Raw genomic sequence first — 53,774 nt, 5'->3', positions numbered from 1 at the left:
AGAAACAACGCCATCAGCAAACTCAACAGCCTTGGCTTCACCGTCACCCTCACTCCGTCCCCGGCGGCCTAACCGACTTCTACTTTCGTGTTAGTTGGGAAATGGCGGTCAGCGGATGACCGGCGTGCCCGTGCCGAGCTCTTCGATCCGCGCGAAGACCTCCGGTGCCGTCAGGTATTCGCCCAGCCGGTTCGGTTTGCCCGTGCCGTGGTAGTCGGACGATCCCGTCATGAGGAGGCCGTGCTTCGCTGCGAGGCGCCGCAGGAACTCCCGGCCCTCTTCGGGGTTGTCACGATGATCGACCTCCAGGCCGGCAAGGCCGGCCTCGATCATTTCCCGGTAGGTGCGCTCCCCCACGACGCGCCCACGCGCGGACGCCACCGGATGCGCGAAGACCGGGACGCCCCCTGCCGCGCGGACCAGCTCGACGGCGAGGGCCGGCTCCGGCGCATAGTGCTGCACGAAGTACCGCGAGTGGGAGGTGAGGATCGAGGTGAAGGCCTCGGACCTGTCCGCGACCACACCTGCGGCCACGAGCGCATCGGCGATGTGCGGCCGTCCCAGGGTAGCCCCGGGCGTCACGTGGTGGATCACGTCGTCCCAGCTCAGGGGGTAGTCCTCGGCCAACAGCGTGACCATGCGTTCGGCCCGGGTGAGGCGTGCGTCCTTGGCCTTGGTGATCTCTTCGAGGAGCCCCTCGTGGGTGGGGTCGTGCAGGTAGCTCAGCAGATGGACGCTGATCCCCTGGTCTGTCCGGCAGGAAATCTCCATGCCGGGCACCAGCGCCACCCCGTTTTCGACTGCACCGCGGGCTGCCTCGGCCCACCCGTCGGTGGAGTCATGGTCCGTCAGGGCAATGACGTCCAGCCCCGCCGCAGCCGCGGCCGCCATCACCGCGGCCGGCGCTTCCGTGCCGTCCGAGATGTTCGAGTGGGCGTGCAAATCTATCCTCACCTGCCCAGCCTAGTAGATGCGTGGCCGATGCGGCCGGACAGGCCGTTTTCCCTATGCGGGGCGGTGTTGGCCTAAGCTGCGTGGCTGGTGAGACTATGGGACGGTGAACGACGCAGAAAACACCCAAGACTCCGCTTCCCAGCCTCTAGAAGAGCGGGTCAATAACCGCTCGCAGCGGCCCAGTTCCGAGGCCTTCAAGGCCTTCATGGCCAGTAACTGGGCGCCGTCCCCGCAGGTGACCCCTGCGCGCGACGCCGTTGCCGACCACGCCGCCCGAAGGCGCCGCGCCATCTCCCAACAGTTCAAAGGTGAACGCCTGGTGCTGCCGGCCGGCCCGCTGAAAGTCCGCTCCAACGACTGCGACTACCGCTTCCGGCCGCACTCCGGTTTCGCGCACCTCACCGGCCTCGGCCTCGACCATGAGCCCGATGCCGTGCTCATTTTCGAACCGGTCGAGGAAGGCACCGGCGACGACGGCGCGAACCACCGAGCCACCCTTTACTTCCGCCCGCTGGCCGGCCGGGACACCGAGCAGTTCTACGCCGACTCGCGGTCCGGCGAATTCTGGATCGGCGCACGCCCCACTCTGGCCGAGTTTGAGGCGCGCCTTGGCCTCCCGACAGCGCACATCGACGAACTTGAGATGGCCATCACCAAGAATGTGGGCGCCCCGGAAATCGGCGGCGTTTCGATCCGGCTGGTGCGCAAGGTGGACGAGAACATCGACGCCCTCGTGGACACGGCCCGCTACAACACGGCCAAGGACCCGGACAACCTGGACCTCGGCGTGCTGGACGCCCTGGACGAGAAGCTCTCCGAGGCCCTCTCCGAACTCCGCCTGATCAAGGATGAGTGGGAAGTCGAGCAGATGCGGATCGCAGTGGCCGCCACGGCTGAGGGCTTCACCGAAGTGGTCAAGGCGCTGCCCCGCGCGCTGACCCACTTCCGCGGCGAGCGCGTGGTGGAGGGCGCCTTCTTCGCCCGTGCCCGCGAGGAAGGCAACGAACTCGGCTACGACACCATCGCCGCCGCCGGCAACAACGCCACCGTGCTCCACTGGACCAGGAACACCGGCAAAATCAACGCCGGCGAGCTGCTCCTGCTGGACGCCGGCGTCGAAGCCGACTCCCTCTACACCGCGGACATCACCCGCACGCTCCCGGCCAACGGCACTTTCTCCGAGGTCCAGCGCAGGGTCTACGAAGCAGTTCTTGACGCGGCCGACGCCGGATTCGCCGCAGCGCAGATCGGCACCAAGTTCCGTGACATCCACACAGCCGCCACCACGGTCCTCGCGGAACGCCTCGCCGAGTGGGGCCTGCTTCCGGTGCCGGTCGAGGAAGCCGTCAGCGAGCAGGGGCAGCAGCACCGCCGCTGGATGCCGCACGGCACCAGCCACCACCTCGGCCTCGACGTCCACGACTGCGCGCAGGCCAAGCGGGAACTCTACCTCGACGGTGTGCTGGCCGAGGGAATGGTCTTCACGATCGAACCCGGCCTGTACTTCAAGAACGAGGACCTGGCCATCCCTGAGGAGTACCGCGGAATTGGCGTGCGCATCGAGGACGACATCCTGATGACGGCCGACGGCCCCGTCAACCTCAGCGCCGCACTGCCCCGCACGGCCGACGACGTCGAGGCATGGATGGCGGGAATCTACCAGGAGCTCGACGCCCGGAGTTAGCCCCTGGCCGGCGATTTGCACGGCCCGGCACTAGCAAGAGCGCAAGGGCACGAATAAGGCAGGGCCACCGTCCGGTGACCCTGCCTTATTCGTGCCGTCGGGCTGCTAGCGCTGCTCGTCGTCCTTGCGCTGCGGCGCCTGGCTGGGATCGCTCACGCGCACGCCATACTGCGGGCGTCCGTCCGGCAGGTCCGGATAGCGGACCGCCGCAGGCCGCTGGCCCGCGCGCTGCCCGGCGTCCGGGGTCTGGGTGCCTTCCGGGGTCTGGCCCGGCTGACCCTCGACGGCCCCGTACTGGGGTGCACCCGCAACCGGTGCGCCCGGAACCTGGGGGCCTTGGACCGGGGTTCCCTCAGACGGTGCACCCTGCGGCTGGGAATCCTGCCGCTGGCCATAGGGGTCGTTCCACCCGGCGGGCCGCTGCGGTGCCGGACCCTGCGGCGCCGGACCCTGCTGACCGGGCTGCTGCTGGCCGGACTGCTGCTGGTAGGGCTGGCCGTGGTAGTCGCGCTGTGTGTAGGTCGCGGGCCGGGCACCGCCCGAGGCGTCCGACGGCGACATGGGCAGCTGCTGCAGCAGCCGGCGGGCCTCATGTGCGGCCTCGAAGGACACCACGACGTCATAGTTGGTCGCCACCACCTGGCTGGTGGACGTGAAGTCACGCTTGCCGCGCTGCGCGGCGTAGGTGACAATCCCGAACAGCATGAAGAACGCCGCGCCCATCAGGACGGAGCTGATGATCGAGAACGTCCCGCCGGCAGGCGTGAAGAAGGAAAGCATGACTCCGACGAAGAGGCCGAACCACATGCCGCTCAGCGCACCCGAAAGTGCCACGCGGGGGTAGCTGAGCCGCCCGGTCACCCGTTCCACCATCTTCAGGTCATTGCCCACGATGGACACCATCTGCACCGGAAACTGCTGGTCGGCGAGGTAGTCGACAGCCTTCTGGGCATCCAGGTAGGAGGTATACCTGCCGACGGTATCCCCGGTGGGGACTGTCCGGGATTCATCGGAGCCGTTCGGGACACCAGCCTTGGGACCACCAAAAATGTTTGACATACACCCATTCTTGCCCATAAGGATGTGTGCGAGCTGAAAATTCAGCTAAAAGAGAGCAGACTCGGTAGCCTGTAGTGGTGAGCACAAATCCTACCCGCGTCTTCGTTGCACGCCTTCTGGGACTGGACGTCTTCGACCCCCTGGGCGACCGTCTGGGCCGGCTGCGCGACGTCGTGGTGCTCTCGCGCGGAACCCGCGGCGCCCCCCATGTGGTGGGCATCGTCGTCGAGGTGCCCGGCAAGAAGCGCGTCTTCGTTCCCATGACGCGGATTACCTCCATCGACCAGACCCAGGTCATCTGCACCGGCCTGGTCAACCTCCGCCGCTTCGAACAGCGCGGCGCCGAGACCCTGGTGGTGGCAGAGATGTTCGACCGCCGCGTCACGCTACGGGACGGCAGCGGTGACGCCACCATCGAAGACATCGCGATGGACCAGCACCGCTCCGGCGACTGGTTCGTCAGCAAGCTGTTCGTCCGGCGCGGCCATTCGCTGGCCCCGTTGAGCAGGCTCCGGCGCAACGAAACCATGATCATCGACTGGGCGGACGCGCACCAGGGCGCCAAGACCGAGCCCCAGGCCGCCACGCAGTTCGTCGCCAACCACGAGGACCTCAAGCCGGCCGACTTCGCCGAGGCGCTGCAGGAGATGAGCGACAAGCGGCGGTTCGAAGTCGCGAGCGAACTCCAGGACGAACGCCTCGCCGACGTCCTGCAGGAGCTGCCGGAAGACGACCAGGTGGAGATCCTCTCCGCCCTGGACGTCCAGCGCGCGGCCGATGTCCTGGAGGAGATGGACCCCGACGACGCCGCCGACCTCCTCGGTGAACTCCCCTCCGCGCAGGCCGAGGAACTGCTGCAGCTGATGGAGCCGGAAGGTGCGGAAGACGTCCGCCGCCTGCTCGAATACGACGAAGACACGGCCGGCGGCCTGATGACCCCCGTTCCGGTCATCCTGCCGCCCGAGGCCACGGTGGCCGAGGCACTCGCCCACGTCCGGCGCGAAGAGCTGTCCCCTGCCCTGGCTTCGTCCATCTTCATCGCCCGGCCGCCGCTGGAAACTCCCACCGGCCGCTTCCTCGGCGTGGTGCACATCCAGCAACTGCTGCGCTATCCGCCGTTCGAGCCGCTCGGCAACCTCGTGGACAAGAACCTGGAGCCGCTTTCGGACCAGGCGCACATCAGCGAAGTGGCCCGCACCCTGGCCACCTACAACCTGAACTCGCTACCCGTGGTCAACCAGGCCGGCCGGCTGGTGGGGGCCGTGACCGTTGATGACGTCCTGGATCATCTGCTGCCGGATGACTGGCGGGCCAATGACGGCGAAGCTCCCATCAGAAGGCTTGGAGGCCGCATTGGCTGAACACACTGCAAAGGGCGCCGGTCCGCGGACGCCAGGAAAGGCCGCGGGCAAGGGGAGCCTGGACACACCGCTGAGCGGCCGGCAGCGCATCCTGCCCAAGTTCAAACCGGATCCCGATGCCTTCGGCCATGCCACCGAGGGGTTTGCCCGCTTCATGGGCACGCCGCAGTTCCTGCTGTACATGACCGTGTTCTGTTTGTTCTGGCTGGTCTGGAACACGTTCGCCCCCACCGCCTGGCAGTTCGACAAGGTTGAGCTCGGCTTCACGCTCCTGACCCTGATGCTCTCCCTGCAGGCCTCCTACGCGGCGCCGCTGCTGCTGCTGGCGCAGAACCGCCAGGACGACCGCGACCGCGTCTCCCTCCAGCAGGACCGCCAGCGTGCGGAGCGCAACCTGTCCGACACCGAATACCTGACCCGGGAGCTGGCGTCGCTGCGCATCGCGCTGCGTGAAGTGGCCACCCGCGACTACGTCAGGGCTGAACTCCGCAGCATGCTCGAAGACCTCCTGGAGGCGCAGGAGGAGTTGCGCACCCACGAGGCCTCCGGGCCCGGCAGCCACGAGTCCCCCCGTGAACTGGTCAGGGAAAAGCTGAAGGAAAAGCGGGAGCGGCAACGCAATCCGCGCACGCAGCAGATACCCAAGGTCAAGCCGGACAAGACGCGCCAGAGCCGATCGGCCCAGCCGCGTCCCACCTCTCCCGAAAGCTGAGTACCCACAGCATGAGCACCGCCCTCGTTGAGGCAGTCAACGCTGCCCTGGCAACCGTCATCGATCCGGAACTCCGCCGCCCCATCACGGAACTGGGCATGGTCGATTCCGTGGAGATTTCCGACGACGGCACGGTGCGTCTCGCGGTGCTGCTCACCATTGCGGGCTGCCCCCTCAGGGACACCATCACGAGGGATTCCGAGGCCGCATTGCTGGCGGTTCCCGGCGTCACCGCCGTCGACGTCGACCTGAAGGTCATGACCCAGGCCCAGCGCGACGCGCTGAAGGAGCAGCTCCGCGGTCCCGGCGGCCAGCGGGGCATCCCGTTCAACCAGCCGGGATCGCTGACGAAGGTGTTTGCCGTGGCCAGCGGCAAGGGCGGGGTGGGAAAGTCCTCCGTGACCGTCAACCTGGCCTGCTCCCTGGCTGCCCAGGGCCTGCGCGTGGGCATCGTGGATGCCGATGTCTACGGCTTCTCGGTTCCGGCCCTGATGGGCATCACGCAGCCGCCCACCCGGGTGGACGACATGATCCTTCCCCCGGTGGCCTACGGCGTGAAGGTCATCTCCATCGGCATGTTCGTCACGGGCAACCAGCCGGTCGCCTGGCGGGGACCGATGCTGCACCGGGCACTCGAGCAGTTCCTCACCGACGTCTATTTCGGCGACCTGGACGTCCTGTTCCTGGACCTGCCTCCCGGCACCGGCGACATCGCCATTTCGGTGGCGCAGCTGCTTCCCAAAGCCGAGATCCTGGTGGTCACCACCCCCCAGGCCGCCGCGGCCGATGTGGCCGAGCGGGCAGGTGCCATCGCCACCCAGACGGGGCAGACAGTGGCGGGGGTCATCGAGAACATGTCGTATCTGGAAATGCCCGACGGCGGCCGGATGGAACTGTTCGGCAGCGGCGGCGGGCAGTCGCTCACCGAACGGCTGAGCGCCGCGACTGGCAAGGACGTGCCGTTGCTGGGCCAGATCCCGCTGGACATCCTCCTGAGGGAAGGCGGGGACTCGGGCCAGCCCATCGTGCTCGGCCGGCCCGAAACGCCCGCAGCGGCGGCGCTGTCCGGGATCGCCGGAATACTTGCGGCCAAACCGCGCGGCCTCACCGGAATGTCCCTGGGGCTGCAGCCCCGCTGAGCTGAGTGCCTAAGTGACCGCGGTGCCTAATTGACCGCCTAGGTGGCTTCCGTGTCGAAAGGTGCGGGCACGCCGTCGGGCAGGCGTTCAAGCAACGGCCTGATGCGGGATTCCGGCGACGATTCTCCCGCAGCCACCGCACCGGAAACGGCGGCCGCGGTGGAAGCGGTTCCGCTGGAAGGCGCTCCAGGGCTGACCGGCTTCGTGTCGTCGTCGAGGAGCGCTTCCTTGATGATGCGGCGCGGATCGTACTGGCGGGGATCGTACTTCTTCCAGTCGACTTCATCGATGTCGATGCCGACTTCTTCCTTGATCTGCTCCCGCGCGCCGGACGCCATCCGGCGCACTTCGCGGACCAGGTTGGCCAGCTTCTGGGTGTATTCGGGCAGCCGCTGGGGGCCGATCACCAGAATGCCGATGAGCAGCAGAAGAAGAAACTCCGGGCCGTTGATTCCAAACACTTTAGGAAGATTACCCTCTCCTGGGACGTGGCGACGATTTGATGCCGGTCACGGCCGTATTCGGCCCGCCGGCACAGCCGGGATGCATGTCAATTCGCAAACTGCCGTGCCATCTTGCGGAGTCCGCGCCCCACGCGGTCGAGGATGGATTCAGCGCCGGGGCTGTCCGCACCCGCATCCGGCCGCGCGTTCGCCACGAGGCCGGGATCCGCTGCCAGGCCCGCCGCCGCCAGCGCCGCCACGGCGTCGTCGGCCGCATCGGCCGGCAGGTCGGACATGTAGGTGAACGTGGTTCCGGACGCCTGGTAGATCGCGCTCCAGGGCGCGGCCGCCTTGATCCAGAGCCTTCCCCCCGCCTCACCGCCGGCGGCGCCGACGGCGACGAACCCGTCCAGCCTGGCGGGGTGGCCCGTCAGGGGGTTGACCGGAGAGTCCAGCGGGGCTGGCACGGTTGGCGATGCGGCCGCGTCCTGGCCTTCGGCGGGCGTCGTCGCGGAGTGCTGTTCCAGGATCGTCGCGATATGCCGGCCGTCCGAGAGCCGCAATTCAACGGCGCGATGGCCGCCCCGCACCGTCGTCGTTGCGGACACAATGCGGAAGCCCATGGCCTTGAGGTCAGGACACGCCCAGCCGTGGGAGCGCAGGTTCGCCAGCCGGCTTTCCGCCTCGCTGGCCTCCGATCCGTTCCCGGCCGCGCCAGTCACGGCGGTATCGTCCCGGTCCGGACTGTCACCGGCGCCGATGTGCCCGGACCCTCCGGAAACGGAAGCTGCGCCGGCGGAGGCCGCATACTGCGGTGGTTCACCGGCGGACAGGTACGCTCCCGCCGCGACGGCCCCGGCGGCCACGACGGCAACGCCGCCGGCAAGACCTGCCAGCCTGAGGGGACTGGTGCGTGGAGCGGCCGCGGCGGGCGCCATGGCAAGCTGCTGCGTCTGCACCAGCAGCCGCGCCGTCAGTTCGTCGCTGGCCGCGGGGATGGCGGCCTCGCGGAGCCTTTCAAGGTACTGGCGCTGCCGCCGGAGCGCGGCGGCGCAATCGGCGCACTGGCGGACATGATCTGTTGTCCTCGGGTGGCGCGCCGCAGCGACGTGCAGAGATGCCGTTTTGTCCTTAAGCCCCCCCAGTAAGCGATGCAAATGACCCATGGCGCCGATCAGAGAACGCCGGCGATGCGGGGCAACTTCAACCGCGGCTTGCGGGACTGCTGGGGCCTCGGGTCGCGGTGGGCGAGCTTCTCACGCAGCATGGTCCGGCCACGGTGGATACGCGACCTCACCGTACCGAGTTTCACGCCCAGGGCTTCGGCGACCTCGTCGTAGGACAGGCCCTCAAGGTCGCACAGCACTACCGCTGCGCGGAAGTCCGGCGGGAGTTCCTCCAGGGCGGCCTGCACGTCAAGGTCCAGGTTGTTCAGCTCAAAGCTCTGCTCCGGCCCCGGTTCCCGGCCCGGCAGCCGAGATTCGGCATCCTCCGCCAGGGCATCGAAGCGGATCCGGCTCTTGCGCCGGGCCTGGTCCAGGAAAAGGTTCGTGGTGATCCTGTGCAGCCAGCCGTCCAGTGTTCCGGGCTTGAAGTTGGCCAGGGAACGGAAGACCCGGACAAACACTTCCTGGGTGAGGTCCTCGGCGTCGTACTTGTTGCCGGTGAGCCGGTACGCAAGCCGGTAAACCTTGGCGGAGTGGTTTGTCACCACTTCTTCCCAGGTGGGCATGACCCAGTCGGCTGCGGGCTCTTCAATTGTAGGGACAGCTGCCACAACTGATCCTGACATCGTCCACTCCCCTCGTGGATGTACTAACGCCTGATGTGGTTGACATCATTGGTTCGGCGCCGATCACCACTTGGATGAGCGGATAACCATCATTTCAAAGATGGCTGGGAATTTCCTGACTACGGGTCCCCCTTTAGCCCAAAGCGCAACACCGGAGGCGTCAACCGGGTTCCGGCGCGTCACCGGACCGGTGCCGAGGCTGCCGGGAGCCCGACAGTATCCGCCATCACAGGCCACCCCGCCGTCACCTTCCGGCTGCGCACCGCCCGACCAAGTACGCTGTAAGAAACATGCCCCCTCCCGCCCAGAAAGCGAATACCCATGAGCGCCGATAAGTCCACGAGCTGGTCCTATGCAGAAGATCTGCCTGCCGAGGATGAGGTCCTGCTGCGCGCCCGGGAACGTTCGTTCGAGCTGGGCGTGACCCCGATCGGACGCGGCGTCGGGGCAGTCCTGACAGTGCTGGCGGCCGCGTCAAAGGCGCAGACCGCCGTCGAGATCGGCACTGGCGCCGGGGTGTCCGGCGTGTGCATCCTCCGCGGGCTCGGCCCACAGGCCGTGCTGACCACCATCGATGTGGACGTCGAGCATCTCAAGGCCGCGCGTGAGGCATTCCAGGAAGCCGGCAGCCCTGCCAACCGGACGCGCACTATTTCGGGCCGCGCAGGCGATGTCCTGCCGAGGCTGACCGATGCCGCCTACGACCTCGTGTTCATCGACGGCGACAAGCCCAACTTTCCCCGCTACGTTGAGCAGGCCGTCCGCCTGCTCAAGTCCGGCGGCCTCCTGATCGTCAACGACGCCCTGGACAAGGACCGCGTGTCCAATCCCGCGGCGCGCGACGCCACCACTGTTGTGCTGCGCCAGGTTGGCAAGTCCGTGCGCGACGACGACCGGCTCTCCTCCGCGATGCTGCCCACCGGAGACGGGCTGCTGGTAGCGGTTAAGAAGTAAAGGCAGGGTCCGCAGCCTGCTGGCTGCGGACCCTGCCCGACACATTATTCGGTGACGCCGACGAGGCATTCCTTCAGGTTGGCCGCCTCGGCGGCATTGAGTTCAACCACGAGCCGCCCTCCGCCTTCGAGCGGCACACGCATGATGAGGCTGCGGCCCTCCTTGGTTACTTCCATAGGGCCGTCGCCGGTGCGTGGTTTCATAGCCGCCATGAGGAATATCCCCTCCAGTAGTCCCAGGACTGAGCAGCCCGGCCGGGCTGAGTCCGCATGGTCAAACAAGCCGCTATGGCGACCGGTTCGGCAGCCGCCATGGCTGAATACTTCGTATGCTTCTTGTCCTTGCTCATCCTCTATTATCCTGTAATTACCCGTCTGTAGCTAATCGATGGACATTCCGTGCGGCTGCAGATTCCCGGTGCCACCGCGCGGCGTGGCCGCGCAGTGGTCAGGGCGGATAGTCCCCTCCTCCGGGGAGTTGGGCCCAGGCCCAGAGCCACACCACCCACACGATCTGCAGCAGGACGAACATGGTGATCACCGTGCCCCGGTAGGCCCGGGACCTCGAAACCAGCGCGGCGGCCAAAGCCAGTGGAAACAGCGGGAGCAACATGCGGAACGTGCTGGTCTGCGGATGCAGGAAAACCACGAGATACCCCATGTAGCACACGCACCAGAGCCTGAGTTCCGTTCCCAGCCGCAGCACCGGACGGGACATCATGAACAGGGCGAACGCCGCTACGAAGACGAAGGGCGCCACGATGCCCAGGACGGGGCCGAACAGCAGCACGCCGGTGTCGAACCACGGCTTGAACGGCACCAGGTCGTGCCCGCGCCACACCGTTTCGGTCTTGGTGTAGGCCTCGATGTCCCCTGTTGTTGCCCACGCGATGGCAGGCCACAGGAGTGCGGCGGCTCCGCTCACCGCGGTCAGCGCCGCCAGCGACCACAGCTCCGCCCGGCCGTGGACGCGCCGCGGGTTGTCCGGTAAGTCAGCGCCGCCGGCATCGTCGGCACCCTTGTTCCGGGCGTGCTGCCAGGCCTCCGCCGAGCGGTAAAGGAACAGGATCCCGGCGGTCGCGGCGAACGGCACGCCTGTGGGCCGGGAAAGGCACATTGCCACAACCACAGGAATGGCCCACAGGTATTGCCGCCGCGCCACGAGCAACAGCGCTGAGGCAAGCAGAAGAATGTTCAGGGACTCCGCATACGGCACCTGCAGCACCGGGGACACGGGGAACGTAGCGAAGAACGCCACCCCCCAAAGAGCCGTCCCGTGCGCGGCCCTGTGGCGGAACAGCGTATAGATCACCAGCGATGCGGCGAGGCCCGCGAGCATCGCGATGACCGTGAGGGCGGCCGCCGGGCTCATCCCCGAGACGCCCGACAGCATCCGCCCCAGCGCGGGGAACAAAGGATAGAAGGCCCACGTGTTTTCCTGGACGTTCCCCGCGTCATCCGCCGGCAACTCGGACGGGTACCCGCCGGAAATGACTTCGCCGTACCAGCGGGCGTCCCAGATGTTGATGAAGTTCCAGTAGTCGGGCTTGGCCGGGAACCAGGGATTCACCCCCTGGTGCAGCGCCGCCGACATGAAGATGCAGGCGCTGACCAGCCGGGCACCCGCATAGATCGCCGCCACCTGGGCCCACCACGGCCAGCGGCCGGCCCGCGCGGCGAGCGACGACGAGACCGCACTCAGCGCACTGGTTATTCCGCCGGCCGGAGCGGACCTGAGCGCCCCGGACGGCGCCTCGGGCCTGCGCGAAGCAGGTCCGGAAGCGGAGCCGGGACCGGGGGCATGACCGTTCAAGGCCGATCCTCGGCCGCAGCGCTCAGGTCACTGGCCCGGACCTGCTCCCGGAGCCGCTCGATCTCGGCGTCCTTGGACGCGAGCTGCTCTTCCTTGGACGCGATCTGGTCGCGGAGGTCATCGAGCACCTCGTCAACCTGGTCCATCCGGTAGCCGCGAAGACCCAGCGAAAACCGGACGTGGTCGACGTCGGCGGGCTTGGCATCGGCGGGCAGCAGGACCGGGGGCAGCGACGCCACGGGCTCATCGAAACCGTCGTCGATCAGCTGGTTTCGGGAGCGCCTTTTCCGCATGAGGCCTGCCCCGATGTCGGTCCCGATCAGGGCTGTCGCGCCAATCAGGACGATGGCAAGGAAGACGAGGAAGAAACTCACATCACCCATCGTGCCAGACGCCGGTGCCGCTGCTACTCAGGCCGCTGGTTCCCGTTGGTGGACGGCGGGCGGACGTGGCCGTGCAGGACCAGGTTGACGGCCTCTTCCGGATCGTCCACAAGCTGGACCAGGTCCATGTCCTTCTCGGACACCATGCCCTCGGCAACCAGTGTCCCCTTGATCCATTCCATCATCGGACCCCAGAAGTCCTTGCCCAGGAGGACGATCGGGAATGAGGTCACCTTCTGGGTCTGCACCAGCACCATGGCCTCGAAGAGCTCGTCGAGGGTGCCGAGTCCGCCGGGCAGGACAATGAAGCCTTGCGCATACTTCACGAACATGGTCTTCCGGGCGAAGAAGTACCGGAAGTTGATCCCCAGGTCTACCCACTGGTTCAGCCCCTGCTCGAACGGCAGCTCGATGCCAAGGCCGACGGACACGCCGTTGCCTTCCACGGCACCGCGGTTGGCCGCCTCCATCGATCCCGGGCCGCCACCGGTGATGACCGCCACGCCGGCTTCCGCCAGTTTGCGTCCCACCTCAACACCCATCTCGTAGAACATGCTGCCCGGCTTGGTACGCGCCGAACCGAATACGCTGACGGCCTGGCCCAGGTCCGACAGCGCCCCGAAGCCTTCCACGAACTCGCTCTGGATCCGCATCACCCTCCACGGGTCCGTGTGGATGAAATGCCCGGGGCCCTTGGTGTCGAGCAGCCGCTGGTCCGACATCTCAACCGCTGCCTGCTTGCGGCGGAGCTCGAGGGGCCCTTTGCGGCGGGGCTGAACGGATTTTGACGGATCTGCGTTGATGCTCATCACCTAAGGCTAACCTGCTGACCTGCAGGTATCTCTTGAATTACGATCCGCAGGAAATTGGAGTGATTGCGGTCATATGTGACCAATGTTCGCTAGATTCGTAGTCATGACTACTCAAGTGCCCGGCGATGCCCTCGTCTCCCTGAATGCCGTCAATAAGCACTACGGCCAGCTGCACGTTCTGAAGGACATCAACTTCCAGGTCCGCAAGGGCGAGGTCGTTGTGGTCATCGGGCCGTCAGGCTCGGGTAAGTCCACCCTGTGCAGAGCCATCAACCGCCTCGAAACCATTGATGACGGCGATATCGCCATCGACGGCAAGAAGCTTCCCGAAGAAGGCAAGGAGCTCGCACACCTCCGTGCCGACGTCGGAATGGTTTTCCAGTCGTTCAACCTTTTCGCGCACAAGACCATCCTGGAAAACGTGACCCTCGGCCCCATCAAGGTAAAGGGAATGTCCAAGGCGGAGGCTGACAAGGACGCCATGGCCCTGCTGGAGCGCGTCGGAGTCGGCCACCAGGCACCCAAGCTGCCGGCCCAGCTCTCCGGCGGCCAGCAGCAGCGTGTGGCCATCGCACGCGCACTGGCCATGAAGCCCAAGGTCATGCTTTTCGACGAGCCCACCTCGGCGCTGGACCCGGAGATGATCAGCGAAGTCCTGGACGTCATGATCCAGCTGGCCAAGGAAGGCATGACCATGATCGTGGTGACCCACGAGATGGGCTTCGCCCGCAAGGCCGCGGACCGCGTGGTTTTCATGGCGGACGGCCAGATCGTGGAGGACGCCACGCCGGAGCAATTCTTCACCAATCCGCAGAGCAGCCGCGCCAAGGACTTCCTCTCCAAGCTCCTCACGCACTGACGACTCCCCACTTCGCACCCCCAGGCCGTCCAGGACGGCCGCCCAATGAAAGGAATGTCATGAAGGCATTTTTGACCCGCAGGAAATCCCTTCTGGTAGCAGCATCCGCAGCCCTTGCCCTGACACTGAGCGCTTGCGGCGGCGGCGGCACCGGCGGCGGCACCAGCCCCTCCCCCGTTGAAAAGCCGAGCTTCGCAGCCGGTTCCACCATGGAAAAGCTCTCTTCTGCCGGCAAAGTGACCATCGGCACCAAGTTTGACCAGCCCCTGTTCGGCCAGAAGGGCCTCGACGGCAAGCCGGTGGGCTTTGACGTGGAAATCGGGAAGCTGATCGCAGCCAAGCTGGGAATCGCCGCTGACAAGATCGAATGGGTCGAAACCGTCTCCGCCAACCGCGAGCAGTTCATCAAGCAGGGCAAGGTGGACCTGATCGTCGCCACCTACACCATCAATGACAAGCGCAAGACCGAAGTGTCCTTTGCCGGCCCGTACTACGAGGCAGGCCAGGCGCTCATGGTGAACAAGGACAACACGTCCATCACCAAGCCCGAGGACGTCAAGGGCAAGAACGTCTGCTCCGTGACCGGGTCCACTCCTGCCTCCACCATCGTGGAGAAGTACGGCGCGGTCCTGGTGCCTGCGGCCACCTACTCGGCCTGCCTTGAGCCGCTGCGGAACAAGCAGGTTGAAGCAATCACCACAGACAACGTGATCCTGGCCGGCTTCGTCAACAAGGAACCGGACGCCTTCAAGCTGGCCTCCGAAGAGACGTTCACGAAGGAGCCCTACGGCATCGGCGTGAAGAAGGACGACACCGAATTCCGCAACTGGATCAACGACCAGCTGGAAGGCTTCGCCAAGGACGGCTCCTACAAGAAGGCCTGGGAAGCCACAGCCGGCGCTGTCATCAAGACGGCACCGGAGCTCCCGGCGATCGACCGCTACTAAACCGGTGTGGCGGTTACCTGCGGCTGTGCATTCCACGGCCCCGGTAACCGCCGCTTCCGTTTTCCGATCATTCCCCACGAACGCAGCTGAAGGACCCTATGGACGTCATCATTGAAAGCCTCCCGCAGTACTGGGACGGCTTTCTCAGAACCCTGTTCCTGGCCGTCGTGTCCGGCATCATTGCCCTTGTAGTGGGCACACTCCTGGCCGCCGCGCGCGTTTCACCCGTGGCGGCCCTCCGCGGATTCAGCATGGCTTACGTGGAGGTGGTGCGTAACACCCCGCTGACCATCGCCTTCTTTTTTGCGGCAGTCGTCTTGCCCCGGCTGGGCGTGACCTTCCAGCAGTTCGAGGTCGCCGCCATCATCGCGCTGAGCGCTTATACGGCTGCCTTCATCGCCGAAGCAGTCCGCTCGGGCGTCAACAGCGTCCCCTTGGGCCAGGCCGAGGCCGCGCGCAGCATCGGCATGACGTTCGGCCAGGTGCTGTCCCTGATCATCCTGCCGCAGGCCCTGCGCACGGTGGTTCCGCCGTTGATCAACATCCTGATCGCCCTTGTGAAGAACTCCTCCGTGGCTGGCGCCTTCTTCGTCCTGGAGCTGTTCGGCTACGGAAAGCAGCTGGCTAACGATCACGGTGACGCCGTCATGTGGGTTCTCGTGGGCGTGGCATTCTTCTATCTCCTGATCACCGTGCCGCTGGGCTACGTCGCTCACCAGGTCGAACGAAAGGTGGCGATCGCCCGATGACTTCAGTTCTCTACGACGTCCCGGGCCCCAAAGCCCGCAGAATCTCCCTGATCGGCTCGATCGTCGGCGTCATCGTCATCGGCGGCCTGCTCGCGCTTGCCATTGTCACGCTCGCCCAGCAGGGAATCTTCCAAGCACAGCGGTGGGCGATCTTCGGGCAGGCGGACGTCTGGTCGCTGCTCTTTAACGGCATGAGCGCCACGTTGAGTGCCGCCGCCATCGCAGCTGTCATCGCCTTCCCGCTGGGACTTCTTGTGTGCCTGATGCGCATTTCGGATATCGCCTGGATCAGGGTCCCCACCAGGATTGTTCTGGAATTCCTGCGCGGCATGCCGGTGGTCCTGATGATGCTGTTCGTGCTGCTCGTGTTCGCCACGAGCTCGTTCGTTGCAGTTGTTGCCGGCCTGGTGCTCTATAACTCGGCCATCTTTGCCGAGATCATCCGCGCCGGCATCCAGTCCCTGCCCAAAGGCCAGCGCGAAGCCGGCCTGGCGATCGGCCTGACCAGCTTCCAGTCCCGGCTAAGCGTTGAACTGCCGCAGGCCATCAGGCGCATGCTGCCGTCCCTGGTGGCCCAGCTCGTGGTCCTGCTGAAGGACACGTCACTGGGTTACATCGTTGCGTACGGCGAACTTCTGCGCGCGGTGCAGGTGATGGCGGACTTCCTCGGCCCGCAGTTCCTGTTCCCGGTGTTCTTCGTCGCGGCGGCCATCTACATCGCCATCAACCTTGCAGTGTCCCGCCTCGCCATCTGGATTGAGCGCCGCGGTTCCAAGAAGGCCGCCGGCGGCGTGGCCAAGGCCCCCACGGCCGGCGTCTCCACCGTCGTGAAGTAAGCCAGCAAAGTAAGCCAGCGAAGTAAACCTGTGAAATAACCCGCCAAGTCCGCGGGCGCAATGACAGAAGGTCCGCAACCGAATGGTTGCGGACCTTCTGTGTGTACGGAGTACTCAGCCTTTCAGGCGAAACAGCTGATCAGGAAAGCCACGTCTGCAGTGCGCGGAGGCAGGTCCGGACGGCCTCGGCCTCCACATGTTCGTTGTCCTTGTGCGCCAGCAGCGCATCACCGGGGCCGAAGTTCACTGCCGGGATGCCGAGCTCGCTGAAACGCGCGACGTCGGTCCAGCCGTATTTGGGTTTGGGCTCGGCTCCCACTGCGGCCACGAAGGACGCGGCGGCGGGGTGGTGCAGTCCGGGCCGCGCGCCGGCGGCGCTATCCGTGCGGACCACATCGAATCCTTCGAGCAGCTCCTGCACATGGGCCTCTGCCTGGTCTGGCGTCTTGTCCGGCGCGAAGCGGTAGTTGATCTCCACCACGCAGCGGTCGGGAATGACGTTGCCGGCGGTGCCGCCGTGGATCTTCACGGCGTTCAGGCTTTCGCGGTAGTCCAGGCCGTCCACGTTGATGGTCCGGGGCTGGTACGCTGCGAGCCGTTCCAGGATGGGCGCCGCGGCGTGGATAGCGTTGCGCCCCATCCATGCACGCGCCGAGTGGGCGGCCTCCCCCGCTGTGGTGGCTTCAAACCGCATGGTTCCGTTGCAGCCTCCTTCGACGTTGCCGTCCGTCGGTTCCAGCAGGATGGCGAAGTCGCCCTCCAGCAGATGCCCGTGATTGCGGACCAGCCGGCCCAGGCCGCTCTTGACGGCCTCCACTTCCTCGTGGTCGTAGAAAACGAACGTGACGTCCTTGGACGGCTTCGCGCCGCCGTCGAACATAGACGCGGCGAGTGCGAGCTGCACCGCAACGCCGCCTTTCATGTCGGTGGCGCCGCGGCCGTAGAGCACTCCCTCGCCCGGAACGCCTGAAGGCCAGCTGGACGGAACCGTTCCGAGCGAGCCCTCCGTCACAGGCAACGGCACCGTGTCCAGGTGGCCTGCCAGGATCACGCGTTCGGCCCGGCCGAGGTCCGTGCGGGCGATGATCGAGTCCCCGTCCCGGACCAGCTTGAGGCCGGGAAGCTGGCGGAGCGCGGACTCCACGGCGTCGGCAAGCGCGCTTTCGTTGCCCGACACGCTGTTGATGTCGATGAGCGCAGACGTCAGCAGGGCCACGTCCTGGCGCAGATCAAGGGTTACAGGGGCTGTTTCGGCAATCACCATCCAACTCTATCGCCGCGCGCTCCCGGCTATGTCGCAGCTGACGACGTTCCCGGCACCGAGAACCAGGCGCGCCAGGAACCAGGCGCAAAGAACCCGGCGATGGATCGGCGTCAATTGCGACCGGTCGGGAGGCGGCAGGTTTCGGTGCGTGCGCGTCGTCTCGATACACTGGGGCCATGACTGAAACCGCTTCTTCTGCCGTGCCCGCTGCCCAGACGCTGTCCGACGACTCCCGTTCGGCCTACGGATTCGGAGTGGCCACCATCGCCACCCGGAGCGGTGACGCCACGGTGCTGGATGTCTGGTTCCCGGCCCCCGCCCTCGGGGTGGCCGCCGAAAGCCTCCGCGCCGTCGAAAACGCTGACGAATCCCTGGCCGCGATTGCCGCCGAGGGAACAGATGCGGACCGCGGCACCGAGCAGAAGGTCGTGTTCGTGCAGGTCAACCTGGACGAAGCACCGACGGACACCGCCGATGCCTACCTCCGCCTCCACCTCCTGTCGCACCGCCTCGTCAAGCCCAACACCATCAATCTGGACGGCATCTTCGGCAAGCTCCCGAACGTCGTCTGGACCAACTTCGGCCCCTGCGCCGTGGACGGTTTTGAGCTGACGCGCGCCAAGCTCCGCAGGCGCGGCGCAGTCACTGTCTACGGTGTCGACAAGTTCCCCCGCATGGTTGACTACGTTGTCCCGGCTGGCGTCCGCATCGCCGACGCCGACCGCGTACGGCTCGGCGCCCACCTCGCCGAAGGCACCACGGTCATGCATGAGGGCTTCGTCAACTTCAACGCCGGCACGCTGGGCACCTCCATGGTGGAAGGCCGCATCTCGGCCGGTGTTGTAGCGGGCGACGGCACCGACATCGGCGGCGGCGCCTCGATCATGGGCACCCTTTCCGGCGGAGGAAAGGAAAAGATCGCTTTGGGCCAGCGGGTGCTGCTGGGCGCAAACTCCGGCGTCGGCATCAGCATCGGCGACGATTCCGTGGTGGAGGCAGGGCTTTATGTCACCGCCGGCACCCGGGTCCGCGTGGTCGGTCCGAAAGACGCCGACGGCGAGGACACCTCCAAAATCGTCAAGGCCGTGGAACTCTCCGGCGTTCCCAACCTGCTCTTCCGCCGCAACTCCACCACCGGTGAGGTGGAAGTCCTGCCGCGCAAGGGCCAGACCGTGGAGCTGAACGACGCCCTGCACGCCAACTGACCGCCCGGGTGCAGCCAGCACCGGCATCTACCGGCCTGACGAGGGCCCGAGGGAGTAAGTACGTGACACGCAGGCGCAAGCTGCGCGCCGCGATCGTCGCGGTCCTCTCCCTCGTACTCGTCGCCGGCGGCATCTACACGGCAGCGGCACTGCTGCAGCGCTCGGAGCAGCTGGTCACCGAAGGGTGCACCGCCGTCGTCGGTACGCAGCGTGCTGAACTGGCCACCGACCAGGCCGCCAACGCGGCCCTGATCACCGCCGTCTCGGTGCGCCGGGGCCTGCCGCCGCGCGCGGCGAGCATTGCCCTGGCCACGGCCATGCAGGAGTCCAAGCTGAGGAACATCGGCCACGGCGATCTGGCGGGACCGGACTCCAGGGGCCTGTTCCAGCAGCGGCCTTCGCAGGGCTGGGGCACACAGGAACAGGTGATGGATCCGCACCACGCTACGAATGCGTTTTACGACGCTCTCGTGGAGGTGCCCGGTTACGCGACCATGGCGGTCACCGAAGCCGCGCAGCGGGTCCAGCGTTCGGCGTACCCGCGCGCGTACGCCCAGCACGAGGCCATGGGCCGCGCCTTCGCCTCGGCGTTGAGCGGCCAGGCCCACGGGGCCCTTGACTGCACGCTGCGCACTCCCGACGCCGCCGGTGACCCCAGGGCCCTGCTCGCCGAGGCGGAGTCCGTGTACGGAGGCATTCCCGCTACGGAGTCCGGCCGGACCCTCGAACTGGAGGCAACGGATGACCTGGCGTGGTCGCTGGCGCACTGGGCGGTGGCCAACGCCAAGGAGTTCGCCGTGACCCGTGTCGAGGTGGACGGACAAAGCTGGGACCGGCAGGCCCGGAACGGATGGCAGGACTCGGACGCCTCCGACGGCAGGGTGCTGATCACCTTTGCCGACGCCCCGGCTTAGACCAGGATTTCCACTACCGGCTGCACGTAGCTCCGGAAGACCTCGGGCTGGGACAACAGATCGTGGCTCATGATGATCTTGTCCGGTTCCAGGAACCACGCTCGCTGCTCATCGAGCGGGAGTTCAATGATGGTCAGGTCGAAGTCCCGCGAATTCCGTCCGACTTCAAGGAGCCGGTCCTCAACGATGTCCTCCAGCAGATGCGCGGACCCGCCGGCCACGCGTTCGGCCTCCAGTTCAGCGTATTCCTTCCGGCGCTCCCGGGCCCACGTCAGGGCGGCCCCGAAGTGCGCCTGCAGGACCCGCCGGAGCGCAGGGGAATTGGCAAAGGACCGGAAGCCCGGCGGCGACATCTCCGGGGACATCTGCGGATGGGCCTTCAGGAGCTGTTCCCACCAGGCTTCCCACTCCGTCTTGAGCGCGCTGATGCCACCCACCTCCGCGGTCAGGTGGGAGTGATCGGCGTGCCGGACTTTAGGCGCGGCATGGGAAAGGGCCGGAAAACCCGCACCGTCCAAGCCTGAGACGTCACGTATGTAAAGGGCAATGAGCATGGGCCCTGACGTGTCCATGGTGATTCGCCAGCCTGGACCGCCTGTGTGCTGCATCCGTATGCCTCCTTGGCATCTTGATCTTCGCCCCCGCTTATCCGGCAACCCGCTCTCCGGCTTTCAGTCTATTCCCCCAGCCCGGGGAGGTTAATGGCTGACGCCGGCGGTCCTGCGAAGCCCCGCCAGATGCGATTCGAGCACATCCCGGCACATTTCCCGGGTCAGCCACGCCGGTTGCAGGAGTGCGTGCATCGTCAGCCCGTCCAGGGTGGCAAGAAGGCGCTCCGCCTCGGTGACCAGCTGTTCCCCGCCGTCGTCCCCCGCCAGAACGTCCCCTGCCGGATCGTCCCCGGCCAGGAGGCGGGTGATCAACTGTCCGACGACGGCGGCCACCGCCCGGTGGCTCCGGTCCGCTTCTGCGGCAAGAAAGGGCCGGATCCGCGCCGCATTCTTGAAGGCGAGCCACGCACAGGCGTCCAGGGCACGCTCTTCGTCCAGGGGAAGGAACTCGCTCAGCAGGGTTAAGACTGCCTCGTGCTGCTCCCCGGGGCGGGATGCGCTGGACACCCCGGCCAGGGCAGTGGCAAGGCGGGCGAGGATGCGGTCCACCACGGCCGAGAAGGTGAAGGCGAGCAACTCCTCGCTGGTCCCGAAGTAGTGCCGCACGGAGCCCACTGCCAGCCCTGCCTCGTCAGCCACTTCACGCAGGGACGCACGTTCCAGCCCGTCGGTGGCGATGATCCTGCAGACGGCGTCAACAATCTCCTGGCGCCGGGCGGACGCATCCACTATTTTGGGCACCCTTGTTTTTAGCACGCTTGTGCAGTGACGCCGGGTAGGCCCGCCGCGGCCCGGTCTCACCGCCATGGCCTGCAACAGTCGGTAACCGCCGATGCGGTTGGGATAACGTGGGAGCATGAAAATTCTGGTCACGGGCGGCACCGGCTACATCGGTTCGCACACCGTATTGTCCCTGCAGGAAGCCGGCCATGAGGTGGTCGTCATCGACAACCTGGTGAACTCGAGCGAGGAGTCCCTCCGCCGGGTCGCGGAACTCACGGGCAAGGAAGCGGCCTTCCACAACGTGGACCTGCTGGACGAGCCCGCCGTCGACGCCGTCTTCGACCGGCACGGCATCGATGCCGTCATCCACTTCGCCGGCCTCAAGGCCGTGGGCGAATCCGTCCGCGAGCCGCTGAAGTATTACCACAACAATCTTGTCGGGACCCTGAACCTCATCAGGGCCATGGACCGGCACGGGGTCCGCTCGATCGTCTTCAGCTCCTCCGCCACGGTCTACGGCGAACACAATGCCGTCCCTTACGTGGAGAAGATGGAAATCGGCGCGAACAACCCGTACGGCCGCACCAAGGAACAGATCGAGGACATCCTGTCGGACCTCGGCGCCGCCGACGACCGCTGGCATATAGCACTGCTGCGCTACTTCAACCCGGTGGGCGCCCACCCCTCAGGCCGCATCGGCGAAGACCCGCAGGGCATCCCGAACAACCTCGTCCCGTTCATCGCCCAGGTGGCCGTCGGCCGGCGCGAGAAGCTCATGGTGTTCGGCGGCGACTACGACACTCCTGACGGCACGTGCCTGCGCGACTACATCCACGTGGTGGACCTCGCCGAGGGCCATGTTGCCGCGCTGGACCACATCGCCGGCCGCAACGGTGTGTTCCGCTGGAACCTCGGCTCAGGCAAGGGTTCATCCGTGCTGGAGGTCCTGCGCTCCTTCGAAAAAGCCGTGGGCCGCGCGCTTCCGTACGAGGTCTCGGGCCGCCGCGCCGGGGACCTGCCGGCCTTCTGGGCGGACGCGACCTCGGCCCTGGCCGATCTGTCCTGGTCCACCACCAAGACCGTCGACGAAATGTGCGAGGACCACTGGCGCTGGCAGAAAAACAACCCGCACGGCTACGACGCTGGTTGAGCCTGCCGAAACCTAGCCAACAACGACGCCGGCCGCCCACCCTTCGAGGGTGTGCGGCCGGCGTCGTTGGGCCGATGATAGGGCCCACACCGGCGAGGGGCCCGAACCGAGCGTGCGAGGTTTGGGAGCCGGTGGTGGGCCCACACCGGCGAGGGGCCCGAACCGAGCGTGCGAGGTTTGGGAGCCGGTGATGGGCCCACACCGGCGAGGGGCCCGAACCGAGCGTGCGAGGTTTGGGAGCCGGTGGGGATTTAGCGGGCCGGGTAGTGCCGCTCGGGCTCTCCTGTGTAGAGCTGCCGAGGGCGGCCGATCTTCGTGTTGGGGTCGCTGATCATTTCACGCCACTGCGCGATCCAGCCCGGCAGGCGGCCGATTGCGAACAGGACGGTGAACATCTTCTCCGGGAAGCCCATGGCCTTGTAGATCAGGCCGGTGTAGAAGTCCACGTTCGGGTAGAGCTTGCGCTGGATGAAGTAGTCGTCGCCCAGGGCCTTCTCTTCGAGACGCATCGCGATGTCCAGGAGTTCGTCGTTGCCGCCGAGCTTGCTGAGGACCTCGTGCGCGGTCGCCTTGATGATCTTGGCACGGGGGTCGTAGTTCTTGTAGACGCGGTGCCCGAAGCCCATGAGGCGGACGCCGTCTTCCTTGTTCTTGACCTTCTCCATGTAGTCCTCGGGCTTGATGCCGTCGGCCTGGATCTGGCGCAGCATCTTCAGGACAGCCTCGTTGGCGCCGCCGTGGGCCGGGCCGAAGAGGGCGTTGATGCCAGCGGAGACGGAGGCGAAGAGGTTGGCGTTGGAGGAACCGACCAGGCGGACCGTGGAGGTGGAGCAGTTCTGCTCGTGGTCGGCGTGCAGGATGAGCAGCAGGTCCAGCGCCTTGGCCACCACCGGGTCCATCTCGTACTGCTCGGCAGGCAGGCCGAAGCTCAGCCGCAGGAAGTTCTCCACGAGGTTGTGGGAGTTGTCCGGGTAGAGCATGGGCTGACCGATGGACTTCTTGTGCGCGTAGGCGGCGATGACCGGCATCTTGGCCATCAGGCGGATGGTCGAAACCTCCACCTGTTCGGCGTTGAAGGGGTCCAGCGAATCCTGGTAAAAGGTCGACAGCGCGGACACGGCCGAAGACAGCACCGGCATCGGGTGGGCGTCACGCGGGAAGCCGCTGAAGAAGCCCTTGAGCTCTTCGTGCAGCAGGGTGTGGTGGCGAATCCGCTGATCGAAGGCATCCAGCTCGGTGGGCGTGGGCAGGTTGCCGTAGATGAGCAGGTAGGAAACTTCCAGGAAGCTGGAGTGCTGCGCCAACTGCTCGATCGGGTAGCCGCGGTACCGCAGGATGCCGGCGTCGCCGTCGATGTAGGTGATCGCCGAGGTGGTGGCCGCGGTGTTCATGAAGCCGGGGTCAAAGGCTACTGCGCCTGTCTGCTTCAGCAGTTTGGAAACGTCATAGCCTTCGTTTCCTTCTACAACCTTGATGCGCGGGAGTTCGAGCTCGCCGCCCGCATGGCGCAGGGTTGCGCTGGTGGTCTCAGTCATGGAGTCTCCTCATGAGGCGTCGGGGCCTCTCTGTAGAAAGCTTGATCCAACATCAGGTGAGCCGTGCGGGGATCCCGCAGGGGCGGGAAATCCAACGGCCGTGCTGCCTTCTTGTAGAAAGCCACCATTGATAGTCAGTTAAAAAGTACCGCCACTTGCAACGTGCCACTAATCCGCGACCGCCAAATATCCCCTAAAACGGCCCACTTGTGGTGCGTGTCACACCATTGTTACGGGGCAGCTGTTAACGGGCGACGGCCAGCCGGGCCACAGCAGCGTCGATCCGCTCATCGGATCCGGTGAGCGCCACCCGCACATAACCGTTGCCGGCGTCGCCGTAGAACACTCCCGGTCCCACGACGATCCCGCGCTCCGCGAGGCGTGCGACCGTGTCCCAGGTTGCTTCGCCGGCGGTGCACCACAGGTACAGGCCGGCGGAGGACTCGTGGATCTGCAGACCGAAACCTTCGAGTGCGGGCAGGATCCGCTCACGGCGCCCGCGGTAGAGGTCCTTCTGTGCCTGCACGTGCCCGTCGTCGCCCAAGGCCACCCGCATGGCTTCCTGGACAGGGTAGGGGACGATCATTCCTGCGTGCTTTCGGCTGTTGACGAGGTTGGCCATGATGGCCGAATCCCCCGCAACGAATGCCGCCCGGTAGCCGGCCAGGTTGGACTGCTTGCTCAGCGAATAGACCGCGAGGAGGCCGTCGTGGGAGCCGCCCGCCACACGGGGATCAAGGATGCTCGGAACAGCTTCTCCTCTGCGCTGCAGGTCCCACTCCCCCCAACCGAGTTCGGCATAGCACTCGTCCGAGGCCACGAGGGCACCGATTTCACGGGCCTGGTCCACGATCTTCCTCAGGGACGCCGCGTCCCGGACACTGCCGGTGGGGTTGCCCGGGGAGTTGACCCAGACCAGCCGGACCTTCGCCCGGGTGGCGGCGTCGAGTTCATCGAGGTCGTCCGCGGCCACTGCCGTCGCTCCGGAAAAAGTCGCTCCGATGTCGTAGGTGGGGTACGCCACCGTGGGACGGACCACGACGTCGCCGGGCTTCAGGCCGAGCAGGAACGGCAGCCACGCCACCAGCTCCTTGGAACCGACGGTGGGCATGACGTCCCGGGGATCGAGCCCCTCGACGCCGCGGCGGCGTGCAAACCATCCGGCGATTGCCTCCCGCAGCGCAGGAGTGCCGTGGACCGTGGGATAGCCGGGGGCGTCCGCAGCAGCCCGGAGGGCCTCCTGGATGACCGCGGGCGTGGGATCCACGGGCGTTCCGATGGACAGGTTGACGGCTCCGCCCGGGTGCTCAGCGGCTCTGGCGAGGTACGGCGCCATGGCCTCCCACGGGTAATCAGGAAGGCTCAGGCCGAAGCTACGCACAGCTGTTGTCACCTACGCGCCTGCCTCAGTGATCCTGGTTCTGCGGCGGCAGTGCTGCAATCATCGGGTGGTCCGTGTGGGTGTTGCCCACCTTCGCGGCGCCGCCCGGGGAACCGAGCTCGTCGAAGAACTCCACGTTGGCTTTGTAGTAGTCGGCCCACTCTTCGGGGGTGTCGTCCTCGTAGTAGATGGCTTCCACCGGGCAGACCGGTTCGCAGGCACCACAGTCGACGCATTCATCGGGATGGATATAGAGGGAACGCTCGCCTTCATAGATGCAATCGACGGGGCACTCCTCAATGCATGCCTTGTCCTTGACATCTACACACGGCTGCGCGATTACGTACGTCACGTCCCTTGCCTCTCCACGTTGGTTCCGGCGACTGGCCGGTTGTTGCTTCCGGACTGCATGCCGGACTATCGACTTCCGAGCCTATTATCTCCCAGGCCTGCACCGCGAACGAAGCGGCGCGTCACACTCGGGGAAGCGTCATACGATTGAACCCGTGAGTCAGACACCACCTTCGCCCCGGACCTTCCTGGCCGCCACCCCGCCCGGAACCCGTGTGGTGGTGCGTTACAGGGTCGACGGCGGTTTCACGGACGCGCTCGGAGACCTCCTGGAGTGCGGCGAAGGCGAATGCACCGTGCGGACCCGGAGTTCCGACGTCGTCATTTCCCTGGACCTGGTGGTGGCCGCCAAACAGGTGCCGCCGGCGCCGCCGCGGCGTAGGCCGCGCACCGGCGCCTGACAGCCATCAGGCCCCGGGCACCTGGTCCGGAAGCTTCCGCATTCCCCCGCAGCGGCGACAACAGCACCGGGAAGGCCGCGAGGAAGCTGCAGGCCGCGCCGATTGAGATGGCTCGAACAAGCCCGCTGTGCTCGCCGAGGAACCCGGAGGCCAGCGCCGCGAGCGGCATCACGCCCCAGACGGCGAACCGGATGGATGCGTTCATCCTGCCCAGCAGCCCGGGCGGACACACCCTCTGGCGCATGGTCAGCTGCATGATGTTGTAGACGAGCACATTGACGCCGAAACCGAATTCGGAAATGAGCAGGAGCACCAGCGAGACAGCGGGCTCGTCGACGATAGCGGCAGCGGGGACCAGCACCAGAAACACCGAACTGGCCACGGCGCAGAGCGGTATCACCGTGCCTTCGCCGATCCGGGCTGCCAGCCGCGTCGCGGCCACCGCGCCCAGGAGGCCTCCGGCCGCGCCGGCGGTCATGATCAGCCCCACCCCCTGGGGCCCGAGTCCGAGGTCCCTCAGGACAAGCAGGGGTGTGAGGGTGAAGATCAGTGTGCCGCAGAAATTCATGCCTGCGGTGCAGGCCGCGATGCGGCTGATCAAAGGGTGCTTCACCACGAACGCAAGGCCCTCCTTGATCTCGGTGCCGAGCGGACGCCTGTTCGCCGGAGCCGGGTGCTGCGCGCTGTCGCGGGTCCGGGCGAGGAAGAGGGCCGAGAGGAGGTACCCGGCGGCCTCCCCCAGGAACAGCACGGGGGTCGACACGACGGTGAGGAGCGCCCCTCCCGCTGCGGGTCCCCCAATCCTGGCTATCTGTGCGGTGGATTCGAGCTTGGAATTGGCCTCGGTGACGTGTCGGGACCCCACAAGGACGGGCACGTAGCTCTGGTACGAGACGTCAAAGCCTGAAGCACCGAAACGGCGAGCACCGGAAAAGCCAGCTGTCCCAGCTGGACGCCGAGCTGGCTCATCGCCTGCCCGGTCCAGAACGTGGTGAAGTTGCGGTCCCGCCACAGCGACGTGGCGGCTGTATCTGCTGCGGTGGAGTCGGCAATCACGGCATCAGTTTCCGGTAGCGATTGATGTATGTCAATCACTTATTGCTGGCTACACTTGCGTCTATGACACCGCTGGAGAGCGACGACGCAGACCTGGTGGCTAAGGGCCGCGCGCTCAGTTCTCCGCTGAGGCTCAGGATTCTCCGGCTATGCCTGCACCAGTCCCGGACCAACAAGGAAATCGCCGAACTCCTGGACCTCAATCCCGCCTCCAGCCTGCACCACGTCCGTACGCTGGTGCGGACCGGGTTCCTGCTCGCGGAGGAACGCCGGAAGGGCCGGCGCGGCGCCACCGAGGTGCCCTATATTGCCAGCCGCAAGTCTTGGACCACTCCGGTGGACAACGTCTCGCCCATCCTGATCGAGACGTTCCTGCAGGAAATCCGGGATCTTCCCCCGGAAGACATTGAGGTCTGGCGGCTCGGCGTGAAGTTCAACGCCGCACGGCGGGCCGAAATGCTGGGCAAGCTCCGGGCTGTGCTCGACGAATACGTGGCCCTCCCCGCGGACGACGACGGCGAGGCCACCTCACTGATGATTGCCCACCACCGGGACCCGACGGCGGACTAGGACGCCCCGCCGGCCGGGTCCGGGACACTTTCCGCCGTTGCCGTCCTGCCCCGGGCCCGGCGGCGGTACCGCCTGGCCCACACCAGCATGAGCACGGTAACGCCGGCGATCCCGTATACCCAGACGTTTCCGGCGACGTCACCCGCGATCAGCCGCTTTCCGGGCGCCATAGCCGACCACCAGCCGGCCAGGACGTAGCAGAGGACTCCGCAGGCCGCCGTCGGGATCAGGGACCTGAAGGCCGCCCCGAGCAGCAGCTGGACCGAGCCGAGCAGGACCAGGGCTGCCACGGCACCCCAGGGAAGCATGGCGCCGGACAGCATCCACTGCTGGCGGTGCAGGGCCGTACCTGCGGTGGCGACAAAAAGAGCTGCCGGCACGGCGGCGGCAATGCCGCCTGCCATGCCGGCAGCTCTATTGTTCACGAGGTTGATGACCGGAACGTGCCCGGATCAGACCTTGGCGCGGGCGCGGTTGGCCTTGGCGCGCTCGTTGGTGTCCAGGATGACCTTGCGGATGCGGATGGACTCCGGGGTGACCTCAACGCACTCGTCCTCGCGGGCGAATTCGAGGGACTCTTCGAGGGTCAGGTCGCGGGGCGGCGTCAGGTTCTCGAAGGTGTCGGAGGAAGCGGCACGCATGTTGGTGAGCTTCTTTTCCTTGGTGATGTTGACGTCCATGTCGTCGGCGCGGGAGTTCTCGCCCACGATCATGCCCTCGTAGACCTCCGAGGTGGGCTGCACGAAGAAGGAGCCGCGTTCCTGCAGGTTGATCATGGCGAACGGCGTCACAACACCGGCGCGGTCGGCGATCATCGAGCCGTTGGTGCGGTACTCGATCGGGCCGGCCCAGGGCTCGTAGCCCTCGGAGATGGAGGACGCGATGCCGGCGCCGCGGGTGTCCGTAAGGAACTTGGTCCGGAAGCCGATGAGGCCACGGGCCGGGACGATGAACTCCATCCGGCACCAGCCGGTGCCGTGGTTCGCCATGTTGGTCATGCGGCCCTTGCGGGCGGCCATGAGCTGCGTGACCGCGCCGAGGTACTCCTCCGGCACGTCGATGGTCATGTGTTCCATCGGCTCGTGGATCTTGCCGTCGACGGTCCTGGTGACCACCTGCGGCTTGCCGACGGTCAGTTCGAAGCCTTCGCGGCGCATCTGCTCGACGAGGATGGCCAGTGCGAGCTCACCGCGGCCCTGGACTTCCCAGGCGTCGGGGCGCTCGGTGGGGAGCACCTTGATGGAGACGTTACCGATCAGTTCCTTGTCCAGGCGGTCCTTCACCTGGCGGGCGGTGACCTTGGCGCCCTTGACCTTGCCGGCCAGCGGGGACGTGTTGATACCGATGGTCATGGAGATCGCGGGATCGTCCACGGTGATCAGCGGCAGCGGCTGGGGGTTCTCGGCGTCGGTCAGGGTCTCACCGATGGTGATCTCCTCGATGCCGGCGACGGCAACAATTTCACCCGGGCCGGCGGACTCGGCGGGAACGCGGTCCAGTGCCTTGGTTGCGAGGAGTTCGGTGATCTTGACGTTCTTCAGTTCGCCGTTGGCACGTGCCCATGCGACGGTCTGGCCCTTGCGCAGGGTGCCGTTGTAGATACGGAGCAGCGCGAGGCGGCCGAGGAACGGGGAGGCGTCCAGGTTGGTGACGTGCGCCTGCAGGACGCCGCCCGGGTTGTACGTGGGAGCCGGGACGTGCTCGATGATCGCCTTGAACAGCGGCTCCAGGTCTTCGTTTTCCGGAGCGGTGCCGTCGGCCGGCTGCTCGAGGGATGCGCGGCCGACCTTGGCGGCTGCATAGACCACGGGGACGTTGAGGATCTTGTCCAGGTCCAGGTCCGGAACTTCGTCCGCGAGGTCGGAGGCCAGGCCCAGGAGCAGGTCCATGGACTCGTGGACGACTTCCTCGATGCGGGCGTCGGGACGGTCCGTCTTGTTGACCAGCAGGATGACCGGCAGGTGTGCGGCGAGGGCCTTGCGGAGCACGAAGCGGGTCTGCGGCAGCGGGCCCTCGGAAGCGTCAACCAGGAGTACCACGCCGTCCACCATGGACAGGCCGCGCTCCACCTCGCCGCCAAAGTCGGCGTGGCCGGGGGTGTCGATGACGTTGATGGTGATGGTTTCGCCGTTGGACGACGGGCCGTTGTAGGCAACCGTGGTGTTTTTGGCGAGGATGGTGATGCCCTTTTCACGCTCAAGGTCGCCGGAATCCATGACCCGGTCTTCGAGGTGGTTGTGAGCGGCAAATGAGTTGGTCTGCCTGAGCATGGCGTCGACCAGGGTGGTCTTGCCGTGGTCAACGTGGGCCACGATCGCGACGTTGCGCAGGTCACTGCGCGATGCAGTGGCTACCGCGGTGTTGGTGGTGGTTTCAGACATGCGTTATTGCTCGATTCAGTGGTGAAGTCAGCTGTTGTATCGCGACATTTCCAACCGGAACGCACGACGGATCAGACCCTTAACACAGGGCTCCTACTGCAAGTCTAGACGCTCTGCCATTTATTGGCCTAAAAACCGCAAGCACGCCGTTCCCTGCCCCGTTACCGAATCGTGAATCCGCAGGGGCGTCATGTGAGCAAAATCACTGGCTTTTCCGGAAGTGATGCACCACTATTGCTGGAACACTTTCGAACAGGCCAGGAGTCCCAGGATGCTACAAGCCTCGACGCGGGCCGTCCTGATTGGCCCCATGATTGCCGCCAGCGTGCTGTTGGCCGGCTGCGGAATTTCCTCCGAGTCTGCGCCCGGCGCGGTGCCGGGCGCCTCGGCATCCCGTACTGCGGCCGTAGCCCCTGTCGCGGGTCCGGGCGAGGCCGTGGCTGCCGGCTCTCCGGTGCTGCGTGACCTGGCCGCCGTGGCGGATCCCGCCACCCTTCCAGACGGAGCCCTGTACCGGAATCCGGCCAACGGACGCGATGAGGTGATCGTGCACAACATCGCGCGCACGGCCCTGCTGATCGGTGATTCGCAGTCCGAACCGGCCCGCAGCTGGCCGCGCCGCGCCCTCGCCCGCATCGGCTACGACGTGTTCTTCTGCGGCATGGGAGGCACCGGATATGTTGCCTCCAACGGCCAAACGGGCAATTACATCGACGCCCTTCAGCGCGGTGACTGGCACCTGCCGTACGGCTTCCCCCCGCTGGTGGTCATCGAGGGCGGCGGGAATGACGCCAAGCAGGGGGCAAGTGACGAGCAGATCGTCGCGAACGCGGAACGCCTGATCAAGACCCTCAAGCAGCGCTATCCGGGCGCGAAGCTCGCAATGGTGGGCACGCTGGCCAAGGGTGCTGAGCACGGCGGCGGCCGGCGCACCGAGGTGGATGCCCTGCTGGGGACGGTGGCCGCGGACCACGGCATTCCGTTTGTCAGCGTCGGTGACTGGCTGACCCGGTACGGCCTCGAGGCGGAGCTCGCCGACAAAGTCCACATGAACGACACCGGCCACCGGGCCCTGGGGGCACTGCTGGGCGGCAGGCTCGAGGCGCTGGGCCTCGGGCTCGGCTAGGACAGAAGCCCGGACAGCACAGAGACCCTGAACAGCAAAGGAGGCTGAACATCAAAGGAGCCGGTGGCCACCCATTGGGCGGTCACCGGCTCCTTTGCTGATGCCGATCGGTCCGGTCAGGCAACTTCCGGCGGAAGCATCAGCTGTGCACCGGGAATCGCATTGAGCAGGGCCTTGGTGTAGTCCTGCTGCGGCGAATCGAAGACGTCATCGGTGGAGCCGGTTTCTACCAGTTTTCCCTTCTCCATGACGCAGACGTGGTCGGCGATCTGCCGGACCACGGCGAGGTCGTGGGTGATGAACAGGTAGGTGAGGCCCAGGTTGGACTGCAGGTCCGCGAGCAGGTTCAGCACCTGCGCCTGGACCAGCACGTCCAACGCGGACACCGCCTCGTCGCAGATGATCACCTCCGGATCCAGCGCAAGCGCACGGGCAATCGCCACGCGCTGGCGCTGGCCGCCGGAGAGCTCGTTCGGATAGCGCTGCATGGCGGACTGCGGCAGCGCCACCTGGTCCAGCAATTCCCTGACCTTCTTTTCGCGGCTGGCCTTGTTTCCCACCTTGTGGGTCCGCAGCGGCTCTTCGATGGTCCGGAAGATGTTGTACATCGGGTCCAGCGAGCCGTACGGGTCCTGGAAAATCGGCTGCACCCGCCGCCGGAAGCCGAACAGCTGCTTGCTGTTGAGCGTCGACGTGTCCACGCCGTCGAAGACGATCTTCCCGGACGTGGGCGTCAGCAGGTTCAGCACCATCTGGGCCACCGTCGACTTGCCGGAGCCCGACTCCCCCACGATCGCCGTCGTCGTTCCGCGCTTGACGCTGAACGAGACGTTGTCCACCGCGGTGAAGTCTGTCGATTTTCCGAGTGCACCGCGGAGCTTGAAGACCTTGGTCAGGTCCTGGACCTTCAGAACGTCCTCGGGCAGCGCTTCCTCGACGACGACCGGTTCCGTAGGGGCGAGCAGATCCGAAGATTCCACGCCCTGCTCCTTGGCCACCTGGATCCGGCGGGAGGCCAGGGAAGGTGCCGACGAGACCAGCCTCTGAGTGTACGGATGCCGCGGGTTCCGGAGCAGTTCCAAGGAAGGTCCGGCCTCGACCACCTGGCCGCGATACATGACCACGACCTTGTCGGCCCGCTCGGCTGCGAGGCCCAGGTCGTGGGTGATCAGGAGCACGGCGGTGCCGAGTTCCGTGGTCATCGTTTCCAGGTGATCCAGGATCTGCCGCTGGACGGTGACGTCCAGGGCCGACGTCGGCTCGTCCGCAATCAGCAGGCGCGGCTGGCACGACAGACCGATGGCGATCAGCGCACGCTGGCGCATGCCGCCGGAGAATTCATGCGGATACTGCTTGGCGCGCCGTCCCGCATCCGGCAGCCCCGCCTGGGACAGCACGTTGGCGACGTCGTCCGGGCCGCTGGGCAGCCCGTTTGCCTTCAGCGTCTCCCGCACCTGGAATCCGATCTTCCACACCGGGTTCAGGTTGGACATCGGGTCCTGCGGGACCATGCCGATGTGGCTGCCGCGCAGTTCGATCATCCGCTTTTCGCTGGCGTTGGAGATGTCCTCGCCGTCGAACAGGATCTGACCGCCGGCCACCCGGCCGTTGGTGGGCAGGAGTCCGATGGCTGCCAGCGCCGTCGTCGACTTTCCGGAGCCTGATTCGCCCACGATGGCGACGGTCTCACCGGGCATGACGGTCAGGTGTGCGTTGCGAACGGCATTGACATCGCCGTTGCTCGTGCGGAAGTTGATGGCGAGATCTTTGATCTCAAGAAGCGGACGCTCGACGTCGGCGCCTTGTTCCCGGACCTGGACAGCGGAGCTCATAGCGTCTCCTTTCATCGCTTGCGCGCTTTGGGATCGAGGGCGTCACGCAGGGCATCGCCCAGCATGATGAAGCTCAGGACGGTGATGGACAGCGCGATGGCCGGGTAGATCAGCGGCATGGGATTGGACCTCAGGGAGGCCTGTGCCGACTGGATATCGTTACCCCACGACATCACGCTGGGCGGCAGCCCGATGCCCAGGAAGGACAACGTCGATTCGGCGACGATGAACGTGCCCAGGGAAATTGTTGCCACGACGATGATCGGCGCCAGCGAGTTGGGCAGCACATGGCGCATCAGCGAACGGAACCTGGACACGCCAAGGGAGCGTGCCGCCGTCACGAAGTCCGCGTTGCGGACCTCGATCACGGCGCCTCGGGTGATGCGTGAAATCTGGGGCCAGCCGAAAATTATCAGGATCAGCACCAGCGACCACACGTTGCGGTTGGTGCGGAACACGGGAAGCTGCATCATGACGATGGCTCCGAGGATCAGCGGGAGCGCGAAGAAAATATCGTTGATGCGGGCCAGCACTGCGTCGACCCAGCCGCCGTAGTACCCGGCCAGGGCCCCCATGATGCCGCCGAAAATGACCACGCCGATGGTGGTGAACAGGCCGACCGTCACGGATGACCGCGTGCCGTAAATGACACGGGCGAAGACATCGCAGCCCTGCTGGGTGTAGCCGAGCGGGTGTCCCCCTGCCGGGACGCCGTCCGAGTTCGCCAGCTGGCAGGCCTCCGACGTCGGATCGATCTGGGAAAACAGGCCCGGGAACAGGCACACGACAATAACGACGAAGATCAGGAAAGCCGAGAGCAGGAAGAGCGGCTGCCTGCGCAGGTTCCTCCATGCCTCACCCCAGAGGCTCAGCGGAACATGGTCTTCCTTGACCTTGTCCGTTGCGTGCAGGGGCGTCTCATCAAAGTCGGCAACGAAGTGCTCGATCGGGCGACGGACTGCGGTGCCGCGAACAGTTGCATTGTTCTCAGGAGTCATAGCGGATCCTCGGGTCAAGCCAGGCGTACAGGAGGTCAACGAGCAGGTTGGAGACGCAGTAGATCAGCACGAGGACCGTGACGATCGAAACGACGGTCGGCCCCTCTCCGGAGGTGACTGCCCGGTAGAGCCGGTTGCCCACGCCGGGCACGTTGAAGATTCCTTCGGTCACGATCGCGCCGCCCATCAGGCTGCCCAGGTCGGCGCCCAGGAAGGTCACCACCGGGATCAGCGAGTTACGCAGGATGTGCACGCGGACAACGCGGCCCCGGGACAGGCCCTTGGCGGTTGCCGTGCGCACGTAGTCCGCGCTCATGTTTTCGATGACGCTGGTGCGCGTGAGGCGCAGGACGTACGCGAAGGACCCCAGACCAAGGACCATCGCCGGCAGGATCAGGTCCTGCACGGTTGCGGCCGAGCTCACGGTTGGCTTCGCCCAGCCAAGCTGGACTCCGATGAAGAACTGCAGCAGGAAGCCGAGGACGAAGATCGGGATGCCGATGACGATCAGCGAGGCAACCAGGACCGTGGCATCGAAGAGCTTGCCCTTGCGGAGTCCGGCAATCAGGCCGAAGACGATCCCGAAGACAGCTTCGAAGATCAGGGCCATGACGGCGAGACGCGCGGTGACCGGGAAGACTTCGCCCAGAACCGTGGCGATCTCGCGGCCGGTGAAGTCCAGGCCGAGGTCGAAGGTGAAGATGCTCTTCAGGTAGAGCAGGTACTGGATCCAGAACGGCTGGTCCAGGTTGTACTGTGCCCGCAGCTGGGCGGCCACAGCCTCATTGACGGGCTTGTCGCCGAAGAGGGCCACGATGGGGTCACCCGGCAGGCTGAAGACCAGGAAGTAGACCAGGAGGGTGGCGCCGAGGAATACGGGGACAAGTTGAAGGAATCGCCGCAGGATGTACCACGCCATCAGCGCATCACACCCTCGGCAGCGGGCACCCGGAAGCGGGGTGCTTGGGGGTTGTTCATGTGGGGATCTTTTCACTCGGAGTGCAAGCCGGCGCCGGCGCGTTCACGGCGGACGGTCTGCACACGACGGCCCGGCACGGCCGGGCGTCTGAAATTTGTGCAGCAACAGAGCGACGGCGGAGGTGCTCTTCCGAGCAGCCCCCGCCGTCGTTCAGCACTTACTTGCCAGTGATGTTGTAGTAGAGCGGAACACCGTTCCACGCATAGTCAACATTGGTGACCTGGTCGCTCCAGCCACCCTGGGAGACCTGGTACCACAGCGGGATGGCCGGAAGGTCCTGCAGCAGGATCTCCTGGGCCTTGTTCATCGCAGCGTTGCCCTCGCTGACCGAGGAGGCCTTCAGACCGTCAGAGATGGCCTTGTCGAACTCGGGGTTCGCGTACTGGGCGTCGTTCGAGCCTGCGCCGGTCTTGTAGATCGGGCCCAGGAAGTTGTACAGCGACGGGTAGTCTGCCTGCCAGCCGGCGCGGATGGAGCCGGTCAGGGTCTTGGCGGTTGCGTCGTTGCGGGCTTCCTTGAAGGTTGCGTAAGGCTTGCCCTCAACCTTGATGCCGAGGTTGTTCTTCAGCTGGTTCACAACGGCTTCAACCCAGGCCTTGTGGCCGCCCTTGTCGGCGTTGTAGGCGATGGTGAACGTCTTGTTGGCGTCCCACTTCTGGATTGCGTCAGCCTTGGCCCAGAGGTCCTTGGCCTTGGCGGCATCGAAGTTCAGGTTTTCCGAACCCTTGATGCTGTCGCTGTAGCCGTCCAGAACAGGAGCCGTGAAGTCCTTGGCAGGCTTGCGTGCGCCGTTGAAGATCACCTTGGTGATCTCTTCGCGGTTCATGGCCATGGAGATGGCCTGGCGGCGCAGCTTGCCGGCTTCACCGCTCCACTCCGGCAGGTATTCCGGGAGGGCAATGGTCTGGTTGCCGGCGTACGGCTTGTCAATGGTGCGGTCGCCCAGGTCCGACTTGAAGTTCTTCAGGGCGCTGGTGGGGATGGTCTGCAGCACGTCCAGGTTGTTGGACAGCAGGTCCTGGTACGCGGCGTCGTCGTTCTGGAAGATCTTGAACGTCACGCCGGCGTTCTTGGCCTTGCGGGGGCCGTTGTACTCCGGGTTCGGCACGAGCTGGATCTGCACGTTGTGCTGCCAGCCGCCGTCGGCCATCTTGTACGGGCCGTTGCCGACCGGCTTCTCGCCGAAGCCCTTCGGGTCCTTGAGCGCGCCGGACGGGACCGGGACAAACGCGGAGTAGCCGAGGCGCAGCGGCCAGTCGGATTCCGGCTGCTTCAGTTCAACCGTGAACGTCAGGTCATCAACGACCTTCAGCCCGGACATGGTCTCGACCTTGGAGCCCTCGGCGCTGGCTTCGTCGTAGCCCTTGATGCTTTCAAAGAAAGCGCCGCTGAGCTGGGCGTTCTTCGCTGCTGCTCCGAAGTTCCAGGAGTCCACAAACGTCTTGGCCGTGATGGCCTCCCCGTTGGTGAACTTCTGGTCCTTCTTGAGCTTGATGGTGTAGTGCTGGGCGTCCTTGCCCTCGATCGATTCGGCGAGTTCGTTGACCGGCTTGCCGCTGGGGTCGTAGCTGACGAGTCCCGCAAACATCAGTTCGATGACTTTGCCGCCGCCAACTTCATTGGTGTCGGCCGGCATCAGCGGGCGCTGCGGTTCGGAACCGTCGGCCAGGATGACTTTGCTTGAGTTTCCGGCTGCGTTCGTGCTGCCGGAGGTTGCTCCGCCGCCGCCGCAACCGGTCAGGGCAAGAGCGGCGATTGCCATCATGCCCAATGCTTTGGAAGTGCGCGAAAAACGCATTCCGCCTCCTATGAGTTGTGGGAGAAATTCAGGGGATATCTTTTGCATCCCCGCAGTCCAGGCACAGGCGTATCCTGTGACGTGGGCTACATATGCAGGAAGCCTACCCGCAAGTAGTCCAAATAGTGGAACTCCGTTGCCAAACCGTGACCGGGTACTATCGTCTGCCGGGGCAGATTTCAAGTCACAAGTTACCGACTGGTACCATACGCCAAAATGTGGCGCAGGTTACTCCGAGCCGGCCGCGAGCAGCTGCGCGCGGAGTTCGCGGCGTTCGCGCTGCTTTGCCGGATCCGGCAGCGGCACCGCGGCCAGGAGGCGCTGGGTGTAGGGCTCCTGCGGGTTCCGGAGGATCTGGTCCCGCGTGCCCTGCTCCACGATACGGCCGCGCTGCATGACGCAGATGTGGTCTGCCAGCACGTCCACGACGGCGAGGTCGTGGGTCACGAACAGGCAGGCGAACCCGAGCTCCTGCTGGAGGTTCTGGAAGAGCTCCAGCACTTTGGCCTGCACGGACACGTCCAGCGCTGACGTAGGCTCATCGGCCACCATCAGCTTGGGCTTGAGCGAGAGGGCCCGGGCAATGCCCACGCGCTGCTTCTGGCCGCCGGACAACTCGTGCGGGTACCTGTTCCGGTAGTCCCGCGGCAGCTCTACCTGGTCCAGCAAGGCTTCAATGCGCCTCTGCAGGTCAGCACCCTTCGCCGTGCCGGCCAGGTACATGGGCTCGCCGATGCTCTCGCCGATGGGCAGGCGCGGATTCAGCGACGAGGACGGGTCCTGGAAGACCATGCCGATGTGCCGCCGGACCTGGTGAAGCTGCTTGCCGTTTTTCTTGGCCGCGGAAATGTCCTGCCCCACGACGCGCATCGAGCCGGCCGCGACCGGCAACAGTCCCACAGCCGCACGACCGATGGTGGTCTTGCCGGAACCGGACTCACCCACCAGCCCCACCACCTGGCCGGGGTAGATGGTCAGGTTCGCGCCTTCAACGGCCCGGAATGCCGGCACACGGCCCTGTTTCGGGTACTCGATGGCGACGTCCGTCAACTCGAGGACCGGCTCGCCTACGGGCCGCGCAGCCCCGGCTGCGGCCAGCGCTGCCGCGTTCTCGCGTTCACGGCGGACCAGTTCGTCGTGGTCCACCGACTCGAGCTCGGCATGGGTGGCGGCGGCAAGGGCGGCCGTCACGTCCACCTCCGCCTCTGCGTCCGTCCCGCCCTGGCCCAGGTGCGGCACGGCGGCAAGGAGGGCCTGCGTGTAGGGATGCTGCGGGTTGTGGAAGATCTGGTCGGCCGTGCCGGTTTCCACGATCAGCCCCCTGCGCATGACCGCGATCCGGTCGGCGAGGTCGGCCACGACGCCCATGTCATGGGTAATCAGGACGATGGCGCTGTCGAGCTTGTTGCGCAGGTTCCTCATGAGGTCAAGGATTTCCGCCTGCACGGTGACGTCCAGGGCTGTAGTGGGTTCGTCCGCGATCAGCAGTTTGGGGTCGCAGGACAGTGACTGGGCAATCATCGCGCGCTGGCGCTGGCCGCCGGACAGCTGGTGGGGGTAGGACCGGAACGCCTTTTCCGGATCCGGCAGCTCGACCAGTTCCAGCATGCGCAGTGCGCGTTCGCGGGCCCCGTCCGGCGACACTTCGTTGTGCAGGCGCACGGTCTCCACGATCTGCGCCCCCACCGTGTAGACCGGGTTCAGCGCCGTCATGGGCTCCTGGAAGATGACGGCCACGTCCTTGCCGCGGACACTGCGGATGTTGGAGGCGTCCGCTCCCAGCAGTTCCTTGCCGGAGAGCCTGACGCTGCCGGAGACCCGGCTGTTGCTGGGCAGGAGGCCCAGCAGGGCCATGGAGCTGGCGCTCTTGCCTGACCCGGACTCGCCCACGATGGCCAGCACCTCGCCTGCGCGGACCTCGTAGTTAAGCCCGACGGCGGCCGGAACCCACTTCTTGTCCACGCCGAAGTCGACGCTCAGGTTGCGCACTTCAAGCACCACTGCACCCTTTTCACCCGGCCTGGAATCGGCGCCGGCGGGGTCTGGGCTGAGGTAGTCAGACATGTTGGGGTTTTCCTTCCACCCGTGCCAGCGGGGCTGCTGAGATTAGTGCTGTGGCCGGGAATCCTGAATTATTGGGGGCATGAGCACTGCGCCGCATGCCGAAAACACTGCAATTTTCAAAGCCCGCACCAACAAGTGGTTCGCCGGGCTTTCCTGGCTCGTGGCCGGCGTCGGGCTGGCGGGCATTGCGATGACGGGAGGGGCGGGAGCCCTGATCGGTTCGGGGCCGCTGCTGCTCATCGCTTACCTGGGCTGGCTGTTGTTCTGGCGCCCGGCGGTGGTGGTCCACGAAACCGGGGTCAGCCTCGAAAATCCGTTCCGGTCCATACTTGTGCCGTGGGAGGCCCTGGTGCATGTGGATACGCGCTATGCGCTGACCCTTGTCACTCCTGGCAAAAGCTACGGCGCCTGGGCCGCGCCGGCGCCCGGCATCTGGGGCGGGCGCAATGCCCGGCCCGAAGATCTCCAAGGACTGGCACGCAGCACGTACGGTCCGGGGGCCTCCGTCCGGCCCGGCGACCTGAAGAGCACCGACTCCGGCCAGGCCGCGCAACTGGTGCGCGTCCGCTGGCAGGAGCTGGTTGAATCCGGGGCCCTCGACGCCGGAAACGCCGAGACCACCCCGGTGACCGTGAGGTACCGCTGGGTGGAACTGGCGGCCACCCTGCTGCTGCTCGCATTCAGCTACTGGGGCGTGGCCCTGGCGTAGCGGCCGGCGTGGCACGGAAAACACGTCAGGCGCCCCTGGTTCCGCCGGCTGCCGTTCCGTCCGCCGCGGATTCGTTCACCGCGGTGCCTTCCATGGCCGCCACGGGCGTCTTCTCGGGCGCAATGGGGCCGCCCGTGCCCTTGGCCTTCCTGGCGTTGAACTTCTTCTGGCGCGGATCAAAGGCATCACGCAGCCCGTCTCCGATGAAGTTGATGCTCAGGCAAATAAGGACGATGAACAGGCCGGGATACCAGAAGAGCCATGGCCGCGTGGAGAAGGCATCCTGGTTCTGCGAAATGAGCAGCCCCAGTGACGTGTCGGGCGATTTGACGCCAACTCCCAGGAAGCTGAGGGCTGTCTCGGTCAGGATGGCCGCCGACATGGTCAGGGTTACGTTGACGATCAGGACGCCGACGGCGTTCGGCAGGATGTGCTTGAAGATGATCCGGGCATTGCTCGCGCCGGAAATGCGTGCCGCGTCAACGAATTCCCGTTCCCGCAGCGAGAGGAACTCGCCGCGCATGAGCCGCGCCAGGCCCACCCAGCTAATGAGGCCGAGGAAGATGCCGATGGCGAGCACGCCGTTGGTGCTGGCGAACGATGCGAACCATCCCGCTTCGTCGCGTCGGTTGGCCATCTGCGCCATCACCGCCGCCAGCAGCAGGGCCGGCACAATGATGATGACGTCCGTGAGGCGCATGAGGATGGCTTCCACCCAGCCCCTGAAGTAGCCGGACAGGGCCCCCACGACGACGCCGATAAGTCCTGCGATGAGCCCGATGACCACCATGATGGTGATGGACTGCTGGGCTCCGCGCATGGTCATGGCGAACAGGTCCCGGCCAATCCTGTCCTGCCCGAACGGGTGCTCTCCCCAGGCGAGGGGCCACACCGAGGAGGTCGGGGCTCCGTCGTTTACCAGCGGAGTCACGGTCTCGTGGCCGAACTTCCACCACCCCGGAATGCCTGCATAGCCCACGGACGTGAACGCCATGACAAAGATCACGGCGAAGACGGCCAGGCCGACGATGGCGCCGGAGTGGCCGAGGAAGCGCTTGCGGACGATCTGCCCTTGGCTGAGGCCCTTGGCCTCGATGACGGGTTCAATCCCGGCAGCGGCCTGGTGCTGCAGGCCGGCCTGCTCGGCCATGATTTCATCCTGCTGACTGGGCTGGCTCATGCTTTCACCCTTACTCGTGGATCAAGCGCGGAGTAGGCAAGGTCCGCGATGAGGTTGAACACCATGGCTGTGATCGCCACGCAGATGAACACGCCCATGACAGGGTTGGGGTCCACGTGCTGGATACCGTCGAGGAACAGGAAGCCCATGCCGCGGACCGAAAAAACAGTCTCCGTGATGACGGCGCCGCCGATGAGGCCGCCGATGTCGAAGGCAACGATGGTGGCAATGGGGATCAAAGCGTTCCGGAACGCGTGCCGCATCACGACTGTCCGCTCAGACAGTCCTTTGGCCCGTGCCGTACGGATGTAATCCATGTTCATGATTTCCAGCATTGACGCCCGGGTGAACCGGGTGTACCCGGCCAACGAGATGAGGACGAGCGCCGAGGTCGGCAGGATGAGGTGGGTGAACGAGTCCAGGCTCACGACCCAGAAGTCGCCTTCAATGTTGGGGGTGCTGGCGCCGATGGTCGCGATGGGCCGTCCGCGGACCCTGCTGTTGTCGAAATATGTGGGCCAGGCCTGCATGAAGCGGTCCAGGACGATGAGGAACCCCACGAGAAAAGAGGTGATGGCCGCCGACCGCATGGATTGTCCGCGGTCGTAGCCGCCCACGAGGTAGCCGATGGCCACGCCGACGAGGACTGTTGCGATAGCGAGGAGGACGATCATCAGGAACGTTGCCTGGTTCAGCAGCGGCTGGATGGCAAAATATGCCACCAGGCCCACGCCCACGGCAATGAGTGCCGACTGCAGCGCCTTGCGGTTCTTCAGGCCCGCCGTGAGGAGGGTGACGGCGTAGGCCAGTCCGACGCCGGCGATGCCGATGACCACGGGCCCCAGGCCCGGTGTCTTGAACCAGAGCGTCACCGAAAAATAGATGAGGACGGCGGTGACCACCGCAAAAACGACGCCTCCGATCAGTGCCCGGCGCTTGGGGTCGCCGCCGGCGATGATGGCCGCGACGAGTCCCAGGGCGGCACCGATGCCGATGGCTGCCGGCAGCGGAATCTCGGGATTCCGCAGGAAATTGTTAAACCCGATGGCGCCGAATTCCTTGAGCAGCACGGCCACCCAGAAGATCGGCAGCGAAAAGAACAGGAAGGCCATGAACGTCACGCCGTAGTCCAGGGTGCTGTACTGGCGGAGCGCCGTGATGATGCCGAGCGTGATGCCCACAAGGATGGCGAGCACGGTCGCGGCCGTGACGAGCGTCAGCGTCTGGATCAGCGCGTGGCCAAGGGCGGCGGTGATGGGCTGGTTCGCGGTGTTCCGCCCGAGGTCGCAGGTTCCGGCGAACGGGATCAGGCATTGGGAGGCTCCGGCAAGCCATTTGAAGTACCGGATGGGGGCAGGCGTGTCGAGATCAAGCAGGTTCGACCGGGCGGCCATGAGCTGGTCGCGGTTCGGGGCATTGCTGGCACGGAATTCCGCGAGCGGATCACCGGACGCCGCTGTCAGGAGGTACACGAGGAAGGATGCGCCCAGCAGGATCAGGGCGGCGGTCACGAGCCGCCGGACGATGTAAGTCAACATGGTATTTGCCTCTGGTTTGGTGCCCGGGGATCCGCCCGGTCAGCTCGCAGTCTTGGTTCGCCGTCGCGCACGGGGCCTTTGATGATCGGCCCGGGCCGGGCAGCAGGCTCTGGCGCTAGAAAGCGCCGGGACCGTAGTGCTTATGGTCCCGGCGCCTGTACTAGCCTGTCAGGCCTGGGCCCGGAGGCCTACTTGACCTGCCAGTCCCAAACATTCCACCAGACCCCGCGCTGGGCCGGGCTGGACTTCACTCCGGTAATGCGGTCGCTGAAGGCTGCAACGCCGACGGTCTGGAACAACGGAACGCCGTAGGCTTCGTCCCAGATCTGCTTGTCGATCTGGGCAGTCAGGTCGTCCTGCTTGCCCTTGTCCGTGGTGACGATCAACTCGTCCATGAGCTTGTCCGCTTCGGCGCTCTTGAACCCGTTGAAGTTGCTGCCGCCGGTGCTCTTGAAGATCTGCGGAACGCCGGACACGCCAACACCCGAGTTGATCCAGCCGAAGATGGTGGCATCGTAGCTGCCGTCGCCCAGGGTGCCGCTCCAGTCGGAAGCTCCCAGGCCGCCGTCGACGATCTTGAAGCCGGCCTTGGTGGCCGATTCGCGGATCAGCGAGAAGGCGTCAACGCGGTTGGGGTTGTCCTTGTTGTACATGATCTTGATTTCCGGAGTGGCTCCGGCCAGGAGTTCCTTGGCGCCGGCGATGTCAACGGACGCGTAGTTCGCGGACCCGTTGTTCTTGACGGAGTCGGCGTACTTGGCCTGGGACGGAAGGAAGAGCTCGGAGTCCAGCGGCTTGGCATTCGGGTCGAGCTTCTTGACGATCTTGTCCACGATGTCCTGGCGCGGAACCGTCTTCATGAACGCTTCACGGACTTTCTTGTCCTTGAAGGGGCCGGAGAAGTTCAGGTCCAGGTGGTCATAGGCAAGTTCGCCAAAGCTCTCGGTGGTCATGCCCTGGCTCTGCAGTGCCTTGAGCTGCTCCAGCGTGTCAGCCGAGGGCTGCGGGGCAATGACGTCCGCCTCGCCGTTCTTGAGTGCCTGGACAGCTGCCGGTGCGGAACCGATGTAGCGGATGGTGATTTCATCCAGGTGGGCCTCGGGGCCCCAGGTGTAGTCCTTGTTCTTGACGAGCGTCATGGACGCATCCTGCTCGACGCTCTTGACGATGTAGGGACCGCTCGAGAGGTACAGGGAGGGATCACTCGGCAGCGTCTTGGTGTCGAAGCCGTGGTTCCAGAAGTCCGCGACCTTCTTGAGTTCGGCGTTGACCTTCGGTGCCTTGGCGTCGCCGCGCGGAGTCTTCTTAAGGAGGTCGATCAGTGCCTTCTCGTCTGCCAGGCCGCCCTTCTTGGCCACGACGTGGGCCGGCAGGTCCATGTCAAAGGCGATTTCCCAGTCGGCGAAGGGCTTGGCGTACTTGAGTGTGATTGACCGGCCGTCGTCGCCGACTTCGGGGAACTCGGTCAGGTTCAGCCCGCTGGTGTCTGCGGCGGTGGTGAAGTACGTGGTGCCCGTCTTCGCGTCGGCGTCGGCGTCGTCGTAATAACCGGAGTTGGCCGCCCAGGACAGGAGGAGGTCGCCGGCGTCGATAGCCTCGCCGTCTGACCACTTCACGCCTTCATTGACGGTGTACTTGACCGTCAGCGGATCATCTGAGACCTTTTCGTATTTGCCGAACTTGTCGTTGTGGACAACGTTGAGTTTGTCGTCCACGTAGAAGAAGCCCGAATGCGTGATGTAGCTGATGTTGCCGTTGATGTCGCTGTTTCCGTCGGCAGATCCTTGGTTGAACGACGAGAAAGCGTTGACTTCAACGACGGTGGCGTTGCCACCCTGCTTGCCAGCTGCAGCGCTCGTCGGGGTTGTCCCGGTGTTGCCCGCGCAGGCGCTGAGAGCAAGAGCAGCAACAGCTGCGACGCCCACTGCTTTGGAAATACGGCCGAAGCGCATTCCGCCTCCTTGTTTCATTTGAGTGTGGAAAAGACCGCCGCTTTAGGCGCCGGCCAGACCGCCAAATCCCCCCAGCGAGCATGTGGCGTGTCTCACATGAGATGTAGCCTAGACCCCAACACCGCCCCCGCGGTCCGAAAGTTGTCCCTCAGTAAAGGTTGTTATCGAGATGCAACCTAGCCGGAAGGGCGGAGCATTTTCCGTAAGAATTCCTTAACCTAGGCAACGTTGACAGCTATGCAAGCCAATCACAACAAAGGCCCCGATCCAAGGGATCGGGGCCTTTTGAGTGTTAATTCTCAATCACTGAGTCGTGACCGGAAAACCTACACGTTGAAGCGGAACTCGACCACGTTACGCAGCTGAAGAACATGATTGCCGGTGCCGAGAACTGAGGGTGATTGTCACTCCATGCGGCATGCGAGCACTCGTAGTACGAATCGTCGGGTGTTTGTCGCAATCTCACGAACGAAGGGCGCACGACCAGACCATCGCCGCCACTGCCCGAGCCACTGGGCCGATCCTCGTCACCACCGATCAGAAGCCGCGGTTCAACGAACTGCCCGGCGTGACCGCCCGCGTGCTGAGCTGAGGTCCACAAGCTGCCGTCAGTCGTAGGGCTGGACCCGTGGTTACTCGAAACTCACCAACGACGCGCAGAGAAGGTGCCTATATGCGCCGTTTCAGCCCGACGTGGGCAGTCCGATATCCGAGTCGGGTGTAGAAGGCTCGAGCCCGTTCCCGTGCTTCGTCGGTGGTCACCTGTGCCAGTTGCGCCCCACGCGCACGCCCAAAATTGTGTGCCCACTCAAGCATCGCGGTGCCCAAGCCATGTGAACGTTCCGCGGCCGCAACTCGCAGTCCCTCGATCTGTAGTCGGGAAGAACCACCCCGGGAAAGACCTGGAATGACGGTCAATTGCATCGTGGCAACGATGCGATCGGCACCATTGCGGACAACCCCCAGATAGTTGGAACTGTCGCGAACAACCACGTTGTAGGCCGCCTCGTATCGTTCGAGCTCGACGCACTCACGATCGGGACCGAACTGATCATCAGACAGCAGCGCGGCGATGGCCTCAACATCATCGCGACTCGCCCGTTCCAGCCTGAAGGTCCGGCCCGCCACCCGCAGCAGTCCTCGAACCGAGGATCGCGCATCTGCCTGCAAACGAGCGACCAACAAATCAAGCCATCCGCCGACGTTGGCTCGAGCCTCAACGGTGTCGGGATAACGGCATCTCAAGTGCAAACCGGACTCGTCCAGGATGAACCAAAGCATGACGCTGTCGGTGTCGATTGTCGCGCTCACATAATGGGCGTCGAGTCCGACGGAGTCGATTCGCACCGGCAGTCTGCGTAGGTCCAGCCAGGAGATCGCGAACATACCAGGAGCCACGGGCATGCCGCACCATGGAGCCAGCACGTCCGCGAGCGGCCACGAGCCAAGCTGCACAGCCTCTTTTACCGCGGCCGCCGCAGCGCGCGGCTCGGCGACCGCCGACTCAAGTACCGAATTAGTAATGAACCAGCCGACTGAGTCATGCCAGTTGTCGTCGAAGCGGCTGTGCACGGGAAAAACGGCTCGCAGCGGGGTTCCCGCCAACTCGCGGGTCACCGCAGTCATCGCAACCACAGCGAGTGCGAGCGTCGAGACACCGTCGTTGCGGGCCTGCGCAGCAAATGCGGCGCCGTCGTCGAGATCGAACACATCGCGCACTTCTACACGCTCGCGCTGCGGATCGGGCGCACCCAGGGGCAGTGGGAATTGCGGCATTACGCCGCCGCTGTCCCCGATGATGTCTTCCCATCGGTGACGCACGTGGTCCGGCGCCGCATTCCGATCTAGCAGTGCTTGCGTGTGTTCAACAAATGCCGGCGCTGGCCCGGGCAATGGTTCACGGCCCGCCCTCCCAGCATCGAGCGCCGACAGCAGGTCGCGCGCGATCACCAGCATCGACCACATATCGACGTGGGCGTGGTCGGCCGCAATCACGACGGTGAGTCCAGCAGCAGTCTCCAATACGCACAGCCGGTGTGAGGGCTGTTGGTATGGCGAACATGCGGCATCGAGAATGTCCCGCACCGCGTCATTGACGGCCTCACCAGGAGATACCTGATGCTCGACCCAGGTTCCCGGACCAATGTCAATTTCGTGAAGCTCCGGATCACCATCCGCACCGGGCACGAATGCCGTTCGCAGTGTGCCATGACGGGCGACGACAGCCAGCCAGGCATCGGCAATTGACTCACGACGAGTCGGTGTAGGCAGCCGAAAAGACAATGCCATCCAGGAGCCGGGGCGGTCGCCTGCCCCCACATGGAGCCGCTGGTCAAAGGACACTGGAAGACGCCGGTCGAGCGCAGACACACTGACGTCGTAGCCCCAAAGTCGTCCGAACGGTAGGCGCAGGTGCGTGACGTTGGTCAGCCGCATGGCAGTATCCTATCGCCCCAGATAGCCTGAATGCTCAACGCGGCCGCTCGAGGTGACGCGGTCAGTCACGAAACGAGGAGCCTGATGCCCACTTTCGAGGTTCCCGGAGCCGAGCTTGCGGTTGCTTTGAGCGACGAAGGTGGACACCCAATTGTCCAACTGCATGGCCTTACTTCAAGCCGCGCACACGATCGGGTGCTCAACCTCGACCTCGGTCGAGGGCTTAGTGGAACTCGACTGCTGCGGTACGACGCACGCGGCCATGGCCGGTCGACGGGGCGGAAGGTCCCCGAGGACTATCAATGGCAAAGCCTCGCCGACGACCTCCTGCGACTGCTCGATCACTGGTTCCCAGGCGAACGTGTCCACGGAGTTGGTCCCTCCATGGGTACCGGCACACTCTTGCACGCCGCTTCCCGCGAGCCAGACCGCTTTACTGGGCTCACGCTTATGGTGCCACCCACCGCGTGGGAAACCCGACCTGCACAGGCTGCAAACTACCAAGTTGCCGCGGCAATTATCGAATCTGACGGTGTCGAGGCATTCCTCGCCACCACGCGCGGAGCAACACCGCCGCCGGCCACAATTGGTGCGCCGGAGACGGTGCCCGACGTCGCCGACGCCCTATTGCCGTCGTTGTTTCGAGGCGCGGCACTCAGCGATCTGCCTGCTCCTGAGGCCGTCGCGCGAATCGACGTACCGACGACAATCTTGGCGTGGGTCGATGATCCGGGCCACCCGCTGTCAACCGCGGAATCCCTTGCCGCACTGCTCCCGCAAGCAACGCTGACGGTCGCCCGCACCCCAGGAGATGTCGAAACCTGGCCTAATATTCTGAGCCAAGATGTCGCCCGTCGGGGCTAACCGACAATTCGCTCGACTACTTGCTCACATTGAAGCGGAACTCGATTACACATTGAATCTAAATTCGACGACGTCGCCGTGGTAGAGAAACCTTACGCATGAGGGGATAGGCCTCACGCATTAGGTACGCCGACCGGTCTCTTGACAAGACCCTTGAGTCGCGAGTGCAGCGCGTAGACTGCTCACCATGGTTACGGTGACGCTCCGACCTCTCGAGGACGGCGACCTCGATCGGATCTTCGCTTGGGAGAGTGACCCTGCCAGCGTTCGACAGGCGGCGTTCACCCGGCCGGACCCTGGCGATCGCTCGGCCTTCGACGCCCACTATGCCCGGATCCTCGCCGACCGCGACGTGCTGCTCCGCGCAGTGCTCACCGAGGGCCGGCTGGCAGCGACGGTCGCTAGCTTCACCATGGAGGACGAGCGCGAAGTCACCTACTGGGTAGACCCCGCGCAACGTGGTCTCGGGATCGCTTCTGCAGCCCTGGCCGCGCTACTCGAGCTCGACCACACCCGCCCACTATTCGCCAGAGTGGCCGACCACAACTCTTCATCAGCGAAAGTGCTCACGCACTGCGGGTTCACGCAGATCGGCACGGAGCGCTCCTACGCCGACGGCGTCGGACACGAAATTGACGAACGCATCTTCCGCCTCGACGGCACGGCATCGTCCGGTGAAACGAATCCGGCGCAGCCCGCGGCGGTTGGCCCCCAAGTCTCCGCCGGCCCCGCTACTACACGTTAGACCGCAACGCGACTACACGTTGAAGCGGAACTCCACCACGTCGCCGTCGGCCATCACATATTCCTTGCCTTCGATGCGGACCTTGCCGCGGGACTTCGCCTCGGCCATGGAACCGGCAGCGATGAGGTCTTCGAAGGACACAACTTCGGCTTTGATGAATCCGCGCTGGAAATCGGAGTGGATGACGCCCGCGGCCTGCGGCGCGGTGTCGCCCCGGTGGATGGTCCAGGCGCGTGTTTCCTTGGGTCCTGCCGTCAGGTAGGTCTGCAGCCCGAGGGTGTGGAAGCCGACGCGGGCCAGCTGGTCCAGGCCGGATTCGTCCTGCCCGTTCATTTCCAGCATCTCGCGGGCTTCTTCCTCGTCCAGCTCCACGAGGTCGGACTCGAGCTTGGCGTCGAGGAAGATGGCGTCTGCAGGAGCCACCATGGCTCGCAGTTCCTCCTGCTTTTCCGGGCTGCCGAGGATCCCTTCGTCCGCGTTGAAAACGTAGATGAAGGGCTTGGCCGTCAGGAGGCCGAGCTCCTTGAGGTGCTCCATCTCCAGTTTGTCGCTCATGACCGACGAAAAAATGGTGTCGCCACGTTCCAGCACAGCCTGGGCCGCCTTGATGGCAGCCAGCTCGGCTGCTTCCCGTTTCTTGATCTTGACTTCTTTTTCGATCCGGGGAATAGCATTTTCGATGGTCTGAAGGTCGGCCAGGATCAGCTCGGTGTTGATGGTCTCCATATCCGAGCGGGGATCCACCTTGCCGTCGACGTGGATGACATCGGGGTCGTCGAACACGCGGACAACCTGGGCGATGGCCTCGGCCTCGCGGATGTTGGCGAGGAACTTGTTACCCAGGCCTTCGCCCTCCGACGCACCTTTCACGATCCCGGCGATGTCCACGAAGGACACGGGGGCGGGCAGCAGCCGCTGGGATCCGAAAATGGCCGCCAGCTTCGCCAGGCGGGGATCCGGCAGGTTCACGACGCCGACATTCGGTTCGATGGTGGCGAACGGATAGTTCGCCGCGAGGACCTGATTGCGGGTCAGTGCGTTGAAAAGGGTTGATTTGCCGACGTTGGGCAGTCCGACGATGCCAATAGTAAGAGCCACGGACATTGATTCTACCCGTAGGCGGCCGCCCGTGGCTCGTCGCCCGTACGGTGACGGGCTCCGGAACGCATTGTGCGGCTCGTGTTGCTGCGGTTCCGTTGCCTTCGGCAAAAATGTCACACCTGCATGCCAGAGTGAAGGCATGGAACCTTTTGCAGTCATTCTGGCCCTACTGATGCTGTTGCTGGGCGCCCTGGCCGGCGCTGCCTTCGCCTACACGGTTTTGCGCCGCCGGAGCGTCGCCCTGGAAGCGGACTTCGACGGCGTTTCGGCGCGCCTGTCTGAGGTGAGCGCCCAGTTCGCCGCCGCCGACGCGGAGCGGAGGCTCCTGGCAGCCCAAAACCGGGAGCTGGGTGAGTCCCGCCAGCAGGACGGCAGCGTGCTGCGGGCGCTGGCACCGGTGGCGGAAAAGCTGACTGCGGTGCAGCAACAGGTCTCCCTGCTGGAGCGGGACCGGCTGGAACAGTACGGGCAGCTGGCCCAGCAGCTGCAGGAGGCCAGGCTCTCGGACGAACAGCTGATGCGCTCCACGCACGCCCTCGAATCGGCGCTCCGCTCGAACAGCGCACGCGGCCAGTGGGGAGAAGTTCAGTTGCGCCGGGTGGTGGAGGCCGCGGGGATGCTTCGCCACGTCGATTTCCACGAGCAACTGCACAGTTCCGGGGCCGAGGCCTCGGTCCGTCCGGACCTTGTGGTTCAGCTTCCGGGTGACAAGCAGCTCGTCGTGGACGCCAAGGTGCCGCTGTCCGCCTACCTCCGGGCGCAGGACCTCGGCCAGCCGGACAGCGACCGGCAAGGGCTGAGCCAGTCCTCCCAGCAGGACCTCCTGACCGCCCACGCAAAGGCCCTCAAGGCCCACGTGGATGCCCTCAGCAGCAAGAAGTACTGGGACATCTCGGGAAACTCGCCGGAGCTTGTCATCTGCTTCCTGCCCGCCGAGTCCATCCTCGCCGCCGCGCTCTCCGCCGATCCCGCCCTGCTGGACCATGCCCTATCCAAGAACGTGGTGCTTGCCTCCCCCGGCACGCTGCTGGCCGTGCTCAAGTCCGTTGCGTTCACCTGGCGCCAGGACGTCCTCACAGACAGCGCCCGGGAGCTGTTCGAGCTCGCCCGGCAACTGTACGAACGCATGGGGACCCTCGGAGAAAACGTCAGCAAGCTGGGCTCGTCCCTGAAATCCTCCGTGGACCGCTACAACTCGATGGTCGGCACCCTGGAGGCCCGGGTCCTCCCCACGGCCCGGAAACTGAATGCGCTGGACGCCGCTGGGCTGGTCACGCCGCCGGCCGTCCAGGTCACGCCGCGCTCCGTTTCAGCTCCCGAGCTTCAGTCCCGGGACCAGGCAACGGGTCAGCTGGGCACAGTCCACGGAAGCACCGTCCAGGGAAGCGCAGTCCAGGGCAGGACAGTTGGAGAACCCGCGGCGGAGCCGGAGGCGGAAGACGACGCCGCCTAGGGAGACGCCGCCCAGGGACAAGATCTAGTTTGAACGCCTGCCGCCGAGCGCCCGTGAGACGTCCCCGGCTTTCTTGAGGGTGGCACGAAGTTCCTTCGGCAGGGAGAAGAGCAGATCCTCTTCCGCGGTGACAACTTCCTCCACGGCGTCGTAGCCGTAGTCGGACAGGAGACGGAGGACGTCCTTGACGAGAACTTCCGGCACGGACGCTCCCGAGGTGACGCCCACCGTGGCGACGCCCTCAAACCAGGCTTCGTCCACCTCGTTGGCGAAATCCACGCGGTAGGAGGCCTTGGCGCCGTATTCGAGCGCCACCTCCACCAGGCGCACGGAATTGGACGAGTTCGCCGAGCCGACCACGATCACCAGGTCCGCCTGGGGGGAGATCTTCTTGATGGCCACCTGACGGTTGGTCGTGGCATAGCAGATGTCGTCGCTGGGCGGGTCCTGGAGCGTGGGGAAGCGCTCCTTGAGCAGCCGCACCGTTTCCATGGTTTCGTCGACGCTGAGGGTGGTCTGGGAAAGCCAGATGACCTTCTCGGGGTCCCGGACCGTCACTTTGTCCACTTCGTGCGGGCCGTTGATGATCTGGATGTGCTCGGGGGCTTCTCCTGCGGTGCCCTCCACTTCCTCGTGGCCGTCGTGGCCGATCAGCAGGATGTCGAAGTCGTCCTTCGCAAAGCGGACCGCCTCCTTGTGGACCTTGGTCACCAGGGGGCAGGTGGCGTCAATAGTCCGCAGTCCGCGGTCCTCCGCGGACTGGACGACGGCCGGAGAGACTCCGTGAGCGGAGAAGATAACCAGGGCGCCTTCCGGGACCTCATCGGTTTCATCGACGAAGATGGCCCCTTGCTCCTCGAGCGAGCTGACCACGTGGACGTTGTGGACAATCTGCTTGCGGACGTAGACGGGCGGCCCGTAGTGTTCCAGCGCCTTCTCGACGGCGATGACGGCGCGGTCCACACCGGCGCAATATCCGCGGGGAGCCGCCAGCAGAACTTTCTTGGGGCCGGCCACCGGTGCCGCAGCGAGCACTTCCTCCGGCGAACGCCGCCTGCGCGGGACTGTTGGCATCGAAAGGGAAACTGCTGAGGAGGTCATTTCTCCATGCTACCGGTTAAGGGACTTCGCCCCGGGCGGGGTAGAGCCAGCTCACACCCGGCGTGAAGGGCCCCCGATGACCCGAATGAGCAGACCCGCTGCGAGGAGAATTGCGCCGGCCACCGAGGCGGCAAGGATCCAGGACCCAAACCCTGCCGCTGCCGCCGCCACGAACTCCCGTTTGAAGAGGTCCGCCATTTCGTTTCCGCTGGCAGTACCTGTCACCGCGTCCGAAGCCCGGCCCGATGCCAACGTCCACAATCCGGCCAGCCCCAGGCCGCCGAGGCCCGTCACCGCCAGCACCTTCCAGCGGCGCCGCGCCGTCACGAGCGCCAGCAGAAACGCCACACCGGCACCGAAGGCAAGGCTGTAACCGACCGGAGAGTACACGGAAACGCGTTCGATCAGCTGGCGCTGGCTGGACTGTCCGAGGTTCACCAGCGCCTGCTTCGGCGCCTCCAGCGGGACGTCCACCTTGTCGGAGATCTGCTTCATCGCCAGCGCAACGAGAGGGGCCACATCAAGGGTCAGCGACGTGGCGGAATCTGCTTCGGGCGGCAGCGTTGCCGAGTCAGCGAAGTTGAGGCGGTGGCTCTTGCGCAGCGTTTCTTCCCAGGCGGCCGGGTACTCCGGCAGGCCGGTGAGCGATGAAGCCGCCGATTCCAGCAGCGGGCGTACAAGCTGGGCCACCGGACCGGGCAGGCCGGCCCCTGCGTCAATGCTGCCCACGGCGGCGGTCGCCAGCCGTTTTTGGAACGCCGGATCCTTGCCCAGCGGTGCCGCGAGGGCCACAAAGCCATACTCCTGCACGACGTTGCGGTCAACCCAGATGGCCGGCACGGCAACGGCGGACAACAGCAGACCAAGGACGACGGCCAAGGCCGCAACAAAAGAGCGCAAAGGATTCCTAGCTGGTCGGGTTCCTGGCTTGTCGTTGGGACACTGCCATCCTAGGGGCGCCGCCTCCCGATCAAAAATGTCGCCGCCCGGTGGTAGAGCTATGGATAGAGTTGGTTAACCCACCGCGAAGGCAAAGGACCGCCACATGCAACAGGCAATCGCCGCCATCGGGGCTGCACATGGCTGAAAATGCCACGGTGCCGGCCGCCGGGCCCACCACGGTGCCTGCCACCGCGGCAGACACCACCCCGGACAACCCCTGGCCACTGCAGTTGCTCTCGCAGAAACTCAAGACCCACATCGAGCGGGCACCGGCAGCCTGGGTCGAGGGGCAGGTAATCGAGCTGAACCGGCGCGGCAGCAGCGCATTCCTCACCCTCAGGGACGTGGATGCCGAAATTTCGCTGCCCGCGTCAATCTGGTCCAACGTCCTGGACCGTCAGGAAACGCCGATTGAACGCGGAAGCAGGGTTGTGGCGCTCCTCAAGGCCGAATTCTGGCTGAAGACCGGGCGCGTGAACATGTCCGTCAAGGACATCCGCCCCGTGGGCCTCGGCGACCTCCTCGCACGGATCGAACGGCTGCGGCATGCCCTCGCCGCCGAAGGCCTCTTTGCCGAGTCGCGGAAGAAGCGGTTGCCCCTGCTCCCCCACCGGATCGGCCTCATCACCGGGCGCGACTCCGATGCCAAGAAGGACGTCCTCCGCAACGCCGCCCTGCGCTGGCCGGCAGTCGAATTCGAGATCCGCGAAGTCGCAGTCCAGGGAAACACGGCAGTGTCGCAGGTGGTCGGGGCACTCCGGGAACTCGACGCCCGCGCTGACGTCGACGTCATCGTCATTGCCCGCGGCGGCGGGGCGCTTGAGGACCTCCTGCCCTTCAGCAGCGAGGAACTCATCCGCGCTGTGGCGGGCGCGCGAACACCCGTTGTCAGCGCCATCGGCCACGAAGCCGACCGCC

Annotated in this window: 51 protein-coding genes (1 of these 51 only partly in view); 21 read left to right on the top strand and 30 right to left on the bottom strand. The window is 65.3% G+C overall.

Annotated features, from left to right (window positions below):
- Nucleotides 1-108: 108 nt before the first annotated feature.
- Nucleotides 109-954 carry a PHP domain-containing protein gene (locus ASG92_RS26985; protein WP_056636171.1) on the bottom strand — a complete coding sequence of 282 codons (846 nt, stop codon included), beginning with the start codon at nt 952-954 and terminating at the stop codon, nt 109-111.
- Nucleotides 955-1,057: 103 nt separating this feature from the next.
- On the opposite strand from ASG92_RS26985, the gene ASG92_RS26980 reads away from it, so the two are divergent.
- On the top strand, nt 1,058-2,638 hold the full coding sequence (locus tag ASG92_RS26980; RefSeq protein ID WP_056636168.1) for an aminopeptidase P family protein: 1,581 nt from the start codon (nt 1,058-1,060) through the stop codon (nt 2,636-2,638).
- 105 nt (nt 2,639-2,743) lie between these two features.
- On the opposite strand, the gene ASG92_RS26975 is transcribed toward ASG92_RS26980, so the two are convergent.
- On the bottom strand, nt 2,744-3,697 hold the full coding sequence (locus tag ASG92_RS26975; RefSeq protein ID WP_056636167.1) for a general stress protein: 954 nt from the start codon (nt 3,695-3,697) through the stop codon (nt 2,744-2,746).
- Between the two features lie 77 nt (nt 3,698-3,774).
- On the opposite strand from ASG92_RS26975, the gene ASG92_RS26970 reads away from it, so the two are divergent.
- Genes ASG92_RS26970 through ASG92_RS26960 form a run of 3 tightly spaced genes read left to right on the top strand, consistent with a single transcriptional unit; the run spans nt 3,775 to nt 6,909 of the window.
- On the top strand, nt 3,775-5,058 hold the full coding sequence (locus ASG92_RS26970) for a CBS domain-containing protein (protein WP_056636207.1): 1,284 nt from the start codon (nt 3,775-3,777) through the stop codon (nt 5,056-5,058).
- The gene (locus ASG92_RS26965; RefSeq protein WP_240987332.1) at nt 5,012-5,770 is read left to right on the top strand and encodes a DUF1003 domain-containing protein; all 759 of its coding nucleotides are present in this window, start codon (nt 5,012-5,014) and stop codon (nt 5,768-5,770) included. The genes ASG92_RS26970 and ASG92_RS26965 overlap by 47 nt, the downstream gene beginning before the upstream one ends.
- A gap of 11 nt (nt 5,771-5,781) precedes the next feature.
- The gene (locus ASG92_RS26960) at nt 5,782-6,909 is read left to right on the top strand and encodes an Mrp/NBP35 family ATP-binding protein (RefSeq protein WP_056636161.1); all 1,128 of its coding nucleotides are present in this window, start codon (nt 5,782-5,784) and stop codon (nt 6,907-6,909) included.
- A 38-nt stretch (nt 6,910-6,947) separates the two neighbouring features.
- Here ASG92_RS26960 and ASG92_RS26955 read toward each other — a convergent pair whose 3' ends face one another.
- The 3 genes from ASG92_RS26955 to sigE all read right to left on the bottom strand — a co-directional run bounded on the left by ASG92_RS26955 (nt 6,948) and on the right by sigE (nt 9,144).
- On the bottom strand, nt 6,948-7,370 hold the full coding sequence (locus ASG92_RS26955; protein WP_056636156.1) for a hypothetical protein: 423 nt from the start codon (nt 7,368-7,370) through the stop codon (nt 6,948-6,950).
- Nucleotides 7,371-7,459: 89 nt separating this feature from the next.
- The gene (locus ASG92_RS26950; protein ID WP_056636153.1) at nt 7,460-8,518 is read right to left on the bottom strand and encodes a hypothetical protein; all 1,059 of its coding nucleotides are present in this window, start codon (nt 8,516-8,518) and stop codon (nt 7,460-7,462) included.
- A gap of 8 nt (nt 8,519-8,526) precedes the next feature.
- Nucleotides 8,527-9,144: an RNA polymerase sigma factor SigE gene (gene sigE, locus ASG92_RS26945; protein WP_056636151.1), complete on the bottom strand. Its 618-nt coding sequence runs from the start codon at nt 9,142-9,144 to the stop codon at nt 8,527-8,529.
- Nucleotides 9,145-9,465: 321 nt separating this feature from the next.
- On the opposite strand from sigE, the gene ASG92_RS26940 reads away from it, so the two are divergent.
- Nucleotides 9,466-10,098: an O-methyltransferase gene (locus ASG92_RS26940; protein ID WP_056636148.1), complete on the top strand. Its 633-nt coding sequence runs from the start codon at nt 9,466-9,468 to the stop codon at nt 10,096-10,098.
- Between the two features lie 44 nt (nt 10,099-10,142).
- On the opposite strand, the gene ASG92_RS27965 is transcribed toward ASG92_RS26940, so the two are convergent.
- The 4 genes from ASG92_RS27965 to ASG92_RS26925 all read right to left on the bottom strand — a co-directional run bounded on the left by ASG92_RS27965 (nt 10,143) and on the right by ASG92_RS26925 (nt 13,102).
- On the bottom strand, nt 10,143-10,310 hold the full coding sequence (locus tag ASG92_RS27965; RefSeq protein WP_009357720.1) for a DUF3117 domain-containing protein: 168 nt from the start codon (nt 10,308-10,310) through the stop codon (nt 10,143-10,145).
- A gap of 235 nt (nt 10,311-10,545) precedes the next feature.
- Entirely contained in the window at nt 10,546-11,811 is a 1,266-nt protein-coding gene (locus ASG92_RS26935; protein WP_056636199.1) for a hypothetical protein, read from the bottom strand.
- A 95-nt stretch (nt 11,812-11,906) separates the two neighbouring features.
- On the bottom strand, nt 11,907-12,293 hold the full coding sequence (locus ASG92_RS26930; RefSeq protein ID WP_056636146.1) for a DivIVA domain-containing protein: 387 nt from the start codon (nt 12,291-12,293) through the stop codon (nt 11,907-11,909).
- A gap of 23 nt (nt 12,294-12,316) precedes the next feature.
- Nucleotides 12,317-13,102 carry a TIGR00730 family Rossman fold protein gene (locus tag ASG92_RS26925; RefSeq protein WP_056636143.1) on the bottom strand — a complete coding sequence of 262 codons (786 nt, stop codon included), beginning with the start codon at nt 13,100-13,102 and terminating at the stop codon, nt 12,317-12,319.
- 106 nt (nt 13,103-13,208) lie between these two features.
- Here ASG92_RS26925 and ASG92_RS26920 point away from each other — a divergent pair, with 106 nt between their 5' ends.
- The 4 genes from ASG92_RS26920 to ASG92_RS26905 all read left to right on the top strand — a co-directional run bounded on the left by ASG92_RS26920 (nt 13,209) and on the right by ASG92_RS26905 (nt 16,496).
- Nucleotides 13,209-13,964: an amino acid ABC transporter ATP-binding protein gene (locus ASG92_RS26920; RefSeq protein ID WP_056636198.1), complete on the top strand. Its 756-nt coding sequence runs from the start codon at nt 13,209-13,211 to the stop codon at nt 13,962-13,964.
- 59 nt (nt 13,965-14,023) lie between these two features.
- Nucleotides 14,024-14,911, top strand: coding sequence for a glutamate ABC transporter substrate-binding protein (locus tag ASG92_RS26915; RefSeq protein ID WP_056636140.1), 888 nt, complete (start codon nt 14,024-14,026; stop codon nt 14,909-14,911).
- Nucleotides 14,912-15,009: 98 nt separating this feature from the next.
- The gene (locus ASG92_RS26910) at nt 15,010-15,660 is read left to right on the top strand and encodes an amino acid ABC transporter permease (RefSeq protein WP_056636138.1); all 651 of its coding nucleotides are present in this window, start codon (nt 15,010-15,012) and stop codon (nt 15,658-15,660) included.
- Nucleotides 15,657-16,496, top strand: coding sequence for an amino acid ABC transporter permease (locus ASG92_RS26905; RefSeq protein WP_056636136.1), 840 nt, complete (start codon nt 15,657-15,659; stop codon nt 16,494-16,496). The genes ASG92_RS26910 and ASG92_RS26905 overlap by 4 nt, the downstream gene beginning before the upstream one ends.
- Before the next feature lie 139 nt (nt 16,497-16,635).
- Here ASG92_RS26905 and dapE read toward each other — a convergent pair whose 3' ends face one another.
- Nucleotides 16,636-17,760 (bottom strand): succinyl-diaminopimelate desuccinylase, encoded by a 1,125-nt coding sequence (gene dapE / locus ASG92_RS26900; RefSeq protein ID WP_157372521.1) that lies wholly within the window; start codon nt 17,758-17,760, stop codon nt 16,636-16,638.
- A gap of 176 nt (nt 17,761-17,936) precedes the next feature.
- Between dapE and dapD the strand changes: the two genes are divergently transcribed.
- Together dapD and ASG92_RS26890 are read left to right on the top strand one after the other, a co-directional pair.
- Entirely contained in the window at nt 17,937-18,965 is a 1,029-nt protein-coding gene (dapD, locus tag ASG92_RS26895) for a 2,3,4,5-tetrahydropyridine-2,6-dicarboxylate N-succinyltransferase (RefSeq protein ID WP_056636133.1), read from the top strand.
- A 62-nt stretch (nt 18,966-19,027) separates the two neighbouring features.
- Complete coding sequence (locus ASG92_RS26890) at nt 19,028-19,879, top strand: hypothetical protein (protein WP_056636130.1); 852 nt, start codon at nt 19,028-19,030, stop codon at nt 19,877-19,879.
- On the opposite strand, the gene ASG92_RS26885 is transcribed toward ASG92_RS26890, so the two are convergent.
- On the bottom strand, nt 19,876-20,487 hold the full coding sequence (locus ASG92_RS26885; RefSeq protein ID WP_056636127.1) for a hypothetical protein: 612 nt from the start codon (nt 20,485-20,487) through the stop codon (nt 19,876-19,878). The genes ASG92_RS26890 and ASG92_RS26885 overlap by 4 nt on opposite strands.
- 90 nt (nt 20,488-20,577) lie before the next feature.
- The gene (locus ASG92_RS26880; RefSeq protein ID WP_056636124.1) at nt 20,578-21,231 is read right to left on the bottom strand and encodes a TetR family transcriptional regulator C-terminal domain-containing protein; all 654 of its coding nucleotides are present in this window, start codon (nt 21,229-21,231) and stop codon (nt 20,578-20,580) included.
- Nucleotides 21,232-21,346: 115 nt separating this feature from the next.
- On the opposite strand from ASG92_RS26880, the gene galE reads away from it, so the two are divergent.
- Nucleotides 21,347-22,363 carry a UDP-glucose 4-epimerase GalE gene (gene galE, locus ASG92_RS26875; RefSeq protein WP_056636121.1) on the top strand — a complete coding sequence of 339 codons (1,017 nt, stop codon included), beginning with the start codon at nt 21,347-21,349 and terminating at the stop codon, nt 22,361-22,363.
- Between the two features lie 251 nt (nt 22,364-22,614).
- Here the strand turns inward: galE and ASG92_RS26870 are convergent, their stop codons facing one another.
- The 3 genes from ASG92_RS26870 to fdxA form a co-directional block, all read right to left on the bottom strand.
- Complete coding sequence (locus ASG92_RS26870; protein ID WP_056636119.1) at nt 22,615-23,898, bottom strand: citrate synthase; 1,284 nt, start codon at nt 23,896-23,898, stop codon at nt 22,615-22,617.
- 244 nt (nt 23,899-24,142) lie between these two features.
- Nucleotides 24,143-25,291 (bottom strand): succinyldiaminopimelate transaminase, encoded by a 1,149-nt coding sequence (gene dapC / locus ASG92_RS26865; RefSeq protein ID WP_056636116.1) that lies wholly within the window; start codon nt 25,289-25,291, stop codon nt 24,143-24,145.
- Between the two features lie 13 nt (nt 25,292-25,304).
- Nucleotides 25,305-25,631 (bottom strand): ferredoxin, encoded by a 327-nt coding sequence (fdxA, locus tag ASG92_RS26860; protein ID WP_056636113.1) that lies wholly within the window; start codon nt 25,629-25,631, stop codon nt 25,305-25,307.
- A 154-nt stretch (nt 25,632-25,785) separates the two neighbouring features.
- Here fdxA and ASG92_RS27960 point away from each other — a divergent pair, with 154 nt between their 5' ends.
- Nucleotides 25,786-26,031 carry a hypothetical protein gene (locus ASG92_RS27960; protein ID WP_240987331.1) on the top strand — a complete coding sequence of 82 codons (246 nt, stop codon included), beginning with the start codon at nt 25,786-25,788 and terminating at the stop codon, nt 26,029-26,031.
- Here the strand turns inward: ASG92_RS27960 and ASG92_RS26855 are convergent.
- A complete protein-coding gene (locus ASG92_RS26855) occupies nt 25,952-26,908 on the bottom strand; it encodes an MFS transporter (protein ID WP_056636110.1) in 957 nt (318 codons plus the stop codon). The genes ASG92_RS27960 and ASG92_RS26855 overlap by 80 nt on opposite strands.
- Before the next feature lie 242 nt (nt 26,909-27,150).
- Here ASG92_RS26855 and ASG92_RS26850 point away from each other — a divergent pair, with 242 nt between their 5' ends.
- Complete coding sequence (locus tag ASG92_RS26850; RefSeq protein WP_056636106.1) at nt 27,151-27,657, top strand: helix-turn-helix domain-containing protein; 507 nt, start codon at nt 27,151-27,153, stop codon at nt 27,655-27,657.
- On the opposite strand, the gene ASG92_RS26845 is transcribed toward ASG92_RS26850, so the two are convergent.
- Entirely contained in the window at nt 27,654-28,061 is a 408-nt protein-coding gene (locus ASG92_RS26845; protein ID WP_056636103.1) for a hypothetical protein, read from the bottom strand. The two genes, ASG92_RS26850 and ASG92_RS26845, sit on opposite strands and share 4 nt — an antisense overlap.
- Nucleotides 28,062-28,109: 48 nt before the next feature.
- Entirely contained in the window at nt 28,110-30,038 is a 1,929-nt protein-coding gene (gene typA, locus ASG92_RS26840; RefSeq protein WP_056636099.1) for a translational GTPase TypA, read from the bottom strand.
- Between the two features lie 271 nt (nt 30,039-30,309).
- Here typA and ASG92_RS26835 point away from each other — a divergent pair, with 271 nt between their 5' ends.
- Entirely contained in the window at nt 30,310-31,164 is an 855-nt protein-coding gene (locus ASG92_RS26835) for an SGNH/GDSL hydrolase family protein (RefSeq protein ID WP_056636096.1), read from the top strand.
- Between the two features lie 116 nt (nt 31,165-31,280).
- Here the strand turns inward: ASG92_RS26835 and ASG92_RS26830 are convergent, their stop codons facing one another.
- The 5 genes from ASG92_RS26830 to ASG92_RS26810 form a co-directional block, all read right to left on the bottom strand.
- On the bottom strand, nt 31,281-32,996 hold the full coding sequence (locus ASG92_RS26830) for an ABC transporter ATP-binding protein (RefSeq protein ID WP_200952106.1): 1,716 nt from the start codon (nt 32,994-32,996) through the stop codon (nt 31,281-31,283).
- An 11-nt stretch (nt 32,997-33,007) separates the two neighbouring features.
- Nucleotides 33,008-33,994 carry an ABC transporter permease gene (locus ASG92_RS26825; protein WP_056636090.1) on the bottom strand — a complete coding sequence of 329 codons (987 nt, stop codon included), beginning with the start codon at nt 33,992-33,994 and terminating at the stop codon, nt 33,008-33,010.
- The gene (locus ASG92_RS26820) at nt 33,984-34,913 is read right to left on the bottom strand and encodes an ABC transporter permease (RefSeq protein ID WP_056636087.1); all 930 of its coding nucleotides are present in this window, start codon (nt 34,911-34,913) and stop codon (nt 33,984-33,986) included. Before ASG92_RS26820 ends, ASG92_RS26825 begins: the two co-directional genes overlap by 11 nt.
- Before the next feature lie 217 nt (nt 34,914-35,130).
- Nucleotides 35,131-36,771: an ABC transporter substrate-binding protein gene (locus ASG92_RS26815; protein ID WP_056636084.1), complete on the bottom strand. Its 1,641-nt coding sequence runs from the start codon at nt 36,769-36,771 to the stop codon at nt 35,131-35,133.
- A gap of 228 nt (nt 36,772-36,999) precedes the next feature.
- Nucleotides 37,000-38,835, bottom strand: coding sequence for an ABC transporter ATP-binding protein (locus tag ASG92_RS26810; protein ID WP_056636082.1), 1,836 nt, complete (start codon nt 38,833-38,835; stop codon nt 37,000-37,002).
- A 79-nt stretch (nt 38,836-38,914) separates the two neighbouring features.
- Between ASG92_RS26810 and ASG92_RS26805 the strand changes: the two genes are divergently transcribed.
- Nucleotides 38,915-39,544, top strand: coding sequence for a PH domain-containing protein (locus tag ASG92_RS26805; RefSeq protein WP_056636080.1), 630 nt, complete (start codon nt 38,915-38,917; stop codon nt 39,542-39,544).
- A gap of 25 nt (nt 39,545-39,569) precedes the next feature.
- Here ASG92_RS26805 and ASG92_RS26800 read toward each other — a convergent pair whose 3' ends face one another.
- The 3 genes from ASG92_RS26800 to ASG92_RS26790 form a co-directional block, all read right to left on the bottom strand.
- Nucleotides 39,570-40,694: an ABC transporter permease gene (locus tag ASG92_RS26800; protein WP_056636077.1), complete on the bottom strand. Its 1,125-nt coding sequence runs from the start codon at nt 40,692-40,694 to the stop codon at nt 39,570-39,572.
- 26 nt (nt 40,695-40,720) lie between these two features.
- Entirely contained in the window at nt 40,721-42,262 is a 1,542-nt protein-coding gene (locus tag ASG92_RS26795; protein WP_056636074.1) for an ABC transporter permease, read from the bottom strand.
- A gap of 188 nt (nt 42,263-42,450) precedes the next feature.
- A complete protein-coding gene (locus tag ASG92_RS26790) occupies nt 42,451-44,214 on the bottom strand; it encodes an ABC transporter family substrate-binding protein (protein ID WP_056636071.1) in 1,764 nt (587 codons plus the stop codon).
- A gap of 451 nt (nt 44,215-44,665) precedes the next feature.
- On the opposite strand from ASG92_RS26790, the gene ASG92_RS28890 reads away from it, so the two are divergent.
- Nucleotides 44,666-44,806, top strand: coding sequence for a hypothetical protein (locus ASG92_RS28890; RefSeq protein WP_157372520.1), 141 nt, complete (start codon nt 44,666-44,668; stop codon nt 44,804-44,806).
- 77 nt (nt 44,807-44,883) lie between these two features.
- Here the strand turns inward: ASG92_RS28890 and ASG92_RS26785 are convergent, their stop codons facing one another.
- Entirely contained in the window at nt 44,884-46,650 is a 1,767-nt protein-coding gene (locus ASG92_RS26785) for a GNAT family N-acetyltransferase (RefSeq protein ID WP_056636070.1), read from the bottom strand.
- Between the two features lie 84 nt (nt 46,651-46,734).
- Here ASG92_RS26785 and ASG92_RS26780 point away from each other — a divergent pair, with 84 nt between their 5' ends.
- Both ASG92_RS26780 and ASG92_RS26775 read left to right on the top strand, forming a co-directional pair.
- Entirely contained in the window at nt 46,735-47,514 is a 780-nt protein-coding gene (locus ASG92_RS26780) for an alpha/beta hydrolase (RefSeq protein WP_056636196.1), read from the top strand.
- Nucleotides 47,515-47,701: 187 nt separating this feature from the next.
- The gene (locus ASG92_RS26775; RefSeq protein ID WP_082579767.1) at nt 47,702-48,259 is read left to right on the top strand and encodes a GNAT family N-acetyltransferase; all 558 of its coding nucleotides are present in this window, start codon (nt 47,702-47,704) and stop codon (nt 48,257-48,259) included.
- Nucleotides 48,260-48,271: 12 nt separating this feature from the next.
- Here ASG92_RS26775 and ychF read toward each other — a convergent pair whose 3' ends face one another.
- Entirely contained in the window at nt 48,272-49,357 is a 1,086-nt protein-coding gene (ychF, locus tag ASG92_RS26770; protein WP_056636193.1) for a redox-regulated ATPase YchF, read from the bottom strand.
- 142 nt (nt 49,358-49,499) lie between these two features.
- On the opposite strand from ychF, the gene ASG92_RS26765 reads away from it, so the two are divergent.
- Nucleotides 49,500-50,813 carry a DNA recombination protein RmuC gene (locus ASG92_RS26765; protein WP_056636067.1) on the top strand — a complete coding sequence of 438 codons (1,314 nt, stop codon included), beginning with the start codon at nt 49,500-49,502 and terminating at the stop codon, nt 50,811-50,813.
- A 24-nt stretch (nt 50,814-50,837) separates the two neighbouring features.
- Here ASG92_RS26765 and ASG92_RS26760 read toward each other — a convergent pair whose 3' ends face one another.
- Both ASG92_RS26760 and ASG92_RS26755 read right to left on the bottom strand, forming a co-directional pair.
- The gene (locus tag ASG92_RS26760; RefSeq protein ID WP_056636064.1) at nt 50,838-51,914 is read right to left on the bottom strand and encodes a 4-hydroxy-3-methylbut-2-enyl diphosphate reductase; all 1,077 of its coding nucleotides are present in this window, start codon (nt 51,912-51,914) and stop codon (nt 50,838-50,840) included.
- Nucleotides 51,915-51,965: 51 nt separating this feature from the next.
- Nucleotides 51,966-52,814 (bottom strand): hypothetical protein, encoded by an 849-nt coding sequence (locus ASG92_RS26755; RefSeq protein ID WP_056636061.1) that lies wholly within the window; start codon nt 52,812-52,814, stop codon nt 51,966-51,968.
- Nucleotides 52,815-52,993: 179 nt separating this feature from the next.
- On the opposite strand from ASG92_RS26755, the gene xseA reads away from it, so the two are divergent.
- Nucleotides 52,994-53,774: the 5' portion of an exodeoxyribonuclease VII large subunit gene (gene xseA, locus ASG92_RS26750; RefSeq protein ID WP_056636058.1), read on the top strand. It continues 518 nt past the right edge of the window; the window shows 781 of its 1,299 coding nt (coding positions 1-781); the start codon lies at nt 52,994-52,996; its stop codon lies beyond the right edge, outside the window.

Source organism: Arthrobacter sp. Soil736 (assembly GCF_001428005.1).
GTDB lineage: Bacteria > Actinomycetota > Actinomycetes > Actinomycetales > Micrococcaceae > Arthrobacter.
This window is presented reverse-complemented; position numbering and strand designations above follow the sequence as displayed.

Coding starts and splice junctions, on each gene's coding strand:
- ASG92_RS26975 (WP_056636167.1), bottom strand. CDS start 3,697: ATGTCAAACATTTTTGGTGGTCCCAAGGCTGGTGTCCCGAACGGCTCC.
- ASG92_RS26965 (WP_240987332.1), top strand. CDS start 5,012: ATGACGGCGAAGCTCCCATCAGAAGGCTTGGAGGCCGCATTGGCTGAA.
- ASG92_RS26960 (WP_056636161.1), top strand. CDS start 5,782: ATGAGCACCGCCCTCGTTGAGGCAGTCAACGCTGCCCTGGCAACCGTC.
- ASG92_RS26950 (WP_056636153.1), bottom strand. CDS start 8,518: ATGGGTCATTTGCATCGCTTACTGGGGGGGCTTAAGGACAAAACGGCA.
- sigE (WP_056636151.1), bottom strand. CDS start 9,144: ATGTCAGGATCAGTTGTGGCAGCTGTCCCTACAATTGAAGAGCCCGCA.
- ASG92_RS26940 (WP_056636148.1), top strand. CDS start 9,466: ATGAGCGCCGATAAGTCCACGAGCTGGTCCTATGCAGAAGATCTGCCT.
- ASG92_RS27965 (WP_009357720.1), bottom strand. CDS start 10,310: ATGGCGGCTATGAAACCACGCACCGGCGACGGCCCTATGGAAGTAACC.
- ASG92_RS26930 (WP_056636146.1), bottom strand. CDS start 12,293: ATGGGTGATGTGAGTTTCTTCCTCGTCTTCCTTGCCATCGTCCTGATT.
- ASG92_RS26925 (WP_056636143.1), bottom strand. CDS start 13,102: ATGAGCATCAACGCAGATCCGTCAAAATCCGTTCAGCCCCGCCGCAAA.
- ASG92_RS26920 (WP_056636198.1), top strand. CDS start 13,209: ATGACTACTCAAGTGCCCGGCGATGCCCTCGTCTCCCTGAATGCCGTC.
- ASG92_RS26915 (WP_056636140.1), top strand. CDS start 14,024: ATGAAGGCATTTTTGACCCGCAGGAAATCCCTTCTGGTAGCAGCATCC.
- ASG92_RS26910 (WP_056636138.1), top strand. CDS start 15,010: ATGGACGTCATCATTGAAAGCCTCCCGCAGTACTGGGACGGCTTTCTC.
- ASG92_RS26905 (WP_056636136.1), top strand. CDS start 15,657: ATGACTTCAGTTCTCTACGACGTCCCGGGCCCCAAAGCCCGCAGAATC.
- dapE (WP_157372521.1), bottom strand. CDS start 17,760: ATGGTGATTGCCGAAACAGCCCCTGTAACCCTTGATCTGCGCCAGGAC.
- dapD (WP_056636133.1), top strand. CDS start 17,937: ATGACTGAAACCGCTTCTTCTGCCGTGCCCGCTGCCCAGACGCTGTCC.
- ASG92_RS26885 (WP_056636127.1), bottom strand. CDS start 20,487: ATGCAGCACACAGGCGGTCCAGGCTGGCGAATCACCATGGACACGTCA.
- galE (WP_056636121.1), top strand. CDS start 21,347: ATGAAAATTCTGGTCACGGGCGGCACCGGCTACATCGGTTCGCACACC.
- ASG92_RS26870 (WP_056636119.1), bottom strand. CDS start 23,898: ATGACTGAGACCACCAGCGCAACCCTGCGCCATGCGGGCGGCGAGCTC.
- ASG92_RS26850 (WP_056636106.1), top strand. CDS start 27,151: ATGACACCGCTGGAGAGCGACGACGCAGACCTGGTGGCTAAGGGCCGC.
- ASG92_RS26845 (WP_056636103.1), bottom strand. CDS start 28,061: ATGGCAGGCGGCATTGCCGCCGCCGTGCCGGCAGCTCTTTTTGTCGCC.
- typA (WP_056636099.1), bottom strand. CDS start 30,038: ATGTCTGAAACCACCACCAACACCGCGGTAGCCACTGCATCGCGCAGT.
- ASG92_RS26835 (WP_056636096.1), top strand. CDS start 30,310: ATGCTACAAGCCTCGACGCGGGCCGTCCTGATTGGCCCCATGATTGCC.
- ASG92_RS26830 (WP_200952106.1), bottom strand. CDS start 32,996: ATGAGCTCCGCTGTCCAGGTCCGGGAACAAGGCGCCGACGTCGAGCGT.
- ASG92_RS26825 (WP_056636090.1), bottom strand. CDS start 33,994: ATGACTCCTGAGAACAATGCAACTGTTCGCGGCACCGCAGTCCGTCGC.
- ASG92_RS26820 (WP_056636087.1), bottom strand. CDS start 34,913: ATGGCGTGGTACATCCTGCGGCGATTCCTTCAACTTGTCCCCGTATTC.
- ASG92_RS26815 (WP_056636084.1), bottom strand. CDS start 36,771: ATGCGTTTTTCGCGCACTTCCAAAGCATTGGGCATGATGGCAATCGCC.
- ASG92_RS26810 (WP_056636082.1), bottom strand. CDS start 38,835: ATGTCTGACTACCTCAGCCCAGACCCCGCCGGCGCCGATTCCAGGCCG.
- ASG92_RS26805 (WP_056636080.1), top strand. CDS start 38,915: ATGAGCACTGCGCCGCATGCCGAAAACACTGCAATTTTCAAAGCCCGC.
- ASG92_RS26800 (WP_056636077.1), bottom strand. CDS start 40,694: ATGGCCGAGCAGGCCGGCCTGCAGCACCAGGCCGCTGCCGGGATTGAA.
- ASG92_RS26795 (WP_056636074.1), bottom strand. CDS start 42,262: ATGTTGACTTACATCGTCCGGCGGCTCGTGACCGCCGCCCTGATCCTG.
- ASG92_RS26790 (WP_056636071.1), bottom strand. CDS start 44,214: ATGCGCTTCGGCCGTATTTCCAAAGCAGTGGGCGTCGCAGCTGTTGCT.
- ASG92_RS26785 (WP_056636070.1), bottom strand. CDS start 46,650: ATGCGGCTGACCAACGTCACGCACCTGCGCCTACCGTTCGGACGACTT.
- ASG92_RS26780 (WP_056636196.1), top strand. CDS start 46,735: ATGCCCACTTTCGAGGTTCCCGGAGCCGAGCTTGCGGTTGCTTTGAGC.
- ASG92_RS26775 (WP_082579767.1), top strand. CDS start 47,702: ATGGTTACGGTGACGCTCCGACCTCTCGAGGACGGCGACCTCGATCGG.
- ASG92_RS26765 (WP_056636067.1), top strand. CDS start 49,500: ATGGAACCTTTTGCAGTCATTCTGGCCCTACTGATGCTGTTGCTGGGC.
- ASG92_RS26760 (WP_056636064.1), bottom strand. CDS start 51,914: ATGACCTCCTCAGCAGTTTCCCTTTCGATGCCAACAGTCCCGCGCAGG.